Here is a 55,556-nt window from a genome sequence, read left to right as displayed (position 1 = left end):
TCGTCCTGGACCTCGGCGCGGTCCTCGCCGAGGGCACGCCCGCCGAGGTGGCCTATCTGGGTACGTCCTGACGGTGTGTCCGATCCATCCGGGTCCTGGCGGGAATACGTCGCAGGGGCGGCCGGTTGTCGCCCCTCGTACCCGACCGACGATCCGAGGGAACAGCCGAACGTGAACCAGGTCCCCAGCATCAAGCTCAACAACGGCACGCTCATGCCCCAGCTCGGCTTCGGCGTCTGGCAGGTTCCGGACGCGGAGGCCGAGCGGGTGGTCGGGGCGGCGCTGCAGGCGGGCTACCGCAGCATCGACACGGCGGCCGTCTACGGCAACGAGCGGGGCACCGGCCGGGCCGTCGCCGGGGCCGGGGTGCCGCGCGAGGAACTGTTCGTCACCACCAAGCTGTGGAACGGGCCGTCGCAGACGTGGGACCGGGACGCCGTGCTGCGGGCGTTCGACGAATCCCTCGACAAGCTGGGCCTCGACCACATCGACCTGTACCTGATCCACTGGCCGCGCCCGATGCGCGAGGACGTCATCGCCATCTGGAAGACCTTCGAGGAGATCGCGGCGAGTGGCCGCGCCCGCGCCGTCGGCGTGTCGAACTTCCGCCCCGCGGACCTGGAGCGGCTCGGCGCCGAGAGCTCCCTGGTCCCGGCCGTGAACCAGATCGAGCTGCACCCGCTCTTCCCGCAGGCCGAGCTGCGCGCCCTGCACCGTCGGCTCGGCATCGCGACCGAGGCCTGGTCCCCGCTCGGCCAGGGCAAGGAGCTGCTGACGCTCCCGGCCGTCGCCGGGGTCGCCGCCAAGCACGGGCGCTCCGCCGCCCAGGTGGTGCTGCGCTGGCACCTGCAGTTCGGGAACATCGTGATCCCGAAGTCCGTGACCCCGTCGCGCATCCGGGAGAACCTGGACGTCTTCGGCTTCGAGCTGGACGCCGCCGACCTCGCCGCGCTGGACGCGCTGGGTACGGGACCCACGGCCCGGCGGATCGGGCCGGATCCGGCCGTCTTCGACTTCTGAGGGGTGCGGTGTGAGCGTCCCCGACGGGGTGTATCTGGTGCGCAATGCGGCCAGTGGGCTGCTGCTCCAGCTGGAGGGCGGCACGCGGGTAGGGGTGGGGCCCGAGAATCCCGCCGGGCCCCTCGCCGCCCGGCAGTGGCGGATCTCGCCGGTGCACAGCGGCGGCGGGATCGTCCACGTCGTCAGCGTCCACAACGACAAACGGCTCGACGTCGCGAACGCGTCGACAGAGAGCGGCACCCGTGTCCAGGTGTGGCGGCCGAACGCGTTCGGCGCGCAGGAGTGGATCGTCGAGGAGCATCTCGACGATCCCGGCGTGGTGTCGCTGATCGCCTGTATCAGCGGGCTGCCGCTGGAGGGGGACGAGGAGGGCCTGGTCCGCCAGTGCGAGGACACCGACTCGCCGTCGCAGTGGTGGCGCCTGGAGCCGGTCCTTCCCGGCCCGGGCCGGGGTCAGCCGGAGACGACCACCTCGTAGCTCGCCGCGCGGACGTCTTCGCACAGGGCACGGCAGGCACGGCAGGCACCGAAGTGCACCGCGAACTCCGGTTCGGCCCGCCAGGCGTCGATGGCGTCCGCATGGTCATCCGCCGCCCGTCACCCGCCGTGCGTCACCCGCCGCCCGTCACCCGCCGTGCGTCACCTTGTCGTGCGTCACCTTGTCGTCCGTCGGTCCCGTACGAAGCTGCGCAGCCGGTACGTCGGCTCCGCGCGCGGGGTGTCCTGCCCGGGCAGGAGTTCCAGCCGGTCCGCGAGCTCGCGCGGGGTGGTCCCGCGGGGGCTGACCCGGGAGGCGTACTGCCCGGCCAGCAGTGCGGCGGCGGCACCGCGCGGGGTGCGGCCCTGGCCGTGGCCCGTGAACCGGGCCTCGCCGTACGGCCGCAGGCCCGCCTCGGCCGCGTACGCCGTCACGGCCGCGGCGGAGTCGGCCGGGGTGGGCGTCAGATGCGGCGCGAGCAGCTCGTCGATGTCGCTGCCCACGTCGTGCGCGGCGTCCTTGTCGACGGTGGTGACGAACACCCCGCCGGGTCGCAGCACCCGCCCCGTCTCGGCGACCACCGCCGCCGCCGCGCCCGGATCCCGCAGCAGGTGCAGCAGCCACACCGCGCTCACGGCGTCCAGCGACCCGGAGGGCACGGGCAGCCGCGCCCCGGAGGCGAGCACCACCGGGACCCCGCGGCCCGCCGCCATCGCGGCCATCCCGTACGAGGCGTCGGCGCCCAGGACCCGCAGCCCGGGCCGGGTCAGCCGGGCGGTGACGATGCCCGTGCCGCAGCCGAGGTCGAGGAGGGTGGCCGCGCCGGCCGGGAGCAGGCCGAGGACCGCCGCGGCGGCGGCCTCGGCGCGGGGGGTGCCGCCGCGGGTGGCGTCGTAGGCCTCGGCTTCGCTGTCGTAGTCGAGCAGCGGCTTCGCTATCGGCATCAGCTCGCGCCGTGGGCGGGGGCGAGGGTCTCGACCCGCTCGGCGAGCGCGAAGTCGAACCGGGTCACGACGTTGCCGGCGCTGTGCGTGTTCACCGACACCCGGACCGTGTTGTAGCCGAGGGTGAGGTCGGAGTGGTGGTTCAACTCCTCCTGGACCGCGGCGATGTGGGCGACGAGTGCGCTGGCCGCGAAGTGGGTGCCCAGCCGGTAGGTGCGGATGATCCGGTCGTCCTCGAAGGCCCAGCCGGGGAGTTCCCGCAACCGGTCCTCGATCTCCTTCTGCGAAAGCGGCTCATCTGCCATCGGCATGCTCCTTGACCGTTCGGGCCGGACTTCTGATGTGGGTCAAGGTTCCCACAGCGCAGGCCGGAGGGAAGGTTTCGCGCCATAGTGCGTGCGGGTACTTCCGCGCCTTCCGGGTCCGCGGCGGCGCCCCTATGCTCCTGCGCCGACGCGGCTGTTACCGCCGGTAATACGCACCGCTCTCCGTTCCGGACACCAAAAGGGGCTTGCCTATGACGCGCACGGGCAGTTCGAGGCGCACGTTCATCGCGGGGGCGGCAGCCACCGCCGGGGCACTGGGGGCCTCCGGGGCCGTGGCCGCCCCCGCCCACGCCCAGACCCCGCAAACCACTGCACTGCCGAACGGCCGCCGGGTCGCCGTCCTCGGCGGCGGGGTCGCCGGACTCACCGCGGCCCACGAACTCGCCGAGCGCGGCTACGCCGTCACCGTCTACGAGCGCCGCGCGCTCGGCGGCAAGGCCCGCAGCATGGACGTTCCCGGCAGCGCCCGCGGCGGCCGCCGGCCGCTGCCCGCCGAGCACGGCTTCCGCTTCATCCCGGGCATTTACCACAACCTGCCCGACACCATGCGGCGCATCCCCTTCCCCGGCAACGCCCACGGCGTGTGGGACAACCTCGTCGCCCCGCCCGAGATGATGTTCGCCCGGGCCGGCGGGCGCGAGGACCTGCGCGCACCCATCCCCTGGCCCGGCCACTCCCCCGCCGAGCTGACCCCCGACGAGATCCGCCGCGCCCTGACCGGCATCCTGCAGTCGCTGGTCCGGCTGCCGCCCCACGAGACGGCGTACTTCGTCGACCGCGTGCTGGTCTTCCTCACCAGCTGCGACGAGCGCCGCAACGAGGTCTGGGAGCACACCCCCTGGTGGGAGTTCGTGCGGGCGGCGCAGATGTCGAACGAGTACCAGCGCATCCTCGCCGTGGGCATCACCCGCAACATCGTCGCGACCAAGGCCGAGGAGGCCTCCACCCGCACCGTCGGCACCCTGGGCGAGGCATTCGTCTTCAACGCGCTGGGGCGCGGCGCGGACGGGCCGCCGGACCGGATCCTCAACCTGCCGACCAACGAGGCGTGGATCGACCCGTGGGAGGCCCGTCTGCGCTCCCTCGGCGTGGAGTTCAGGATCGGCTGGACGGTGCAGGAGGTGCAGTACGGGAACGGCCGGGTGAGCGGGGTCACGGTCCTGGACGCGGCCGGGGACCGGCAGACCGTCAGCGCCGACCACTACGTCAGCGCCCTGCCGGTCGAGCACGCCCGGCGCACCTGGAGTGCGGGGCTGCGGGCCGCGGACCCGATGCTGGGCCGCTGCGACCGGCTGGAGACCGACTGGATGACCGGCATCCAGTTCTACCTCACCGAGCGCGCACCCCTCGTCCACGGGCACCTCAACTGCATCGACTCGCCTTGGTCGTTGACGGCGATCCAGCAGGCCGAGCACTGGCCGGCCCGCGACTTCCCGGCCTGCTACGGCGACGGCGTGGCGGTGGACTGCCTGTCGGTGGACATCTCGGACTGGGACAAGCCGGGGATCCTGTACGGGAAGACGGCCAAGCAGTGCACCCGTGAGGAGGTCGCCCGCGAGGTGTGGGCGCAGCTGAAGGCCTCCCTCAACGACACCGGGACGACGCCGCTGACGGACCGCACCCTGCACTCGTGGTTCCTGGACCCGGGGGTGGACGGGCTCGGGACCCCGAACCCGACCAACCAGGACCAGCTGCTGATCCACCCCACCGGGACCTTCCACAACCGGCCGAGCGCGGACACCCGCGTCCCGAACTTCTTCCTCAGCGGGGACTACGTGGCCGTCGACATCGACCTGGCGACGATGGAGGGGGCCAACGCCTCGGCCCGCGCCGCCGTCAACGCCCTGCTGGACAGGGACGGTTCGGCGGCGGAGCGGTGTGCGGTCCTGCCGATGTACCGGGCGCCGGAGGTGGAGTCCTTCCGGCGGCACGACCTGTGGCGCCACCGTCTCGGCCTTCGAAACGTCTTCGACCTGGGCTGACCCTCCTGAGCTAACGTCGTGAGCATGACCACAACCCCGTCCGTCGGAGCCCTGCTGCGCACCTGGCGGGAGCGGCGCGGCATCAGTCAGCTGGAGCTGGCGGGCCGCGCCGACTCCTCGTCCCGTCACATCAGCTTCATCGAGACCGGGCGGTCCCGGCCGAGCGAGGCGATGGTCCTGCGGCTCGCGGACCGCCTCGACGTGCCGGTACGCGAGCGCAACGCGCTGCTGCTCGCGGCGGGTTACGCCCCGCACTACGCGCAGACCCCGCTGGACGACCCCTCGATGGGGACGCTGCGCGAGGGCCTGGAGCGGCTGCTGACCGGCTACGAGCCGTATCCGGCGCTGGTCGTGGACGCCACGTACCGCGTCGTGGCCGCCAACCGCGGCATCGCGATGCTGCTCGACGGCCTGCCGGAGCACCTGCTGGCCCCGCCGCTGAACGCCATGCGGATCACCCTGCACCCCGAGGGCCTGGCGCCGAAGATCCGCAACCTCAGGGAGTGGCGCGGCCACCTGCTGGCCCAGATGGAGCGGCAGATCGCGCTGGCCCGCTCCGCACCGCTGCGCGCGCTGTACGAGGAGGTGTCCGCCTATCCGGTCGCCGACCGGCCGGGGGACGCCGAACCCGAGGAGGCCGTCCCGTACATCGCACTGCCGCTGGTGATCGAGCACGACGGGCACCTGCTCTCCTTCGTGTCCTCGATCGCGACCTTCAACACGCCGATGGACGTGACCGTCGCCGAGCTGGCCATCGAGACCCTCCTCCCGGCCGACGCGGCGACGGCGAAGTACCTGCGCTCACTGGCGCCCTGAGGCGGTCCGCAGCGCCAGCTGCTGGAAGAAGGCGAAGGCGGCGACGGTGAGGGCCTGGGCCGGGATCCACACCAGGCCGGCGTTGGTGGGGGCGTCCCAGAGGAAGAGCGAGACCAGGCTGAGGGCCGCCCAGGCGTAGTTGGCCCCGATGACGCACTTCACCGGCAGGACCGGCGGCCGGCGGCGCGAGGCCAGCCAGCCGACGCCGGCCCCGTAGAGGGTCAGGAACAGGCCGAGTTCGAGCAGGGCGGCCTGGCCGACGCCGAGCAGCCGGCCGAGCGGCGCGGAGAAGGCGGCGTACACGAGGCCGTTCCCGGTGGTGACCACGCTGTCGAGGGCGAGGAAGCGGCGCAGCGCGGTCTGCGGGACGGTGGTGCGGGCGATGCTGCCGAGCAGGGTCGCGGACATGGCGGATCAGCCTCCGTCGAGGGTGGGTGGGGCGCGCGGCCGACCGGTCGCGCGGCCGAATGCGCTGGTGGGACGGGTTCCGAGGCCGAGTGCGCGGACTCGGAACCCGATGGCTCCACTGTGCCGCCGCCCCGCGCCGGGGTCGATTACCTCCGAGGTCATGCCGGCGCCGGCGGCCGGCATGCCAACCTTCTTTGACTCACATCGCAAGAAAGGTGGGGGATCTCCTGTTTCGCCGGGAGGCTGAGGGCTACGCTGCACGGAGCCGAAGCTCTCGAACGTCCTCTCGACATACGGAGAACCTCACGGTGCCAGCCGCCCCCCGACCCGACCTGGCCTCGACCTGGGCCCGCGTCGCGGCGTTGGCGGAGCGGAGCGGCCGGGATCCGGCCGAGGTGCTGTCACCGGAGCGGCTGAGCCGGCTCTGCGGAGTCGAGCCCGCGCTCATCCCCCGGGTCGTGGCCGGGACCGCGCCCGAAGTGCCGCTGTGCCGGCGGGTGCACCGGCGCTTCCTGCGGCTGCGGGCGACCCGCCGCGACAAGCACGGCCGGGAGTGGTCCCTCGCCGCCATCGCCGAGGACTTCCAAGCGCCCGGCGCCTCCCTCGGCCCCCTCAACGCGGGCACCGGACTGCCCAGGCTGGGCCACGCGGCAGGCGTGCAGCGGTTCTTCGGCGTCTACGCCGGCTTCCTCCTCGCCGACAGCCAGTGCGCGGTGGAACGCGCCCTCGCCGCCACCGGCTCCGGTGCCGCGGAGGACCTCGAGCACCTCTCGTACCTGACGGGCATGCCCCCGAACGACATCCGGCTCACCCTCGACGGCGCACCGCCCCGGCTCCCGCTGAAGGAGCAGGTGCACCAGCGGTTCGAGCACCTGCGCCGCACCCGGCTGCGCGCGGACGGCCAGGCCCACTCGCTCGCCGCCATCGCCCACTCCTTCGACGCGTCGGGGCAGTCGCTGACCCGCCTCACGCGCGGTGAGGGCCTGCCCAACCTCGCGGCGGCCGCCGGGATCCAGCGCTTCTACGGGGTCGACGGCGGCTTCCTGCTGGCCGACGACACCGAGGCGCTCGCCACCGCCCTCTCCGGGATCGAGCAGGAGCTGGAAACCGCCGGACGCACCGCGGAAAACCCGATGCTCGCCGTGCTGCGGGCGCACGATGTACGGAGCATCGTCACGCGGGCCGGACGGCTCTCTCCGGCGGGCTGGAAGTCGCTGGCCGACCACCTCGACGACCTGCTGGCACGCGAGGGCCAGCTGGGGCGCCCGGGCGCGGGCCGTGAACGCCCGCACCGCGTGGCGGTGCCGGACGACCGGAAGGCTGCCGAGGGGGGAGCGCGATGAGGATCACACGGACCATGCGGAAGCTCGGCGGAGATCTGCTGGCGGAGGCGCGCCTGGCGCAGCCGGCCGATGCCGCCGGGATCATCGGGAGTCTGTGCGCCGCGTACGGCCGCCGGCGCGGCGGCCGGCCGGTGGAGTTCCGGTTCGCCGGATTCCCGCCCGACACGGCCAGCGGGCTGTGGCTGGAGATGGAAGAGCGCGACCTGCTCGTCATCGAGGAGCGCACCCGGCCCGAGCACCAGCTCGTCATCGCCTGCCACGAGTTATGGCACCTGGAGGAAGGGACCTGCGACAGCCACGGCCCGGGCATGGCCGTGGCGGCCCGGCTCACGGGACGCCGGGGCGATCTCGCCGAGCTGCTGCACTCGGAGACCGGACTGGGCAGCGTGGTCCGGCAGGCGGCCGCCCGCGCGGACCGGGAGGATCCGGCGGAGATCCGGGCCGAGACCTTCGGCCTGTACCTGGGCCAGCTCCTGAAGGCGTTCCTGCCGGGGCCCCGCGAGGAACGGTTCCCCGAGGCGATCGAGCGCATCAAGTCCTCGCTCGGCTGGAGCCGTTGAGTGCACACCCCCGCGGCGTACCGATGACGCCCCGGTGACCACCGCCTCCCCCGCCGACGCACCTCACGCGCCGCTGCCCCGCACGGCCCTGACAGAGAGCACCCCGATGACCCAGACTTCCCCGCCCCGCCACGCCGTCGTCATCGGCGGCAGCATGGCCGGCCTGCTCGCGGCGGCCGTGCTCGCCGAGCACGCGACGGTCACGATCATCGACGCCGACACGCTGCCCGGCACCCCGTCGCCGCGGCGCGGGCTCCCGCAGGCCCGGCACGTCCACGTCATGTGGTCGGGCGGGGCGCGTGCCATCGAGAAGATACTCCCGGGCATCACCGACGACTGGACGGCGGCGGGCGCGATGCGCCGCAGCCTGCCCACCGACCTGGTCACCAAGACCGCCCAGGGCTGGGTCCCGCGCTGCGGGGAGAAGCAGTTCAACATCTCGTGCAGCCGCGACCTCCTCGACTCGGTGGTCCGCGCCCGGGTGACCGGCCTGCGCGGCGTCACCACCCTCCAGCAGAGCCGCGTACGGGCCCTGGAGGGTACGGCGGCCCGCGTCACCGGCGTCCGCGTCGACTCCCCCGACGAGGAGGGCCGGCTGCTGACCGCCGACCTCGTGGTGGACGCCAGCGGGCGCGGCTCCCGGGCCCGGGCGTGGCTGCAGGAGCTCGGGGTCGGCGGGATCAGACAGGCCCAGGTCGACTCCGGCCTGGTGTATGCGACCCGGATCTTCGAAGCCCCCGCCGGAGCCCACGGGATGGGATTCCCGATCGTCAACGTGCAGTCCGATCCGCGGGTGCGCGCACCCGGGCAGACCGCGACGATCGTCCCCATCGAGAACGGCCAGTGGCAGGCCACCCTGTCCGGCACCCGCGGCGGCCAGCCCACCGGCGACCCCGAGCAGTTCATCCCGTTCGCCAAGGCCATCCGCGATCCCGTCGTCGGCGAACTCCTCGAAGGCAGGAAGCCCCTCACCGACGTCGCCGTCACCCAGGGCACCGCCAACCGCCGGGTCTACTTCGAGAAGGCGGACCTGCCCGACGGCTTCTTCGCCGTCGGTGATTCCGTCGCCACCTTCAACCCGCTGTACGGACAGGGGATGACGGTCGCCGCCCAGGGCCTGCTGGCCGTGCGCGCCCTGCTGCGCACCAAGGGCCTCGCCCATCCCGCCTTCGGCCGCGAGGCGCAACGGGCGCTCGTCCCGCAGGTGGCGACCGCCTGGGAGCTCGCCACCTCGCAGGACATCCTGTATCCCGGGGCCACCGGCATGAAGCCGCGGGCCGGTGCCGGGCTGCTCAACGCGTACGTCGACCGGCTGATGACCGGGGCCACCACGCGTGAGGCGCTGACCGGCGCATTCCTCCAGGTCATCACGATGAGCAGCCCGCCCACGCACTGGCTGCGCCCCTCGGTGGTCTGGCACGTGCTGCGCGCCTCGGACCGGGGTGCGCTGAAGGCGCCGCCGCTGACCGCGGCCGAGCGGGCCGTCGCGGGACTCGAGCGGGGATCCGGCCCGGTGGGCCCGGCCGACCCCGTGGGCCCGGTCGGTCCGGTCGGTCCCGTCGGTCCCGTCGGCCAGGCGCGATGACCGACGGTCTCATCCTGTACGTACCGGGGTCGGTGATGATCCTGGCGCTGCTGATCAAGGCGCCGACCCTGCGCCGGGGCTGGGACCAGCCGCTCATGCGGGCCGTGTGCACCCTGCTCGTCGTCGGCTGCCTCGTCATGTTCCTGGCGGCGCCGCCGACCATCGCCGCGGTCAACCGGCTCACCGGAATCGTCAACTTCTCGGCCCCGCTGGTGTACAGCGTGCTGACCGCGTTCTCGGGGTCGTGCATCGTCCTCGTCCTGCAGTGGGGCGGCGGCCCGGCCGCGGTCGTGCGGCGGGCGACCCGGCTGACGGTGGCCGTGTTCGGCGCCGTCACGCTGCTCATCGTCGCCCTGTTCGCGATCGGCGACGCGCCGGTGGAGCGGCTCCGGGACCTGGACACGTACTACGCCAACACGCCCTGGCTGCGCGAGATGATCGTCTGCTACCTGCTCGCGCACACCGTGGGCAGTTCGACGCTCACCCTGCTGTGCTGGAAGTGGCTGCTGCGCGTGCGCCCCTCGCTGCGTCCGTTGCGCACCGGACTGGCCCTGATCGTGCTCGGCGGGGTGCTGGACCTGGGGTACCTGGTCACGAAGTGGGCGGCGGTGGGCGCCCGCTGGGCGGGCCGCGACTGGGACGGCCTGTCCACGTACGTGGCCCCGCCGTTCGCCTCCGCGGCGGCCCTGATGGTCGGGTCGGGGTTCATCGTGCCGCTGGTCGGCGGCTCGGCGGCCTGGCGGGACTTCAGCCAGTACCGGCGGCTGCACCCGCTGTGGAAGGCGCTGCGCGGATTCGCCGCGTCGAGCGTGACGACCGTGCCGCTGACCTGGTGGTCGCCGATCGGGATCCGGCTGATCCACCGCGAATCGGTGATCGACGACGGGATCCTGGCCCTGGGCCGCTGGTTCGACCCGGCCGTACGGGGCACCGCGTACGAGGCCGCGCTCGGCCAGGGGATGGCCGAGCCGCAGGCCTCGGTCGTGGCCGACGCGGCCATGCTCGCCGCGGCCTGCCGGCGCCGGGGGGCCGCCGAGGCCGCCGACCTGGCGGACGGCGCCGGGGAACACCCAGCGGAGGCCGACCAGGGGCTGCCCGAGCCGTACCGGCTGGACTCCCGGCCGCTGGCGGCGCTGGCCCGGGAGTTCCGCACCTCCCCCATCGTGGCGGCCGTACGGCGGGACCCCGCCGCCCTCTAGCTAGGGGGTGTCCGGCGGTCGGCGTCAGCCGGCGAGGGCGTCCTCCGGTTCGGGATTGCGGGCGAGCCAGGCCCCGTACGCCCGCACCCTGCGCCAGTGCTGGAGCTGGTCGAGGGCGAACGTCGCCCGCGGGGAGGCCTCCGGGCGCGGTTCCAGGCCTCGGGCCAGCCGGTGCAGTTGGAAGCGTACGAAGGCCAGCAGCCCGGCGCCGGCCAGGTCCCGGTCCTTCCAGCGCAGCCGCTCCACGGTCACCCGTACGTCCTCCCCGGCGCGCCAGCGGGCCGGCAGGTCGGGGCGGAACGCCAGGGCCGAGGCGAGCCCCACGACGGACACACCGCGCTCCAGGACCCTCTGCGCGGTCTCCTGGCGGCCTATCCCGCCGGTCAGCATCAGCGGCATCGTGGCCGAGCCCAGGAACTGCTCGGCGAAGGAGAGGAAGTACGCCTCCCGCTCGAGCGTCCGCAGATCGGCGGTGCGGCCCAGGGTCGCGGGGCTTTCGACGCTGCCGCCGGACAGTTCGACGAGGTCGACGCCGAGGCCGCCGAGGACCGCGAGGACCTGCGCCGCCTCCTCGGTGTCGAAGCCGCCGCGCTGGAAGTCGGCGGTGTTGAGCTTGACCCCGACCGCGAAGCCGGAGCCCACCTGAGCGCGGACGGCGCCGATGACCTCGGTGAGCAGCCGGACCCGGTTCTCCAGGCTGCCGCCCCAGCGGTCGGTGCGCCGGTTGACCAGCGGGGAGAGGAACTGGCTGAGGAGGTATCCGTGGGCGGCGTGGATCTGCACCCCGTCGAAGCCGGCCTCCTCGGCCCGCCGGGCCGTGACCGCGAAGCGGGCGACGGTGGCCTCGATGTCGGCCTCGGTCATCGCGGTGGGGCGGGCGAAGCGCTTGGTGTGCTTGCCGAGGCTCACCCCTATGTCGGAGGGCGCCCAGGCCGTGCCGGGCATCTCCGAGCCGATCTGCCGGCCCGGGTGGTTGATCTGCATCCAGACCCGGCCGCCGCCGCTGCCGCCGGCCTCGGCCCAGCGGCGGAAGGGGCCGAGCGGGGAGCGGGCGTCGAGGACGATCGTCCCCGGCGCGGTCAGCGCCCGGCGGTCGACCATCACGTTCCCGGTGATCAGCAGTCCGGCGCCGCCCTGTGCCCAGCGGCGGTAGAGCCGTTCGATGCGCTCGTCCGGCAGCTGGCCGGACCCGGCGAGGCTCTCCTCCATGGCCGCCTTCGCCAGCCGGTTCGGCAGGGCCGTCCCGTTGGGCAGCTCCAGTGGCGTGAACAGGTCCATCAGCAGTTCCCCCAGGAAACGTGTTGCACGTGTCATCCCGCGCCCGGGCGCAAACATACCGCTCCCTCCCCCGCCCCCGGCAGGCTGCTGCGGGAACCGGTTCGCGGCCCCCTCGGCCCGGCGCTCCTCACCCGTGTGTCCCTTGAGGCGCTTGGTGCGGGAGGCAGTCACCGCACCTGCCGCGATGACCGGGGCGCCCGCCGCAGGACACCGGGGGCCACCCGCTCACCGCGTCCGGCCGAGGCGGCTGCGTACCCGTCGCGTCACCGGTGGCGGCCGCAAGAATCCGGACACCCGGGGATGCGGAACGCCCCGGGCCGAAAGACCCGGGGCGTTCGCCGCGCGTGCTGGGGAGGGTGCGGGGCGGTCAGAGGTCCGCGAGCGCCAGCCCGGCCTGGGCGGCGGCCGCCTGGACGGTCTGCTCCAGCAGGACGGCGATGGTCATCGGGCCGACGCCGCCGGGGACCGGGGTGATCAGCGAGGCGCGGGCGGCGGCCGACTCGAAGTGGACGTCGCCGACGTTGCCCTCGTTGTAGCCGGCGTCCAGGACCACGGCGCCCGGCTTGATGTCCTCGCCGCGGATGAACTCGGCCTTGCCGACGGCGGCGACCAGCACGTCGGCCTGGCGCACGATCGAGGGCAGGTCCACGGTGCGGGAGTGGCAGTAGGTGACGGTGGCGTTCTGCTCCAGCAGCAGCATGCCGGCCGGCTTGCCCAGGATCGCGCTGCGGCCGACGACCACGGCGTGCTTGCCGGTCAGGTCCACGTCGTACTCGGCGAGGAGGCGCATGATGCCGCCGGGGGTGCAGGAGACGAAGCCCGGCAGTCCGAAGCCCATGGCGGCGAAGGAGTGCATGGTGACGCCGTCGACGTCCTTGCCCGGGGCGATGGCCTCGAAGGCGGCGCGCTCGTCGATGTGGTGCGGGACCGGGTGCTGCAGCAGGATGCCGCTGATCTCCGGGTCCTCGGAGAGGGCCGTGAGGGCGGCGACGAGCTCCTCGGTGGTGGTCTCGGCCGGCAGCTCCACGTGGCGGGAGGTGATCCCGGCCTTGGCGCAACGGTTCTGCTTCATCCGCACGTACGTGACGGACGCAGGGTCCTCGCCGACCAGCACGGTCGCGAGGCAGGGCGCGGTGCCGGTGCGCTCGGTGATCTTCGCCGCGAGGGCGGCGGTCTGCTCCGAGATGCGGCGGGCGAGGGCGGTACCGTCCATGAGCTGGGCAGTCTGGGCCGGCTGAACGGTCTGGGCAGTCGTCATGGGGTCTCCTGAGCGTCGCTGCGGAATCGCGGTTCGCCCAGGCGCGCGGCAGTCGGCGTACCCGCGGTACGCCGGGCGCACGGGAGGTGCGCCGGGCCGCTCCCCGGTGGTGATCCACCCGAACGCCAGTCACGGCCCGCCCCCACTCTAATGGACCTCATCGGCGCGTCCGGAGTCCGCGGCGGCCCGGGAGGCTCGAGATCCGCTCAAACCGGTGGATCACCGGCACCCCAGGTGGGACGATCGAGACATGACGCGCACCTTCGACCTCCCTCCGTCCGGCGGGAGGTCCCCACGTCGCCGGCGCCGCCAAGGCCGGCCTCGAGGTCGTCGATCTGCGCTCCGGAAGACTGCGTGCGGAGTTCCACGGCATCGGAGCCGTGATCTACTTTCTCCGGAAGGTGATCTGGATGGTGCCCGACTTTACGGTCGGGCAGTACCGGGACCGGCTGCGCGAGCTCCACGAACAGATCGCACGTGACCGTCCGTTCGTGGCGCATACCGCCCGTTTCCTCATCGAGGCCCGCAAAACGGGCTGGCGGGAAGGCGGCGGAGGCGTGGACGGATTCACGGCCGAACGGTTGCGCGCCCACAGCGTGGCGCAGGTCACTCAATTCAGCGCGTAACGAATCGACTCGGGCATGCGATGAACCGACAGGTGTCATCGCGCAGCCACGGAATACAGACCCCCCTCGGGTCTGTTTCCCGAGTCCGCGCGATGATGTCCCGCCCACTCCTTATCTGTTCGCAACGAGAGGCTCCTTGTGTCGCTCAGCCCGTCCCGTACGTTCCCTCCGGAGATCGCCGAATCGGAGGCCCTCGTCGCGCTCGTCGAGCGCGGCCGCGAGCAGGGTCACATCAACGGTGACGACGTGCGCCAGGCCTTCGAGGCCGGCCGCATCCCGGTGGACCAGTGGAAGCGGGTCCTGCGCAGCCTGAACCAGGTCCTGGACGAGGAGGGTGTCGCGCTGCACGTCAGCGCCGCCCCCGCCACGAAGGCTGCCGCGAAGAAGCCCCGCAAGGCGGCCGCCGCACCTGCCCGCACCGTGACCAAGAAGGCGGCCGCCGCGCCGCGCCTCATCGGTGCACGCAAGACGGCGGCCCCCGCCACCGCGGCGGCGATATCCGCTTCGCCGGCCGCGGCCACCGAGGACGAGGTGACGGCCGAGGCCGTCACCGAGCCGAAGAAGCGGACGGTCAAGAAGACCGCCGCGAAGAAGACCGCGGTGAAGAAGACCGCCGCGGCCAAGAAGACCAGCGCCAAGGACGCCGACGAGGGCGAGAGCCCGGCCGCCGAGGGCGAGGACTGGGCCGCCGAGGACCTCGTCGACGAAGTCGAGGAGGAGGCCCCCAAGGCCGGCGGCGCCCAGGGCTTCGTCCTGTCCGACGACGACGAGGACGACGCCCCGGCGCAGACGGTCATGGTGGCCGGCGCCACCGCCGACCCCGTCAAGGACTACCTCAAGCTGATCGGCAAGGTGCCGCTCCTCAACGCCGAGCAGGAGGTCGAGCTCGCCAAGCGCATCGAGGCGGGTCTCTTCTCCGAGTACAAGCTCGAAGAGGAGGAGGACCACAAGCCCGCCTTCAAGCGCGAGCTGGAGATCCTGGTCGAGGACGGCCGCCGCGCCAAGAACCACCTGCTGGAGGCCAACCTCCGTCTCGTGGTCTCGCTGGCCAAGCGCTACACCGGCCGCGGCATGCTCTTCCTGGACCTGATCCAGGAAGGCAACGTCGGCCTGATCCGCGCCGTGGAGAAGTTCGACTACACCAAGGGCTTCAAGTTCTCCACGTACGCGACCTGGTGGATCCGGCAGGCGATCACGCGCGCCATGGCCGACCAGTCGCGCACCATCCGCATCCCCGTCCACATGGTCGAGATCATCAACAAGCTCGCCCGCGTGCAGCGCCAGATGCTCCAGGACCTCGGCCGGGAGCCCACTCCGGAGGAGCTGGGCAAGGAGCTCGACATGACCCCTGAGAAGGTCATCGAGGTCCAGAAGTACGGCCGCGAGCCGATCTCCCTGCACACCCCCCTGGGTGAGGAGGGCGACAGTGAGTTCGGTGACCTCATCGAGGACTCCGAGGCGGTCGTCCCGGCCGACGCGGTCTCCTTCACATTCCTCCAGGAGCAGCTCCAGTCGATCCTGGGCACGCTTTCCGAGCGTGAGGCGGGCGTCGTCTCGATGCGGTACGGCCTGAACGACGGCCAGCCGAAGACCCTGGACGAGATCGGCCGCGTGTACGGGGTCACCCGTGAGCGCATCCGCCAGATCGAGTCCAAGACCATGTCGAAGCTGCGCCACCCGTCGCGTTCGCAGGTGCTGCGCGACTACCTCGACTAAACCAGTCGGAACACCGGCCCCCGGGGCGTGAACGGCAGGCAGACACCCTGCGGAACCAGACAGGCGCACTCGCGCCGGATCCGCAGGGTGTCTGCCTGCCCGTCCGTGATCACCAACACCGGGGCCCGCGGTGGTTCAGTGCTCCAGCAGGTGCTTCAGCTTCTCCTCGTTGCGCGGCATCTGCCTGCGGGCGTACGGCTTGACCACGAGCGGCGCGATGACCTTGCCGATGCCGTGGCCCTCGAAGTCCAGGTCGAGGGTCACGCGCGAGCGCTTTCCGTCGTCGAGGGGTTCGATGGTCCCGCGCACATCGCCCCGTACGGGTCCGTCGATACCGTGGAGGTGCCAGCTGCGCGGCGGGTCGAGCTCCGTGACCTCCATGGTCATCGGGAACTCCCGCTTGGCCATGCGCCGGGTGATCTCGACCTTCGAACCGAGGTGGAGGGGTGCGCCGTCGAGCTGGCGGGCGGAGACGGCGCTGTCCTGCCACTCCGGCAGATGCGTGGGGTCCGTCACGTAGTCGAAGACGTCTTCGGGACTGCGGAAAATGTCGATGCTCTCTCTGATCGCGGACATGGCTACCCCTTACTGCCCCCTGCTTGTCCTCTCATTCCAAACTACCCCGCTGGTCAGGCGGTCGCGCGGTGCTTCCGAGCGGACATCGCGGCGTAGCCGAGGACACCCGCGAAGAGGAACAGGACGCCCTGGTAGACGGCCGCGTAGCCGGATCCGGCGACCAGCCACATCGAGAAGGCGAAGGCCAGGCCGGCGAGGGAGCCGTCGCGGACCAGGCGGCCGCGGTGGACGCGCCCGGACTGCCCGGAGAGCAGGAAGTAGATCTGCGCGGCGGTGGAGAGCAGGTACGGGACGGTCGCCGTGAAGGTGGTGACCAGGACGAGGACCTCGAAGACGCCCTCCGAGCCGGCCGTGTAGTTGTAGACGGTCAGGCCGGAGGCCAAGGCGACGGTGACGAGCACGCCGACCACCGGGACGCCGCGCTTCTTCGTCTCGAAGACCTTCGGGAAGAGCCCGTCGCGGGCGGCGGCGTACGGGGTCTGCGCGCTGAGCAGGGTCCAGCCGTTGAGGGCGCCGACCATCGAGATCACGGCCGCGCAGGCGACGAGGGTGCCGCCCCAGGTGCCGCCGGCCCGTCCGTCTGCGGAAAACATGGCGTTGACGGCGTCGGTGAAGGGAGCCTGGGAGGAGACCAGCTTCTCGTGCGCGACCAGCCCGAAGACGGAGAGGGTGCCGAGCAGGTAGACGGCGGCCGCGCTGACGGTGCCCAGGATCGTGGCCCGGCCGACGTTGCGGGCCGGGTCGCGGACCTCGCCCGCGCTGACGGCGGCCGACTCCACGCCGAGGTAGCTGAAGAGCAGGATCGCCGCCGCGGCGGAGACCGCTCCGACGGGGCTCTGGCCGGTGGCCCGGAAGGGGCCGAGGTTCGCCGGGTCGAAGAAGAACAGACCGCCCACGGCGACCAGCAGCAGCGGGGCGAACTTCAGTACGGTGGCGACCAGTTGGATGGCGCCCACGTAACGGGTGCCGGCCAGGTTGGCGAGCGCCGGGAGCCACTGCACGGCGAGGGCGGCCAGGCACATCGCCGCCTTGTGCTCCCCGATGGCCGGGAAGAGCACGGTGAGGTAGCCCACGGCCGCCACCGCGAGGGCCGCGTTCGAGACCCAGGTGGTGATCCAGTAGCTCCAGGCCGCGAGGAAGCCGGCGAAGTCGCCGAACGCGGCGCGGGCGTAGACGTACGGGCCGCCGGTCTGCGGGAGCCGTTCGGCGAGCCGGCCGAAGACGAGGGCGAGGGCGATCGCACCGGCGGTGAGCACGCCGAAGGCGACCAGGCTGATCGTGCCGAAGGGCGCCACCGACGCGGGCAGCAGGAAGATCCCGCCGCCGACGATGTTGCCCATGACCAGGCAGGTCGCGACCGGGAGACCGAAGCGCCGGGCATGCCGATCCCGATGCCCGGCGGCCTCGGCGTGCCCGGCGGCCTGGGCGGGCGCTGCGGCCCTGTCGGCTGCGGTGACTTCCGTGGTCGGTGCTGCGGTACTGGTCATCGGTGGTGCGCCTCTGGGTGTCTCACATGGTGGGCAGGTCAACCCATGGTTGACCACCTCAAAGGCCGTACCAAATCAGCGAGTTTCGTCCCGTACCGGACCCCCTGCGGAAGGAAGGGTTCCGCCGACGGGCGGGTCCGGCCGTGAATCCTCCGCCGGGGCGGTCATCGGCACCTGGGGGCCGTCCGCCTCCCGCAGCCAGCGCCGCAGCACCTCGTGCACCGCCTCCGCGCCCACCAGGTCGGGGTCCGGCTGCGACAGTTCCGTCGGCCACATCAGGAACGGATGCCCCTGCTCCCCGCCCAGGCCTCCGTGCGAGCCGATCTGCTCCTCGAAGGCGTGCACCGACCCGGTCCGCGGGTCGTACGCCGAGTTCACCATGACGTCGGCCACGTGCGGGAAGGCGTCGGTCCGGCGGACCGCCTGCGCCGCGCCCGGTCCGAACGGTGCCAGCAGCTTCTCCGCCGCGCCGGGGTCGTCGAGGCGGGCCACCGCCCCGCCCGGGCCCAGCACCTGCCCGTCCACCAGCAGGAACCCGATGCCCGGGTGGTTGGCCAGGGTCGCCAGCAGGGCAGGGTGCGCCCGATCGATCCACTCCCGCGAGGCCCGGCCCGGCACGTGCGGGAAGGAGATCAGCCCGAGGTTGCCCGAGGCCAGCACCACGGGGTCCGGGCCCCGCCCGGGGTGGGCCTCCGCGCCCTCCTCCACCGGCCGGTGCAACGCCGCGAGCACCGCCGCGCGGGCCTCGGCGCCGCTGTGGGTGCGGCCGGCCCGGCGGGAGACCGGCAGCCCGCAGCCCGCGCGGACCAGGTCCTTCAGCGTCAGCCCGTACCGGCCCCGGAAGGTCTCCCCCGAGCTCTGGCCGTGGTCCGACAGCAGCACGATCCGGTACTCCCGGGGTACGTGCTCGGCGGCCCGGGCGATCAGTGCGAGGCTCCGGTCGAGCCGGGCCAGCACACGGTCGGTGTCCCGGCCGTGCGGCCCCGAATGGTGCGCGACCTCGTCGTAGGCGACCAGGTCCGCGTAGATCGCGGCACGCCCCGCGAGCAAGTCGCCGATCACCGCCGCCACCACGACGTCCCGTTCGACCACCGTCGCGAAGGCCCGGATCAGCGGGTACAGCCCGCCCCGGGCCACCCGCGGCCGCTCCTTGCCGAGCCGGGCCCGCAGCGACTGGCCGATCTCCCGGGCGACCTCGGCGACGAAGGACAGCGCGGTGCGGACGGCATTGGCCGGGTCGGAGAAATACGCGAAATAGCCTGCGCGGGAGCGGTTCGCCCGGCCCCGCCGCGCCGAGACCGACAGGACGAGGGCCAGTTGGTCGGCGCCGCCGCTGAACAGGTTGCCCCGGCTCGCCCCGTCGAGGGTGAGCAGCCCGCCGTCCCCGGTGCGCGTGATGGCCCGGTGCTGGAGTTCGGCGGCGCTGGTGGGCCGGTTGCAGACCACCACCTCGCCGGTGTCCTTCTCGTACCAGCGGAAGGCGGGGACGTCGAAGTTGGAGCCGTGCAGGATGCCGAGCTGGCTGGCGCCGGTCTGGCTGGACCAGTCGGTGCGCCACGACGTGATGCGGTGGCTGCCGTCCAGCCATCCCGCCACCGTGGGCATCAGGGCGCTGCCCGCCGCGTGCCGCAGCGCCTCGTACCCGACCCCGTCGAGCTGGAGGAAGACCAGGCCCGGTGCGGCCTCGCCGCCACCCGGAACGCCCTTGCCGCGCCGGCGCCGGCGGCGCCGGTCGGCGAGCCGGTGGAGCCTGCGCCGGTACGCCTCGTCGTCGCGCACGGCGAGCGCGGTCGAGGTGGCCGAGGCGACGGCGGACATGACCGCGGCCACCACCACGGCGGTCTCCGGGGCCACTTCGCCGCGGCCGGACGGGATCAGGCTGAGGGCGAGCAGCAGCAGCGAGCCGTTCAGGAAGAAGACGAGCAGGCCCAGCACCAGGGCGGGCACCAGCAGCAGCGCCCGGACCAGCACCGGCCACACGAGCGCGCTCAGCAGGCCGAAGGCCCCGGCGCCCCAGGCCGCGGTCAGCCCGATCTCGGTGACGCTGTCTCCGTCACCGGACTGCAGCCGGAAGTCGGGGAGGATGCCGGCCAGCACGAGCATCGTGAGGGTGGACACCGTCCAGACGATGAACACCCGTACCAGGGCGCTGCCCGTGGTCCGCCACCGTCCTCGCCACACGCCGTACCGCCTCGTGTCTCCCCCGGACCCGCGCCCTGCCCGCGGTCCCCGCCGCACCCTCCAGCGTCGCACAGGGCGGCGGACACGGCCGGGTGACACGGGTGGCGCACGGAGGTACGGAACGGCGGGCCGGGAGCCGGTCGCGAGCCGGGTCCGGGGCGCGGGGCGCGCGGAGGGAAGACAGGCCCTACGTGCCGTCGTAGCCGGCGGTCGGCATGGACAGCCGGCGGTGCACCTCGGCCTTCATGGCGGACGTGTACTGCGGCTCGGCGAGCCCGGCGGTCTCCAGCCGTACGCCGCGCCGCTCGCACTCGGCGGTGAAGTCCTCGACGGAGCGCAGCGCGCGGGCCAGCACCCGGTGGTTGGGGGCGACGAACAGGTCGACCTGCCCGGCGTCGACATCGCACCAGAGCCCGCAGTGGTCGGCGCGCAGCCCGTAGAAGAGGAGCTCCCTCGTCACGACGTAGCCCCGGTCGGCGGCCCAGCGGGCGCACATGGCGTGCTGGCTCCGGGTGTCGACGGCGAAGGGGTCGGAGTCCAGATCCTCGAGCGGGGCCAGGCTGGCGATCGCGGCCACGCGCAGCTCATCCATGCCGCCCGACCCTACTCCGATCCGCCGCCCGGGAGGAGGGGTCGGCGGTCTTCGGTTCCGGGCGCATCGGCGGGGCAGGATCTGGGGGTGTCCGGCGGGTCAGGCCCGGGCCCGGCCGTGATCCGCCGGACACCCCCTAGGCTCGAAAGGTCCGGGGACGCGACAGGGACGGGGAGGCCGGGTGCCGGTGGAGATCACCTGGTGGGGGCATGCCACGTGCACGGTCGAGGAGTCCGGGGTGCGGCTGCTGACGGATCCGCTGTTCGTCCGGCGGCTCGCGCATCTGCGGCGGCGGCGCGGGGCGCTGCCCCCGCCGGAGGCGGCCGAGGCGGACGTGGTGCTGGTGTCGCATCTGCATGCCGACCATCTGCATCTGCCGTCGCTGGCGCGGCTGGCACCCGGGACCCGGCTGGTGGTGCCGCGCGGGGCGCGGCGGGCCGTGCCGGGGCTCGTACGGGTCGCGGGGGTGCGGAGGCTGGCGGTCACGGAGGTGGCTCCGGGCGACGAGGTCGGCGTACGGGCCGGCGTACGGGTACGGGCGGTCAGTGCGCGGCACGACGGGCGGCGGCTGCCGTTCGGGCCGCATCTCGCGCCGGCGCTGGGGTACGTCGTCCAGGGCTCGGCGCGGACGTACTTCGCCGGGGACACCGGGCTGTTCGACGCGATGGCCGAAGAGGTCGGGCCGGTGGACGTGGCGTTGCTGCCGGTCGGCGGCTGGGGCCCGTACCTGGGGCCGGGGCATCTGGACGCGGGCCGGGCGGCACAGGCACTGGCGGCGCTGGCACCCGCGGCGGCGGTGCCGGTGCACTACGGGACGTACTGGCCGATCGGGCTGGACGCGGTGCGGCCGCACGAATTCCACGCGCCGGGCGAGGAGTTCGTACGGCGGGCCCGGCAGCTGGCACCGAAGGTGACGGTACGGGTGCCCGACCACGGCGAACGGGTGCGGCTGCCGTGACGTGGCGCGAGCTGGCGGCGGTGGTCGGCCAGACGCCCCCGGAGACGACCCGGCAGGCGGTCGGCTACCCGGCGCTGTTCCTGCTGGTGGCGTTGGGGGCGCTGGTGCCGGTGATCCCGACGGGGGCGCTGGTGAGCACGGCGGCGGTGGTGGCTTTCCACCAGCAGTCGCTGCCTTTCGGGCTGTTGCTGGTGTTCGCGGTGGCGGCGGTGGCCGCCTTCACCGGGGACCTGACGCTGTACTGGCTGGGGCAGCGCGGGGTGCGGTCCCGCAACGGCTCGCGCCGGCTGGAGGCCCTGCGCGGCCGTGCGACACCGGAGCGCCTCGCCCAGGCGCAGCGCAAGCTGGACGAACACGGGGTCCTGGTCCTGGTGGTCTCCCGGCTGGTGCCGGCGGGCCGGATCCCGGTGATGCTGGCCTGCCTGCTGGCCCGGCTCCCGCTGCGCCGGTTCGCCCGCGGCGACGCGCCGGCCTGTCTCGCCTGGGCGGCGACGTACGGCCTGATCGGCATCCTGGGCGGCTCCCTGTTCTCGGAGCCGTGGAAGGGCGTGGCCCTGGCGGTGGCCCTGACCCTCCTGATCAGCGCGGCCCCCGCCCTCTGGCGGCGCCTGCGGCCCCGCTGACCCGACCGGGGCCGGGCGCGCCGGGGCCGCGGGCAGCCGCGGCGCCGGGCGCGGGGCCGTGCCGCGCCGTACCGCGGCCGCGAGGTCGGTGCCCGTGACGGCGGGGGCCGCGGAGGCGTCCGTCTGATCCCTCGTCAAGAACTCTCCGTTCACCGCACAGCGGGCTCGTCGCGCCGGTCGGCGAGAGCTTTCGGTCAGGAGGTCAGCCCGGCCAGGACCGAGCCGAGGAGGTCCAGGGAGCGCCGTACGTGCGGGAGCCCGAGGGGGTCGCGTGCGGTGAGCGCCGCGAGCCGCTCCTCCGGGGTGGCGCCGAGCAGCGGACCGGTCGACAGGCGGACCCGCAGCGCGCCCAGCTCGTCCGCGAAGCGTTGCCCGCCGGGGGTGGGCGCGCCGAGCCGGACGCCCAGGTAGTCCTCCAGTTCCATCGCGTCGCGGACCCCCTGCCGGGCCAGCCCGGCGCGCAGCGGGGTGAGGTCGGCGTACAGGTGGCGCCCGGCCTGCGGCGGCCGCGCGAGGGCGCCGACGGCCAGCAGCTCCCGGTGGGCCGCGGCGGCGACCGCCCCGTGCAGCGCGGCGGCGGCGTAGGCGCGGCCGGAGACGGCGTCCGGCTCGTCGAGCGCGTGGGCGGCGGCACCGGCGACCGGGGCCGCGACCATGGCGCCGGTCGCGGTGAGGATGTCGAGGGTGCGGGCGCGCAGCCAGGTGCCGCGCGGGGTGCCGGGGAAGCGGAGCACGGCGGCGGGCCACCCGGCGGGCAGCAGCGCACCGGACAGGTCGAGCAGTACGGCGGCCTGGTCGGGCAGCATCTCGGCCGGGCTCAGGACGAGGGTGTCGTGCGGCCGGTGGACGGTGTCGCGCCAGCTCTCGTCGCTGACGACGAACAGCCCCGCGTCCCCGGCCGCCTCGCAGGCCTCGCGCAGCAGTTCGGGCGGGGGTACGGTCGCCGTCGGGTCGTCGGCCACCGACAGCAGCAGCACGCGCGGGTCGCCGCCCTCGGCGCGCACCCGCCGTACGGTCTCCAGCAGGGCGTACGGGTCCGGGATGCCGCCGCACTCGGCCGGGGTCGGCACGTGGTAGGCCCGCCGTCCCAACAGCCGGACCTGCGGCGTCCACCAGGCGGGACAGGGCCGGGGCAGCATCACGTCGCCGCCGTACGCGCCGAGCAGCGCCAGCAGCAGGGTGGGCGCACCGGGCCCGGCGGCCACGTTCTCCGGCCGGGTGGGGAGCCCGCGCCGCCCCCAGTGCCGGCAGGCGGCCTCGCGTACGGGCTCGCCACCGCCCGGGGGTTCGGGGGCGGACCGTTCGGCGGCCGCGGCGATCACGGCGGTGAGCTCGGGCAGCACGGGCAGGCCGGGCTGCGGCGCGAGCGGCCCGTACCGGACCGGACCTCGGCCCTCCGCCGTGCGCTGCATCCCCGACACCTCGCCCTGCCTTCCCCGTTCCATACGCACCCCGACCGACCATGCCCTTTATACGGTTATTTACAGGGGTACGCCTGTTGTCGCCTTCCGGCGGTGGGGCTCGGGGGCTCAGCCCTGCCTGCCCACCAGGGCCAGCAGCCGGGTCTGGGCGTCCGCACCCGCCGGCACGTCCAGCGGCGCGGCGAACATCCCGCCGGCCGCGAGCCCGTCCGCGTACGGCATGACCTCCTTGAGGGCGAACTCGACCAGGCCGACCGGGAGCCGGTCGTCGGCTCCGATGCCGCGCGAGAGGTCCCAGGTGTGCACGACGCAGTCGGCGGTCAGCTCGGCGCAGTACGCCCTGCCGAGCGCGGGCCCGTACGAGAGCCTGACCGTGCGGTCCAGCGCGCCGGGCTCGGCGAACGCGGCGAGCGCGGCGGCCGCCGCCCGCTCCCAGGAACCGGCGGGGTCCTCGCCGAGCACGTCGCCGGAGAACGCGTCGCCGACCTCCTCGACGGTGCGCCCGTCGGTGACCATCGGCGGGATCCAGAGCTGCTCGCCGGTGACGTGGTTGACCAGGTCGCGCACGGTCCATTCCGTGCACGGGGTGGGGGCGCCCCATTGGTCGTCGGCGACGGCGCGCACCCGCTCGCCGAAGAGCCGCAGGGCCGCGGCGTGCTGTTCGAGCAGCGTGTCCGGCATGGCTCCCACCGTCCTCTGCCAGGGGTCCCCTCTCTGGGGCCCACTGTCCTCGCACCGGCTTTGCCCTGCCACCGACCTGAGCGATCCCCTTGCAGCGCAAGGCTGGCGTCCATATGTCGAAACGTATATCTCATATCCCGAACGGATCCCCTACGGTGATCACAACGCTTCAACCACCAGGAGGAGTCGGGTCATGAGCGCCAAGGAAACGGCTGTCTACACGCACGGGCACCACGAATCCGTTCTGCGCTCGCACCGCTGGCGCACCGCCGCGAACTCGGCGGCGTACCTGATCGGCGGGCTGCGGCCGGGGATGTCGGTGCTGGACGTGGGCTGCGGCCCGGGCACGATCACGGCGGACCTGGCGGAACTGGTCGCGCCGGGCGGCCGGGTGACGGCGGTGGACGCGGCACAGGACGTCCTGGAGCAGGCCGCGGAGTACGTGAAGGAGCGCGGCCTGGACGGGGCGGTCACCTTCGCCGCGGCGGACGTCCACGCGCTGGACTTCCCGGACGACTCCTTCGACGTGGTCCACGCCCACCAGGTGCTGCAGCACGTCGGCGACCCGGTGCAGGCGCTGCGCGAGATGCGGCGGGTGTGCCGGCCGGGCGGGATCGTGGCCGCCCGGGACGCCGACTACGCGGCGATGACCTGGTACCCGGCGGAGCCGGGCCTGGACGAGTGGCAGAGCCTGTACCGCCGGGTGGCCCGCGCGAACGGCGGCGAACCGGACGCCGGGCGCCGCCTGCTGTCCTGGGCGAAGGCGGCGGGCTTCACGGAGGTGGCATCGTCGGCGACGGCCTGGTGCTACGCCACTCCCGAGGAGATCGCGTGGTGGTCCGCACTGTGGGCGGACCGCACCACGGCCTCGGCGTACGCGTCCGCCGCGACGGGCGGCGGCCACGCGACCGCGGCCGAGCTGGCCGCCGTCGCCGCGTCCTGGCACCGCTGGGGCGCGGCCCCGGACGCCTGGTTCTCGGTCCTGAACGGCGAAATCCTGGCCCGGGCCTGACCGGAGCCGCGTCCGGCCCGAGGCCGGGGTTGGGCCGGGGCCGGGGCCGGGCTGGGCCGGGCTGGGCTGGGGCCGGGCCTGGCCAGGGCCGGGCCGGGGCCGGGCCTGACCAGACCTGGCCGGGGCCGGGCCGGGCCAGGGATGGGCCGGGGCCGGGCCGGGCCGGTTGGGGGGAGCGGTCTACGTCGGCGGGCGCATGCGGAAGTTGTACGAGGGGGGCAGCGGACGGTCCGTCACGCGGGCCCAGAGCTCCGAAAGGATCTCGTCGCCCTCGCGGAGGTCGGGGAGTTCGAAGCCCTCCTCGAACACCCGGCGGGCCGCGCCCACATGGCCCTCCGCCGCCAGCAGCCGGGCGGCCAGCAGGCGGAACCGGCCCTCCTCGCGGAGCGCCGGCCGCAGCCGGTCCCACACCGCCCGCGCCGCCGACAGACGACCGGCCGCCAGCAGCGCCGTCATCGCCTCCCGCCCCAGCGCCGACTCCGCGGCCGTCCACGGCTCGCTGCCCCGGCTCTCCTCGACCAGGTCCTCGAAGGCCTCGGCGAACCGCTGCGCCGCCCGCGCCGGGTCGCCCGCCAGCGCGTCCGCCACCGCGAGGCAGCGCAGCAGCGGCCACCGCGAGGGTGCCAGCGCCAGGCCGCGCTCCCAGCTGCGCACCGCCTGGGCCACATCGCCCGCATGCCACTGGGCCACGCCCAGGTGGTACTCGGTCAGCGGTTCCGCCGGCGCCGTCTCCAGCATGTCCCGCCAGTGCGGGGCGACCAGGCTGGGCCCCGGCGGCGCCACCCGCCGCGGGGTGGGGAAGACCCCGGTGCGCCACAGCTCCAGCCAGGGCGCCTGCGCTTCGCCGAGCCCCGCTTCCCCGAACGGGGTGCCGGGCAGTTTGTGCCCGCCGCACAGCACCTCCAGAGCGCCCCACCCCGAGCCCGCGGCCAGCCGCTCCCCCGGTTCGGTGTCGGCGGCGCCGCGCCATGCCTCGTACGCCTCCTCGACCTGCTCCCGGGGGAGCGCGGCCGCCAGGGCCGCCTCCGCGGAGGACCGGGCCGCCGCCCAGTCGGGGCCGTGCACCGGCGCCGGGTCCGCGGCCAGGGGCCCGTACGCCTCGAGCCAGCTGACCTCCGACCCGGCCTCGAGCCGTACGTGCTCCAGCTGGGTCCGGGCGAGGCCGGCCTGGATCTCGGCGTAACCGCCGGTCCCGGGCTCGGTCAGCCACTCCTGCCAGCGCCGGCCGCCCTCCCCGGCGCCCCACACGAACAGCTTGCGTCCGCGCAGCCGGGCCGTGGACGTCTGGACGAGCCCCCGCCCCCCGGCGTCCAGCGAGGCGATCCAGGGCCGGGCCCCGTCCGGGACCTCGTAGAAGAAGTCGGCCGGATACGTGCTGCGCAGCGGGTACGTGCGGTCCTCGCCCTCCCACTGCGGTACGGGGATCCGCCGCAGGGCGCGCTCGTACCCGAAGTGCCAGGCTTCGTCGGCTGGGGCGAGGACCCGCGTGCCGGAGTCCTCCGGGACGGCGATGTTGGACCACCAGTACACGGGGACGGGCCGCTCGTGCGGGTTGCGGACCCGGACGCCGACGTACAGGAACTCCGAGTCGCCGGGCAGCCACAGGTCCACCTGGAACGGAACGTCGCGCAGCCGCTCCCACTCCCACAGCCGCACCATCACGCCCCCGTCGGGCGCCGGCACGAGCGCGGCGTGCAGCGGGGCGCAGGAGAGGGTGGTGTGGCCGGTGGCGCCGATGTTCCACTCGATGCCGCCCGAGAACCAGGCGCCGTTGAGGGCGAAGTTGGCGGGCTGGAACACCGGGTTGCGGTACAGCAGTTCACGGCCGGTGGGCACGTGCACGAGCGAGTGGACCCGGCCGCCGAGTCCGGGCAGCACGGTGACCCGCAGGTGCGCGTTCTCGATGACGACTGCCTCGAACTCGCGCTCCTGCCTGCGCCGTTGGTACCCGTCCAGCAGTCGCACGGGCAGCAGCGAACGCAGCGGCCCGTACCCGATCTGCCGGGCCATGTCGCGCGGCAGGCCGTCGCGCGAGCGGTCGTCCAGCGCGTGCGCGTCGGCGGGCGCACGCAGGACGGGCAACGGGTTCTCGGGCCCCAAGGGGGCTGCGGGCAGGGTCAGTACGGCACGGCGGACGGTGGTGGCCATGCAGGAAATGGAACACGCCACGGTGTCCGGTGCACAGGGGTTCCGCGGATCACCACCGGTCAGGATTACGCAAAGCCCTGGCCGGAGCCCTACGCGAACTACGCGAACGCCCCCGCGACCAGGTCGGCGAGCAGCGCGCCGGCCCGCAGGTCCGGGTCCAGGTCGGGGTCGTAGATCGTGACGTTGAGGCCGACGCACCGCGGGGAGCCCACCAGTACGGCGAGCAGCTCGGCCAGTTCGGCGGGGAGCAGTCCGCCGGGGTCGGGGCTGTCCACGGCGGGCATCACGCCCGGGTCCAGTACGTCGGCGTCCAGGTGGACCCAGAACCCGTCGGTGTCCGGCGGGTGCAGCCCGTCCAGCGCGGCGCGCGCCACCGGGGCTGCGCCGCGTGCGCGGATGTCCCCGACGGTGGCCGCGGAGATCCCCGCCGCGCGCAGCTCCGGCAGGTCCCCGTCGCCGTCGCGCAGCCCGAAGAGCCGTAGGTCCTCGTCCCGCAGGTAGGGCCCGAGCCCCTCGAGGTCGGCGAGGTCGGCCTGGCCGCGGCCGGTGGCGAGCGCGAGCTCCTCCCCGGCGGCGGCTCCGACGGGCCCGTTGACGGCCGCGTTGCCCGGGTGGCGGAAGTCGGCGGAGCCGTCGATCGCGGCCAGCCCGTACCGTCCGAGGCGGCGCATGGCGAGGGAGGCGCCGAGCTGGATCGAGCAGTCCCCGCCCAGGACGACGGGGAACTCCCCGGCCCGCAGGTGCGTCTCGATCCGGTCGGCGAGGGCGACGGTGTACGCGGCGAGGGGGCGGGCGTGGAAGACCCCGTCGCCCTCCTTCCAGCTGCCGCGGTCGTAGCGCGGCGGGACCACGACCCCGCCCTCGCGGGCGCCGAGGCGGCTCAGCAGGCCCTGGTCGCGCAGGGCGCCCGCCAGTTTGCAGACGCCGGGGACCGCGCCGGGCACGGGCGGGCGCAGGCCCAGGTTGGACGGGGCGTCGAGGAGCACCAGGCTTCGCATTCCTTCATCCTGCGCGATCGGCGGTCGTGGGGCCAGGCATTCCGGCGGTGATCGCCCAGCGTTCGTGGTCGCGCCAGGCCCCGTCGATGAAGAGGAAGTCCGGCGAGAACCCCTCCAGCCGGAACCCGGCCCCGCGGACCAGCGCGAGGGAGGCCGCATTGCCCGGCTGGATGTTGGCCTCCAGCCGGTGCAGCCCCAGGCCGCCCTCGTCCGCGGGGGTGAAGGCGTACCCCAGGACCAGTCCCAGCGCCTCCCGGAGCAGTCCCCGCCCGGCGGCGTGCGCGAAGGCGCCGTAGCCGAGCGCCCCGCATTCGAAGGAGCCGTGGACGATGTTGTTGATGTTGACGAAGCCGGCGATGGCCCCGGTCTCGCGCTCGCAGACCAGGAACCCCGCCCGGCTCCCGCCCTCGATCAGGCGTGTCGCGTACGGCTCGTACTCCTCGATCGTCGCCGGCGGGGACAGCCACGGGCGGTGGAGGTCCCGGCTCTCGTGCACGCGTGCGGTGAACTCGGGGCCGTCGGCGAGCCGGAAGGGCCGCAGCCCGACGTGCTCCCCCTCCCTGAGGTACATGGAATATGACATCCGCCCAGGTTATGAGGTGTGGCAGGATCCGCAGCGTGATCATCGACCCTGACACCGAAGAACTGCTGCGCGCGGCGGTACGCAACAACGCCGCGTGGTGCGCGGCGGTCAGCGGCGGCGGCTCGTTCGCGGCCGACGCGTGGACCAGCGCGCGCCGCACCCCGCCGTACTACCCCGACGGCGTGACCCTCACCCGGGAAGCGTCGGCGGACGCGCTGCTGGCCGGGATGGACACCGACTCCCCCGGCTGCTCGGTCAAGGACAGCTTCGCCGCGCTCGACCTGGCCCCGGCCGGCTTCGAGGTCCTGTTCGGAGCCGAGTGGATCCACCGCCCGGCGGGCGCCCCGGCTCCGGGACCGTCCGCCCTGACCTGGACCCGCGCCGCCGACGCCGGGGAGCTGGCGGCCTGGGAGGCGGCCTGGGGCGGCGGGGAGAGCAGCGGCCTGTTCCGCCCGGGCCTGCTCACCGAGGAGATCGCCTTCTTCGCCGGCCGGTCCGCCGACGGGCGCATCGCCGCCGGGGCCGCCGCCAACGGGACGGACGGGGTCGTCGGCCTCTCGAACGTGTTCACCGCGGACGGCACCCCGGACGGCGAGGCCTGGGCCGGCGCCCTGGGCGCGGTCGCGGACCTCTGGCCCGGCCTCCCGGTCGTCGGCTACGAGGCCGGGGACGACCTCGACACCGCCGTCCGCCACGGTTTCACCCCGCTCGGCCCGCTCCGCGTCTGGCTGCACACCGCCTAGCCGGTCCGGACCGGGAGGCGGCCGTGGCAACGGGAGCGCCGAGGACGGTGCCCGCGACGGCCGCACCGCCCGCTCCGGCTCCCCCGGCGGATGCACCGCGTCCGACGCCGCGCGACGGGGCGCATTCGGGCGCCCCGACAACGCTGGGGGCACCTCCCAGCGGTAGCCCGGGGGGCGACGTGCCGTCGCCGGCGTCGTGCGCCCGACCGGGGATTGCGGGACAGCCCTCAGACGGGCCGCGGCGCCAGCACCAGCTTCGGGACGTCCGTCCGGTCAATACCGAACACCTGTGCGTACAGGGAGAGTTCCGCCTCCAGCGCGCGGATCATGGTGTCCGCCCGCCGGAAGCCGTGGCCCTCGCCCTCGAAGGCGACGTACGCGTGCGGGACCGGGCGGCCCCGGAGGGCGGCCAGGAAGCGCTCCGCCTGGGCCGGCGGGCACACCGGGTCGTCCAGTCCCTGGAGCAGTACGAACGGCGCGGTGATCCGGCCGGCGCGGGCCACCGGTGAGCGCTCGCGGCAGCGGACGGCCAGCGTCTGCGGGGGTCCGGCCAGGCCGACGACGTAGCGGGACTCCAGGTCGTGGGTCTCCTCGGCGAAGCCCAGCAGGTCCAGCACGGGGTAGATGATCGTCCCGCAGGCGTACAGGTCCGTGGCGGCCAGCGAGGCAGCCGCCGTCCAGCCGCCCGCGCTGCCGCCCCGGATGGCGAGCCGGTCCGGGTCCGCGGTGCCCTCGGCGGCCAGCGACCGGGCCACCGCCGCGCAGTCCTCCACGTCGACGACGCCCCACTGCTCGCGCAGCCGCTCCCGGTAGGCGCGTCCGTAGCCGGTGGAGCCGCCGTAGTTCACCTCGGCCACGCCGATGCCGCGCGAGGTGAAGTAGGCGATGTGCAGGTCGAGTACGGGCGGCACGTGGTCGGTGGGGCCGCCGTGTGCCCACACCACGTACGGGGGCAGTTCGTCGGCGGGGGCCCGCATCGCGGGGTGGTGCGGCGGGTAGACGTGGGCGTGGATCTCCCGGCCGTCCTGGCCGAGGAAGGTCCGGCTCTGCGGTTCCGGGTAGTACGAGGGGTCCACCGGGTCCACGCCCGCCGCGCCGACCACCCGGGCATGCCCGTCCCCGGTGTCGAGCTCCACCACCTCGTAGGCGCTGCGCGGGCTGGCCGCGACCCCGTAGACGCGGGTGCCGTGCGCGGCAAGTGTGGGCTGCCAGGCCGTCCACGGCCCGGCGGCGTCCACCAGGTCGCCGCTCTCCGGGTCGAGGACGGCGAGCACCGAGGAGCCCTGGCCGTGCAGGACGGCGAGGAGCCCTCCGGGGAGCGGGACCAGCCAGCTCAGCCCGGGTTTCCACAGGGGGCCGCCGAACTCCTCCTCGCGCGGGCACAGGTTCACGGCGTCGCCGGTCGCCGGGTCCACCCGGTACGGGTTCCACCAGCCGCTGCGGTCGCTCACGGCGAGGAGCGTCCCGCCGGGGGTCCACTCCACCTGGGCCACGGACTCCTCGGGACCGCCGAGGACGGTACGGGCCCCGGTCAGCGTCCCGTCGGCCGCGACCTCGGCGAGCCGCACCTCGGTGCCGTCCCACGGCATCCGGGGGTGGTCCCACACCAGCCAGGCCGCGCGGCGCCCGTCGGGGGACAGCCGGGGTCCGGTGGTGAACCGGTGCCGGTCGTCGGTCAGTTCGCGGACGAGGGAGCGGTCCTCGCCGGCCGAGCCGTCCAGCGGCACGGCGGCCAGCACCCGCCGTACGTCGGTCGGGGCCGGCCCGGTGAACTCCTCGAGCACGCACCAGACTTCACCGCCCCGCAGCACGGGGTCGGCCCAGCGCAGTCCGCCGCCGACCGCGGAGACGGGGGTGAGGGGCCGCGGGGCGGGGCCGCCGGGCGCGTCGGGCTCGTACGCGTACATCCGCTGGTCGGCGAAGTGGACGAACACCACCAGGGGTCCGCCCGCGGGCCGTTCGGTACCCGCCCAGGGCCGGCCGCCGTACTCGGTGACGCGGCTGCGGACGTTCCACGGGGCGGGCAGTACCGAGGCCTCGGGGCCGCCGTCGGCGGGCCGGCGCACCAGGGTGCGGCGGCCGCCCTCGGCCGGCCGGGGCTCGGTCCACCACACCTCGGGGCCGATGGTGCCGACGTACTCGGGCCGTCCGTCGAGCGAGGCGGCGACCGCCGCGTCGATGGGCGAGGGCCAGCTGCCGTAGGGCCCGGTCGCCGCCGCCATCACCGGCCCCCCATCACAAGGCCCGCAGGGCGTGGTCGAGGACGCGCACGCCGAAGTGCAGGGCGCCGACGGGGACCCGCTCGTCCACGCCGTGGAAGAGGGACCAGTAGTCGAAGCCGGGCGGCAGCTTCAGCGGGGAGAAGCCGTACCCGGTGATGCCGAGCCGGGAGAACTGCTTGGCGTCGGTGCCGCCCGCCATGCAGAAGGGCACCACGTGGCCGTCCGGGTCGAAGCGCTCCACGGACTCGCGCAGGATCCCGAAGGTCCGTCCGTCCACGGGGGCTTCGAGCGCCACCTCGCGATGGTGGAACTCCCAGGTGACGTCGGGGCCGGTGAGTTCGTCGAGGGTGGCGATGAACTCGGCCTCGCTGCCGGGCAGCATCCGGCCGTCCACGTACGCGGTGGCCGTCCCCGGAACGACATTGAGTTTGTAACCGGCGCTGAACATGGTCGGGTTGGCGCTGTTGCGTACGGTCGCCTCGACGAGGAGGCCGGCCGGGCCGAGCTTGCCGAGGACGGCGTCGAGGTCGAAGCCGCGGGCGCGGGGGTCGACCGACAGGCCCTGGAGGGCGGCGAGTTCGGTGATGCAGGCGGCGACCGTGCCGGTGAGCCGGGCGGGCCACCGGTACTCGCCGATCCGGGCCACGGCCGCGGCGAGCCGGCTGACGGCATTGGCCCGGTTCGGCTTGGAGCCGTGGCCGGTCGTGCCGTGGGCGGTCAGCTTCAGCCAGGCGGTGCCGCGTTCACCGGCCGCGATCGGGTAGAGGGCCTGGCCGGGGCCGTTGTGCACGGTGAAGGCGCCGGATTCGCTCAGGCCCTCGGTGCAGCCCTCGAAGAGGTGCGGGTGCTGGTCGGCGAGGAATCCCGAGCCGTCGGCCGCGCTGTCCTCCTCGTCCGCGGTGTAGGCGATCACGATGTCGCGGCGCGGCTTCACGCCCGCGCGCGCCCAGGCCCGTACGACGGCCAGCACCATCGCGTCCATGTTCTTCATGTCGACGGCACCGCGGCCCCAGACCACCCCGTCGCGAATCTCTCCGGAGAAGGGGTCCGTGCTCCAGTCGGCGGCCTCGGCGGGGACCACGTCGAGGTGGCCGTGGACGAGGAGGGCCTCGGCGCCGGGGTCGGCGCCCTCGATCCGGGCCACCACGTTGGTGCGGCCGGGTGTGCGTTCGAGCAGGACCGGCTCCAGGCCGGCTGCGGCGAGCCGCTCGGCGACGTATTCGGCGGCGGGGCGCTCGCGGCAGTCGCCGCCGCCGCGGTTCGTGGTGTCGATGCGGATCAGGCCGGAGGTGAACTCGACGGCTTCGTCGAGCGCCACCCGGTCGACCGGGGACTCCTCGGCGGAGGACTCCCGGGCGGGGGTCTCCTCGGCCGGGCGCTGGGGGGTGACTGCGGGCATGTCAGCCATACTGCTCCTCCACGGCTGCCGAGACGACCGTCGTGACCGCCTTGAAGGTCCGGATCCCCTCGTACATCGTCTCGCTGGTGTACGCGACCCTGCGTTCCCCGGACCGTTCGGCGCCCGGGATGACGGTGGCGGCCATCGCCAGGTGCTCGGCGTCGAACTCCAGCTCCACGGTGTACGGCCCGCCGCGCACGGGTTCCCGGCGTACGGCGAGGGCCGCGGCCTCCTTGGCGGCGGCCCGGATGTCGGCGGCGGTACGGGCCGGGGTGCGGCAGACGGCGGCGTAGCGGGAGACGTGGTCCTTGACGGCGACCTTCACCGCGTCCGGCGCGTAGCCGTCGGCGTCGGCGCAGGTCAGGTCGTCGCCGGTGACGAGGACGACCGGCACTCCGTACTCGGCGACGACGTGCGCGTTGAGCAGCCCCTCGCTCGCGCGGATCCCGTTCAGCCAGACCCCGGTGATGGAGTTGGCGAGGTAGGTGTGGGCGAGGACGCCCTGCGCGCCGGCGCCGGTGTGGTAGCCGACGAACGCGATGCCGTCGACGTCACCGTGCTGGACCCCCTCGACCATGGTGAGGGACTTGTGGCGGCCGGTGAGCATCTCGGCCCGCTCGTCGAGCTGTTCGAGGAGCAGGTTCCGCATGGTCGCGTGGGCCTCGTTGACGAGGACTTGGTCGGCGCCGCCGTCGAGGAAGCCGAGTACGGCCGCGTTCACGTCGGAGGTGAACATCGGGCGGCAACGCTCCCACTCGGGCGTGCCGGGCAGTACGTCGGCCGGCCAGGTGACGCCCGTGGCGCCTTCCATGTCGGCGGAGACGAGGATCTTCATCGGGCCCCCCGGGCGGTCGGCTGCCACGGCGCGGCCGACACGGACGGAGCCGTCCACGCAGGCTCCCACCCTAGCCGCCCGGGCCTGTTCCGGCCGGGGGCCACGCCCGGGCGCGCGCCGGGGCGTGACACCGGGGGGCATCGGGGGGGCACCGGGGGGTGATGCTGCGGAAGCAGCCTCCGGAGGCGACGTCCAGAGGTGACGCCCGGAGGCGACGTCCAGAGGCGACGTCCAGAGGCGACGTCCAGAGGCGACGTCCAGAGGCGACGTCCAGAGGTGACGTCCGGGCCGGGGGCTCACCTCGGCCGGGAAATCCACCCGATCCGGTGAGCCGCCCGGCGCCGCTGCCGGGGCAACGGCCTTGCTCAGCCCTCGACTTCGGCGGCCAGGTTGGCCAGCAGGGTGTCGTAGATCCGGCCCAGGCCCTTGGGGGCGAAGGTGCGCTCGAAGAAGCCGCCGATGCCGCCGGCGCCGTTCCAGACGGTGGTGACCACGGCCTTGGACTTGCCCTCGCCGGCCGGCGTGACGACCCAGGTGGTGACCATGGTGGAGTTGCGGTCCTTCTCCACGAGCTGGCCGTCGGTGGGCTCGGTGACCTCGAGCAGGCAGTCGCGTACGCGCTTGCTGGTGGCCTGGAGCTTCCAGTGGACGAGGGTGCCCTCGCCGTCGCCGCCCTCGCGCACCTCGTACTCGCTGAAGTGCTCGGGCAGCAGCTTCCCCCGGGTCCCGGTGTAGTCCGCCAGCGCGTCGAACACGGTCTCCGCGTCGGCCGCGATGATCCGCTCCGTGGTGGCCTCGACCTGCGCCATAGCTGTTCCTCCAGCAGTTGTCTTCGCTCGTCGCCGCAAGCCAACCACCTCCGGGGCAGGCGCCCAAATCCGGGTCGGACGTGACAGCGGACGCAGACGAGGGGCGTGCCCCCGGGGAGGGGCTCCAGGTACCGGTGCGCGGCGTTCCAGCCGAGCTCCGTGAGCGGACGGGTGTGCGGGCGGACGGCGCGGCTGTCGCAGGCCCCGCGGACGGGCTTGTGCGGGGTGCTGATGGCCCCGTCATCCCCTTTCTCGGCGGCTCCCCCGAGCAGCTGCGGGCCACCGTCCGGGCCGTCGCCGAGTCCGGGGCGACCTCCGTGACACCCCTGGTACTCCATCTGCGGCCGGGTGCCCGCGAATGGTTCACGGCGTGGCCGGGGACCCGCCACCCCCACCTGGTCGAGCGGTACGAGCGGATGTGCGGGGGCGGCTCGTACGCGCCCACGTGGTACCAGCGGCAGATCACCCGGCAAGTCCACGAGCCCGCGGCGGAATTCGGCATCGCCCCCTCCCGGCAGGCCGCGGCCCGCAGGGTCCCCGCCCCCGAACGCCCGGCCGAGCCCGCGCCCGCCGGCCCCACGCAGCTCAGCCTCCTGTGACCTCGTACGGCCCCTGAACGCTCATCACATCGGGCCAATCAGCAGCCCAATCCCGTCTTCCGGGCACGACTTCCGGGACGATTCCGCCCAGAACCCTCGGCTGGGAGGCCCCATGCTGCACCCCGCGAAGAAGCGCGTCGCCTTGAAGAAGCGCGCCGCCGTCCTGCTGTCGATCGCCACCGCGACCGTGGCCGCCGCCGTCACGAGCCCGGCCGGCGCCACGCCGACGGCCGCGCCCGCGGCCTCGGCCCGCGCTGCCGCCGCGGCCCCTGCGGCCGCCGCGCTGCGCTGGACCGGCTGTGCGACGACGCGCTACCCGACGCTGCAGTGCGCCTCCCTCAAGGTCCCGCTCGACCACGACCGACCCGCGGGCCGCCAGATCTCCCTGGCCCTGACCCGGGTCCCGCACACCGCCGCCACCTCCCAGGGCCCGCTGCTGGTGAACCCCGGCGGCCCCGGCGGCAGCGGCCGGGCCCTGGCCGGGTTCATCGCCTCCGCGCTCCCCGACGACGTGGCCGCCCAGTACGACGTGATCGGCTTCGACCCGCGGGGCGTCGGCAAGAGCGAGCCCGCCCTCGACTGCGGACCCGGCCACTTCACCCCCGTGCGCCCGGACTCCGTACCGCTCGACGCGCAGACCGAGCAGGCCAACCTGGAGCGGGTGAAGTCCTTCGCCGAGTCCTGCCAGGCCAAGCACGCGGACGTGCTCCCGTACATCGGCACCGTCTCGGCCGCCCGCGACCTCGAGGTGCTGCGCGTCGCCCTCGGTGCGGCGAAGGTCAGCTACTTCGGCTACTCGTACGGGACCTACCTGGGCGCGGTGTACGCCAAACTCCACCCGGACCGGGTGCACCGCCTCGTCCTGGACTCCGTGGTCGACCCGGGCGGGGTCTGGTACGAGGACAACCTCGCGCAGGACCAGGCCTTCGACGCCCGCCACAAGGCCTTCCTGGCCTGGGTGGCCCAGTACGACGAGAAGTACAAGCTCGGCACCGACCCGGCGCGGGTCGAGGAGCGCTGGTACGCGATGCGGAGCGCCCTGCGTGCGACACCGGCGGGCGGCAAGGTGGGCCCGGCGGAGCTGGAGGACACCTACATGCCGGGCGGCTACTACAACGGCTACTGGCCGATCCTCGCCGAGGCGTTCTCGGCGTACGAGGTGGCCGGGGACCCGAAGCCGCTGGTGGCGGCGTACGAGCGGTTCGGGGCGGTGGAGCCGTCCGCGGGCAACAGCTACAGCGTGTACACGGCGGTGCAGTGCCGCGACTCGGCCTGGCCGAAGGACTGGAACCAGTGGCGCGCGGACATGTGGCGCACCCATGCGAAGGCACCCTTCATGACCTGGAACAACGCCTGGTACAACGCCCCCTGTGCGTTCTGGGAGACGGAGCCGCTGGCGGCGCCGGACGTGACCAACGCCGACCTCCCGCCCGCCCTGCTGCTCCAGGCGACGGACGACGCGGCGACCCCGTTCGAGGGGGCGCTGAGCATGAAGGGGAAGCTGAAGGGCTCGGCCCTGGTGGTCGAGGAGGGCGGCGGCAACCACGGGGTCGCGCTCAGCGGCAACAAGTGCCTGGACGAGAAGGTGGCGGCGTACCTGCGGACGGGCCAGGCCTCGGACGCGACCTGCCCCGCCCAGCCGGCCCCGAAGCCCGCCGCGTCCACCCGCGCGGTGCCCCCGTCGGCGGGCGGCACGGCGCTGCACGGCCTGCTGGGCTTCCGCGGCTGACCTCCGCCGGGCAAGATCATGCCCATGACCACCTCGCGCACGCCCGGCCACCTCACCCGTATCGCCGCCCCGGACGGCGTCGCCCCCAGTCCCCAGTACAGCCACGTCGTCTGGGGCACCGGGCGGTTCGTCGCCGTCTCCGGGCAGTGCGCCTTCGACGAGCGGGGAGAGGTGGTCGGCGCGGGTGACGCCGCCGCCCAGGCCCGGCAGGTGTTCGACAACCTGGGCCGGTGCCTGGCGGCGGCCGGGGCCGCCTTCGAGGACGTGGTGAAGCTGACCTACTACGTCACGGACGTGGCCCACCTCCCGGCGGTCCGCGCGGCCCGCGCGGCCGTCATCCCCTCCGACCGCCTCCCGGCCTCCTCGGCGGTCCAGGTCGCCGCCCTCGTCCGCCCCGAACTCCTGCTGGAGGTGGAGGCCTTCGCGATCGTCCCGGCGGCCGGCTGAGCGCACTGCCGCATGCCCCCTCGGGGACGGCGGGGTGCGGGCGGGTTCACCGCAGCTTGCGCAGCGCCGCCGTTGCCGCCACCGCGAGGCGGGGGTGGGACTGGGCGCGGACGAGGACCGCGCGGGAACGGGGGTCGGCGAGGTTGCCGAGCCCCTCGACACAGGCCAGGGCCACCCGCCAGTAGGGGTCGTGCGGGGACAGCAGGCGGGACAGGGTGGCCATGAGGACCGGCGCCGACTCGGGGGCGCGCAGGGCCGTGAGCAGCCGTACGGGCTGGAGGGCGTAGGCCGTGCGCAGGGTGTTGGTGGCGAGGGCCGCCGCCGCGCGGGCGGTGCGCGGGTCGCCCAGTGCGGCGAGCGCCTCGGCGGCGGCCGCGCAGCGCGGCGGGTCCCGGTGGTTGAGGAGCAGCACCAGCGGCTCGAAGGCCCGCCGGTCCCCGGCCAGGCCGAGGCGGTACGCGGCCAGCTCGCGCGCCCACAGGGGCAGCCCGGCCGAGGTGAGGGAGGCGGCCAGGGCGTCCGGGTCGGCCGCGAGCAGCGCGTCGTACTCCGGGTACTCCGGCGAACCGGTGGCTTCCGCCCGCAGGCGCTCCAGCACGTCGTTCACCCGGCCACCCTAGGGCGGCGCGGCCGCCGCCGCGGCGGGTTTCCGCAGATGGGTGATCGATGATCGATGATCGGTACATTTGGGCGGTACAGGTCACATCTCCGCGCTCTGGCGCGCCAGTTACCGGCGGGTTACGCTCCTTTCAACGTACGAGGCCGGCCTGGTGACGCAGCCGCCCCGTACCAGTCGGTTCGGTACCTCAGGTACTTCTCGTGTACGGCGTGGCCCCGGGACAGGGTCCGCCGCTCTCCGCCACGCCCCCGCTTTCCGGGCTGCTCGTGCGGTATTTCCCGAATTCCCGATCTCTGCTTTCCCGGTCTCCGCCTTCCCCGTCTTCGCTTCCCGGTCTTCGGGTTTCGGATCTCCGGGCTTTCGGATCTTGGGTCTTCCGGCCGCGCGTCGTGCGCCGCGCGCCGTCCCTCAGTCGTCACCCTCTTCCACTGGAGTCCCGCGATGGACCTTCCGTCCACGTCCAGTCAGTCCACCCTCCAGACCATCGCCGTCGTCGGCCTCGGCACGATGGGCACCGGCATCGCCGAGGTCCTCGCCCGGGCCGGCCGCGAGGTCATCGGCATCGACATCAGCGACACCGCCACCCGCCGGGCCACCGCCTCCCTCGCCGCCGCCACGGCCCGTTCGGTGACCCGCGAGCGCCTCACCGAGCAGGAGCGGGAGGGCGTGCTCGCCCGCTTCCGCACCTTCACCGAGCTGACCGCCGCGGCCGACGCCGATCTCGTCATCGAGGTCGTCCCGGAGAACCACGAGCTCAAGCAGCGCCTCCTCCGCGAGCTCGACGCGATCGTCCGGCCCGACACGATCCTGGCCACCGGCACCAACGCCCTGTCGGTGACCCGGCTCGCCGCCGAGTCGCAGCGTCCCGAGCGCGTCCTCGGCCTGCACTTCTTCAACCCGGCCCCGGCGATGAAGCTGGTCGAGGTCGCCTCCAGCGTCCTCACCGCCCCGCCGGCCGTCGAGGCGGTCACCGCGCTGGCCCGCGAGCTCGGCAAGGAGCCCGTCTCCGTCGGCGACCGCCCCGGCTTCGTCGCGGACGGCCTGCTCTTCGGCTACCTCAACCAGGCCGCCGCGATGTACGAGTCGAAGTACGCCTCCCGCGAGGACATCGACGCGGCCATGCGGCTCGGCTGCGGCCTGCCCATGGGCCCGCTCGCCCTGCTCGACCTGATCGGCGTGGACACCGCCCGGACCGTCCTGGAGGCCATGTACGCCTCCTCCGGCGACCGGCTGCACGCCCCGGCGCCGATCCTCGGCCACCTCGCCGAGGCAGGCCTGACCGGGCAGAAGTCCGGGCGCGGCTTCTACACGTACGAGGAGCCGGGCAGCTCCACGATCGTCCGCGACGCGCAGACCCCGCTGGACGGGGCCCGGCTCGGCGAGGGCCGCCCGGTCAGCTCGGTCGGCGTGGCCGGCTCCGGGACCATGGCGAGCGGTATCGCGCAGGTCTTCGCGCAGGCCGGCTTCGCGGTGGTGCTCGCCGCCCGCAGCCAGGAGAAGGCGGACGCCGCGAAGGCCGCGATCGGCAAGTCCTTGGGCCGTGCGGTGTCCAAGGGCCGGCTGACCGAGGAGGGCGCCGCGCAGACGCTGGACCGGATCACCCCGGCCGGCTCGCTGGACGCCTTCGCCGACGTGGACCTGGCCGTGGAGGCCGTCGCGGAGGACCTGGCGGTCAAGCAGGAGCTGTTCGCGGCCTTCGACAAGATCTGCAAGCCGGGCGCGGTGCTGGCCACCACGACCTCCTCGCTCCCGGTGATCGCCTGCGCCCGCGCCACCACGCGTCCGCAGGACGTGATCGGCATGCACTTCTTCAACCCGGCGCCGGCGATGAAGCTGGTCGAGGTGGTCCGGACCGTCCTGACCTCGGACGACGTGCACGCCACCGTCCGCGAGATCTGCACGAAGGTGCGCAAGCACCCGGTGGACTGCGGGGACCGGGCCGGGTTCATCGTGAACGCGCTGCTGTTCCCGTACCTGAACAACGCGATCAAGATGGTCGAGCAGCACTACGCGAGCCTCGACGACATCGACGCGGCCATGAAGCTGGGCGGCGGCTACCCGATGGGGCCCTTCGAGCTCCTCGACGTCGTCGGCCTGGACGTCTCGCTGGCGATCGAGAAGGTCCTCCACAAGGAGTTCCGCGACCCCGGCCTGGCCCCGTCCCCGCTGCTGGAGCACCTGGTGGCGGCGGGCTGCCTGGGACGGAAGACCGGCCGCGGATTCCGTGAGTACGCCCGCCGGTAAGCAGCGCCCTGGCCAAGGGCCCCAAGAGCCGGATGCGTGGGGAGGGCTGCTCGGGTCTGCCGGACCCTCACGGCAGGCCATACCCTCCGAGCCCAGTGCGGGCTCTCCCCCGCATCCACCCCTGTCCCACCCCCCTCAGGCGCGGTCCCCCGCGCAAATGAAGTACTTTCGCTCTATGTCCCAGCCCGCCAAGACCTCGCCCCGCACCACCACGGCCTCCGACAGCCCGGAGAGCGCGGCCGGCACCAAGGCGGCCGCGCAGCGGCTCAAGATGCGCCGCGAGCTCGCCGCCGCCGCGATGGAGCTGTTCGCGACCAAGGGGTACGAGGCGACGACGGTCGACGAGATCGCCGCGACCGCGGGGGTGGCCCGCCGGACCTTCTTCCGGCACTTCCGGTCCAAGGAAGAGGCGATCTTCCCGGACCACGACGACACCCTGACCAGGGCCGAGGCGGTGCTGGAGGTGGCCCCGGCGCACGAGCACCCGCTCGACACGGTGTGCCGCGGGATCAAGGAAGTCATGAAGATGTACGCCGCCTCGCCGGCGGTGTCGGTGGAGCGCTACCGGCTGACGCGCGAGGTGCCGGCGCTGCGGGAGCGGGAGATCGCCTCGGTGGCCCGGTACGAGCGGCTGTTCACCCGCTATCTGCTGGCCCACTTCGACGAGACCGACCACCATGACGGCAACGACGACCCGCTGCTGGCCGAGGTGGCCGCCTCGGCGGTCGTGACGGCGCACAACCACGTGTTGCGGCGCTGGCTGCGGGCGGGCGGCCAGGGGGACGTGGAGGCGCAGCTGGACCACGCCTTCTCGATCGTGCGGAAGACCTTCGGCACGGGGATCGGCGCGGGCCGGACCCTGAACACCGGGAACGCCGCCACGGCCCCGGCCGCGCCGGCGGAGGTCCGCACGCAGGGCGAGGTGCTGGTGGCGGTGGCCCGTACGGACGCCCCGCTCGACGAGGTCATGCGGACCATCGAGGAAGCACTGAGAAACAAGCAGTAGTCACACACATCACAGTGGCCGCTCCCGTTCCGGGGGCGGCCGCTTTTGTTTGTCCGACTTGCCCCTACTCATCGGTAACTTTGATCGATCATCGCTCATCTGCGCAGGTCAATAGGCAAATGAGAGAAAGATTTGGCACGCGGTGCCTTGCTGAGTGACACGGGGTGCCATACGTTGAATCTCGTCCGGATGTCCCCGCGGTCCACGCCCACTCGGCACGAACCGCGCCCCGGATGCCTGCGTCACCAGGCACCGCACGCCCCACCACGGGCGTCGCCCGCACCACAGCCCTCCCCCAGCCTCAGGCCGGGGGGGACCCCACCGGACCGACGGCATCTCGCAGCACCACACCACATCCGTACACGCACCTGCGTATCCCTCAGCGCACCCTCATCAGCGCTTCGCCGGAGGCAACACCGTGAAGGACATCCTGGACGCGATCCAGTCGCAGGCCGCAACGGCCGCCGACTTCGCGGCCCTGCCGCTCCCCGACTCGTACCGCGCGATCACCGTGCACAAGGACGAGGCGGAGATGTTCGCGGGGCTCACCACCCGTGAGAAGGACCCGCGCAAGTCCCTGCACCTCGACGAGGTCCCCGTGCCGGAGCTCGGCCCGGGCGAGGCCCTGGTGGCCGTCATGGCCTCCTCGGTCAACTACAACTCCGTGTGGACCTCGATCTTCGAACCGGTGTCCACCTTCAGCTTCCTGGAGCGCTACGGGCGCCTGTCGGAGCTCACCAAGCGCCACGACCTCCCGTACCACGTCATCGGCTCGGACCTCGCGGGCGTCGTGCTGCGCACCGGCCCCGGCGTCAACGCCTGGAAGCCCGGCGACGAGGTCGTCGCGCACTGCCTCTCGGTCGAGCTGGAGTCCTCGGACGGCCACAACGACACGATGCTCGACCCCGAGCAGCGCATCTGGGGCTTCGAGACCAACTTCGGCGGCCTGGCGGAGATCGCCCTCGTCAAGTCCAACCAGCTGATGCCGAAGCCCGGCCACCTGAGCTGGGAGGAGGCCGCCTCCCCCGGCCTGGTCAACTCCACCGCCTACCGCCAGCTGGTCTCCCGCAACGGCGCCGGCATGAAGCAGGGCGACAACGTCCTGATCTGGGGCGCCAGCGGCGGACTCGGCTCGTACGCCACCCAGTTCGCGCTGGCCGGCGGCGCCAACCCGATCTGCGTCGTCTCGAGCGCGCAGAAGGCGGACATCTGCCGCTCGATGGGCGCGACCGCGATCATCGACCGCAGCGCCGAGGGCTACAAGTTCTGGAAGGACGAGCACACCCAGGACCCCAAGGAGTGGAAGCGCTTCGGCAAGCGCATCCGCGAGCTGACCGGCGGCGAGGACGTGGACATCGTCTTCGAGCACCCGGGCCGCGAGACCTTCGGCGCCTCCGTGTACGTCACCCGCAAGGGCGGCACGATCGTCACCTGCGCCTCGACCTCGGGCTACAACCACGAGTACGACAACCGGTACCTGTGGATGTCGCTCAAGCGGATCGTCGGATCGCACTTCGCCAACTACCGCGAGGCCTGGGAGGCCAACCGCCTGGTGGCCAAGGGCAAGATCCACCCCACGCTGTCGAGGGTCTACTCCCTCGAGGAGACCGGCCAGGCCGCGTACGACGTCCACCGCAACCTCCACCAGGGCAAGGTCGGCGTTCTCGCCCTCGCCCCCGAGGAGGGCCTGGGCGTGCGCGACCACGAGATGCGCGCGACGCACCTCGAGGCGATCAACCGCTTCCGCAACGTCTGAGACCGTTCAAGGGCCAAAGGGACAGCCTGAGATGACAGAGCGCCAGAAAGACCGTCCGTGGCTCATGCGGACGTACGCCGGCCACTCCACGGCCGAGGCGTCCAACGAGCTGTACCGCCGCAACCTCGCCAAGGGCCAGACCGGCCTGTCGGTCGCGTTCGACCTTCCGACGCAGACCGGCTACGACCCCGACCACATCCTCGCCCGCGGCGAGGTGGGCCGGGTCGGGGTCCCGGTCTCCCATCTGGGCGACATGCGGCGGCTGTTCCAGGACATCCCCCTGGAGCAGATGAACACCTCGATGACGATCAACGCCACCGCGATGTGGCTGCTGGCGCTCTACCAGGTGGCCGCCGAGGAGCAGGGCGCGGACATCTCGCAGCTCCAGGGCACCACCCAGAACGACATCGTCAAGGAGTACCTCTCGCGCGGGACGCACGTCTTCCCGCCCGGGCCCTCGCTCCGCCTGACGACGGACATGATCGCGTACACGGTCAACCACATCCCGAAGTGGAACCCGATCAACATCTGCTCGTACCACCTCCAGGAGGCCGGGGCCACCCCGGTCCAGGAGATCTCGTACGCGATGTCGACCGCGATCGCCGTGCTGGACTCGGTGCGTGACTCGGGCCAGGTCCCGGAGGATCGTTTCGGCGAGGTGGTCGCCCGTATCTCGTTCTTCGTGAACGCGGGCGTCCGCTTCATCGAGGAGATGTGCAAGATGCGCGCCTTCGGCCGCATCTGGGACCAGGTCACCCGCGAGCGCTACGGCATCGAGAACGCCAAGCAGCGCCGCTTCCGGTACGGCGTCCAGGTCAACTCCCTGGGTCTGACCGAGGCGCAGCCGGAGAACAACGTCCAGCGCATCGTGCTGGAGATGCTCGCGGTCACCCTCTCCAAGGACGCCCGGGCCCGCGCCGTGCAGCTGCCCGCCTGGAACGAGGCGCTGGGCCTGCCCCGGCCCTGGGACCAGCAGTGGTCGCTGCGCATCCAGCAGGTCCTGGCGCACGAGAGCGACCTGCTGGAGTACGAGGACATCTTCGCCGGTTCCCACGTCATCGAGGCCAAAGTCGACTCCCTGGTCGCCGACTGCCTGGCCGAGATCGACCGGATCCAGGAGATGGGCGGCGCGATGGCCGCCGTCGAGTCCGGGTACCTGAAGTCCCGGCTCGTCTCCTCGCACGCCGAGCGGCGCGCCCGCATCGAGTCCGGCGAGGACAAGATCGTCGGCGTGAACTGCTTCCAGCAGACCGAGGAGAACCCGCTCACCGCCGATCTCGACGGCGCGATCATGACGGTGGACGGGGCCGTGGAGGCGCTGACCGTGGAGCGGATCGGCAGCTGGCGGGCCGAGCGGCAGGAGTCCTCGGACCGGCAGGGGGGCGGCGACCCGTTCGTCTTCCCGACGGTGATGCAGGCCCTGGACCGGCTGAAGGAGGCCGCGGCCGGGACCGAGAACCTGATGGAGGCCACCCTCGAGTGCGCCCGCGCCGGTGTCACCACCGGCGAATGGGCGAACGCCCTGCGCGAGGTGTTCGGCGAGTTCCGCGCCCCGACCGGGGTCTCCTCGGCCCCGGTGGCCGTCACCGCGGAGGAGGGCACGCCGATGGCCCTCGTCCGCGAGAAGGTCGCCCGCACCGCCGAGGACCTGGGCTCCGGCCGGCTGCGCCTGCTGGTCGGCAAGCCCGGCCTGGACGGGCACTCGAACGGCGCCGAGCAGATCGCCGTCCGGGCCCGCGACGCCGGTTTCGAGGTGGTCTACCAGGGCATCCGGCTGACTCCCGAGGAGATCTCCTCGGCGGCGCTGGCCGAGGACGTGCACTGCGTGGGACTGTCCATCCTGTCCGGCTCGCACAGCGCGCTCGTGCCGGACGTGCTGGAACGCCTCCGTACGGCGGGGGCGGGTGACGTCCCCGTCGTCCTCGGCGGCATCATTCCGAACGCCGATGCCATCGCGCTGAAGGCGGCCGGAGTCGCCGCCGTATTCACACCCAAGGACTTCGGTATCACGGAGATCATCGGCCGTATCGTCGACGAGATCCGGAAAGCGAACAAGCTCGACCCTCTGGAGGTCCCCGCATGACCACGCCCACGTCCCCGGTCAACCGGCTGCGGCCGCGCCGCTCCTGCCTCGCGGTTCCGGGCTCGAACCCGCGGTTCCTGGAGAAGGCCCAGGGCCTGCCGGCCGACCAGGTCTTCCTCGACCTCGAGGACGCCTGCGCACCGCTGGCCAAGGAAGGCGCCCGCCACACGATCGTGGACGCGCTGAACAACGGCGACTGGACCGGCAAGACCCGGGTCGTGCGCGTCAACGACTGGACCACGCACTGGACGTACCGCGACGTCATCACGGTCGTGGAGGGCGCGGGCCAGAACCTCGACTGCATCATGCTGCCGAAGGTCCAGGACGCCCAGCAGGTCGTGGCGCTCGACCTCCTGCTGACCCAGATCGAGAAGACCATGGGCTTCGAGGTCGGCAAGATCGGCATCGAGGCGCAGATCGAGAACGCCAAGGGCCTGGTCAACGTCGACGAGATCGCGGCCGCCTCGCCGCGGCTGGAGACCATCATCTTCGGCCCGGCCGACTTCATGGCCTCGATCAACATGAAGTCCCTGGTCGTGGGCATGCAGCCGCCCGGCTACCCGGCGGACGCCTACCACTACATCCTGATGCGGATCCTGATGGCGGCCCGCATGCACAACCTCCAGGCGATCGACGGCCCCTTCCTCCAGATCCGCGACGTGGACGCCTACCGCGAGGTGGCGGGCCGGGCGGCGGCGCTGGGCTTCGACGGCAAGTGGGTGCTGCACCCGGGCCAGGTCGACGCGGCCAACGAGGTCTTCTCCCCCTCGCAGGAGGACTACGACCACTCCGAGCTGATCCTCGACGCGTACGACTGGTGCACCTCCGAGGCCGGCGGCAAGAAGGGCTCGGCCATGCTCGGCGACGAGATGATCGACGAGGCCAGCCGCAAGATGGCCCTGGTCATCGCGGGCAAGGGCCGCGCCGCGGGCATGCAGCGCACCACCAAGTTCGAGATCCCGGAGGCCTGATCCCGATGCAGTTCGGACGCACTTACGAAGAGTTCGAGGTCGGCGCGGTCTACAAGCACTGGCCCGGAAAGACCGTCACCGAGTACGACGACCACCTCTTCTGCCTGCTGACCATGAATCACCACCCGCTGCACATGGACAGCAATTACGCCGAGAACACCACCGACTTCGGCAAGAACGTGGTCGTGGGCAACTACATCTACTCGCTGCTGCTCGGCATGTCCGTGCCGGACGTCTCCGGGAAGGCCATCGCCAACCTGGAGATCGAGTCCCTGCGGCACGTGGCGCCGACCTTCCACGGCGACACCATCTACGGCGAGACCACGGTCCTCGACAAGACCCCGTCCAAGTCGAAGAACGACCGCGGGATCGTCTACGTGGAGACCAAGGGCTACAAGCAGGACGGCACCCTCGTCTGCGTCTTCCGGCGCAAGGTGATGGTCCCGACCGAGACGTACATCAAGGAGCGCGGCGGCGAGCAGCCCGGCCGCCCGCAGCTGAAGGAACAGGGGAAGTAGCCATGGCCCGACTCGCCCAGACCGCCGGGCTCACCGACGTCCAGCGGGAGATCCTCAAGACCGTCCGGGAGTTCGTCGACAAGGAGATCATCCCGGTCGCGACCGAGCTCGAACACCGTGACGAGTACCCCCAGCAGATCGTCGACGGCCTCAAGGAGCTCGGCCTCTTCGGGCTGATGATCCCCGAGGAGTACGGCGGCCTGGGTGAGTCGCTGCTCACCTACGCGCTGTGCGTGGAGGAGATAGCGCGGGGCTGGATGTCCGTCTCGGGCATCATCAACACCCACTTCATCGTGGCGTACATGCTCAAGCAGCACGGCACGCAGGAGCAGAAGGACCACTTCCTCCCGCGCATGGCGCTGGGCGAGGTGCGCGGCGCGTTCTCGATGTCCGAGCCGGGGCTGGGCTCCGACGTGTCGGCCATCACGTCCAAGGCGGTCAAGGACGGCGACGAGTACGTCCTGAACGGCCAGAAGATGTGGCTGACGAACGGCGGCAGCTCCACGCTGGTGGCGGTCCTCGTGCGAAGTGACGAAGGCCACCCCGAGGGCACGGCGCCGCACAAGTCGATGACGACCTTCCTCGTCGAGAAGGAGCCGGGCTTCGGTGAGGTCCGTCCGGGCCTGACCATCCCGGGCAAGATCGACAAGATGGGCTACAAGGGCGTCGACACGACCGAGCTGATCATGGACGGATTGCGCATTCCGGCCAATCGGGTCCTCGGCGGCCAGACCGGCCGAGGGTTTTACCAAATGATGGACGGGGTCGAGGTCGGCCGTGTCAACGTGGCGGCGCGTGGCTGCGGTGTCGCTCAGCGTGCGTTCGAGCTGGGTGTCTCGTATGCCCAGCAACGTCACACTTTCGGCAAGGCGATCGCCGAGCACCAGGCCATCCAGTTCAAGCTGGCCGAGATGGCTACCAAGGTCGAGGCCGCCCATGCGATGATGGTGAACGCAGCACGCAAAAAGGACTCCGGGGAACGAAACGACCTCGAAGCAGGGATGGCGAAGTACCTCGCCTCCGAATACTGCAAGGAGGTGGTGGAGGATGCCTTCCGTATCCATGGCGGCTACGGATTCTCGAAGGAGTACGAGATCGAGCGCCTCTACCGCGAGGCACCGATGCTGCTGATCGGTGAGGGTACGGCCGAGATCCAGAAAATGATCATCGGGCGCCGCCTTCTCGAGGAGTACCGACTCCAGGGCTGAAAGTCCCTTTTGCGGCGGATCCTCCATGGGTTCGTCGCAAAAGAATCACTGGCAGTCACTGGCCTGCGGCCATCGACTCGGCTTCTGGCTTGCCCAGTTGTTGCGTGCAACCGATAGCATTCCAGTAAAGCCGCCGTCCCGTCCCCCTGTTTGCGGCGCGGCAATCACCCGCTACGAAGGTCATCCATGCCCCACAGCCAAACCTCTGCACCTCGCGTCGGCATCCTCGGTGGACGTCTCGCACGCGGAGCATCGCCGTGGCTCCTGCCGACCGTCGCCACCGCTGCGCTCAGCCTCACCCGGGCACGCAAGTCCGGACGCTGGGCGGCAGTGGCCGTGCCCACCACCGCGCTCGCGGCGGGCATGCTGTGGTTCTTCCGCGACCCCGAGCGCGAGATCACTCAGGGCCGCGTCATCTCGCCCGCCGACGGTGTGGTGCAGAGCATCATGCCGTGGAAGGACGGCCGGACCCGGGTCGCGATCTTCATGAGCCCGCTGAACGTCCACGTCAACCGCGCGCCCCTCGCGGGCACGGTGACGTCCGTGGAGCACATCCCCGGCGGGTTCGTCCCGGCGTTCAACAAGGAGAGCGAGAACAACGAGCGCGTTGTCTGGCACTTCGACACCGAGCTCGGCGACATCGAGATGGTGCAGATCGCAGGCGCCGTCGCACGCCGCATCGTCCCCTACCTGCCGGCCGGCACCAAGGTGGAGCAGGGCGAACGCATCGGTCTGATCCGCTTCGGCTCCCGCGTCGACATCTACCTCCCCGAGGGTGTCGAGGTCGCGGTCGAGGTCGGTCAGGCCACCACCGCGGGGGTGACCCGAATTGACCGTGACTGACCCTGAGACCCCCACCACACCGTCGGGTGGGTGGGTCCCCGAGGGCGCCGAGGAGGAGTCCGCAGAGGACGACATGCCGCTCTCGCTGCGGCTGTCGATAGCGGACACCCTCACCCTCGGCAACGCCACGTGCGGATTCATGGCGGTGTACTTCACCACCACCGGGATCCTCATCCCGCACCTCACCGGCAGCGGCGAGTCGGGCATGGCCCGGCACAGCGCGGCGACCGCGGTGATACTGATGCTGCTCGCGGCGGTCTTCGACCTCTTCGACGGCATCGTGGCCCGCAAGCTGCGCAGCTCTCCCATGGGCGCCGAGCTGGACAACCTGTCCGACCTGATCAGCTTCGGGCTGGCGCCGGCGTACTTCGTGCTGGTCTACGGCATGGTCGCCGACGACGCGCACCAGAAGATGTCGGCGCTGGCGGCGATCGTCGTGCTGCTCGCCGTGGTGCTGCGCCTGGCGAGATTCAGCTGCGTGACGATGAAGGACGGCATGTTCCAGGGCATGCCGAGCCCCTTCGGCGCGCTGACGGTCGTCTCGATCGTGCTGCTGGAGCTGCCGTTCGTCCCGACGCTGCTGGCGATCATCGGGGTGGCCTGGCTGATGGTGAGCCGGGTCGAGTACCCCAAGCCGCAGGGTGTCCTCGCGGTGGCGATGCTGAGCTGGATCGTCGGGGCGATGGGCCTGCTGGCGGCCTGGGCGTTCGACGCCCCGGGCGGTCAGCTGCTGCTCCAGACGGGCTGCGCGCTGCAGATCGCTCTGGCGGCGACCATCCCGCTGTTCGCGACGACCCGCCGGGCGAACACGTTCCGCCACAACCGCCGCGAGGCGCGGGCAGCCCAGCTGCCGTAGCGCTGCGCCGGCGTGACACGTACGAAGGCCCCGGATGCCCTTGGCGCCCGGGGCCTTCGCCGTCCCCCGGGCCGCCCCGAGCCCCGCAGGGGGCCTGAGGTCCGGGGCGGAGCCCCCGGGAACCGGAGGTCCGGGGGCCGGCTCCGGGAACCGGAGAAAGGGCGGGGAGCAGCCCCGCCCCGCGGTGCCCGAGCACAGGGCCGCACCCGGGCGCGGGGTGGGGCGGCCGCGGCCGGGACGGTCACGGACGGGCGCCGGGCGGGTGCGGCAGCCCGGGAGGGCTACGCTTGATGTCGGAAAATCGCCAGCCCCTCAGGGGCCGGGCCGGGATCCTGGAGCCATGTACACCGACACCGACCGCTGCGTCAGGGCCGTGCAGTCGAAGGACGCCCGCTTCGACGGATGGTTCTTCACCGCCGTCCGGACCACCGGGATCTACTGCCGGCCCAGCTGCCCCGCGGTGCCGCCCAAGGTCGAGAACATGGCCTTCCTGCCCAGCGCCGCCGCCTGCCAGCAGGCCGGGTTCCGGGCCTGCAAGCGGTGCCGGCCCGACACCTCCCCCGGTTCCCCGGAGTGGAACGCCCGCGCCGACGCCGTCGCCCGGGCCATGCGGCTCATCCAGGACGGCGTCGTGGACCGCGAGGGCGTGCCCGGCCTGGCGGCGCGGCTCGGGTACTCGACCCGGCAGGTGGAGCGGCAGCTGAGCGCCGAGCTCGGGGCGGGGCCGCTGGCCCTTGCCCGGGCGCAGCGCGCCCAGACCGCCCGGCTGCTCATCGAGACCTCCGAGCTGCCCATGGGCGACGTCGCCTTCGCCGCCGGGTTCTCCTCCATCCGGACCTTCAACGAGACCGTCCGCGAGGTCTTCGCCCTGGCCCCCGGCGAGCTGCGCCTGCGGGCGGAGAAGGCGGGCCGGAACAAGCCCAAGGTGCCCGGGACCATAAGCCTGCGCCTGCCCTACCGGGCCCCGCTCAACCCCGACAACCTCTTCGGCCACCTCGCGGCGACCGCCGTCCCCGGCGTCGAGGAGTGGCGCTCCGGTGCCTATCGCCGGACCCTGCGGCTCCCGTACGGCACCGGGGTCGTCGCGCTGACCCCGCAGCCCGACCACATCGGCTGCCAGCTGGCCCTCACCGACCTGCGCGACCTCACCATCGCCATCAGCCGCTGCCGCTGGATGCTCGACCTCGACGCCGACCCCGAGGCCGTCGACGAGCAGCTGCGCTCCGACCCGCTGCTGGCCCCGCTCGTGGACAAGGCCCCGGGGCGCCGGGTGCCCCGTACGGTCGACGCGGCGGAGTTCGCCGTACGGGCGGTGCTCGGCCAGCAGGTGTCCACGGCGGCGGCCCGTACGCACGCCGCCCGGCTGGTCGCCTCGTACGGCGAGCCGGTGGCCGACCCCGATCCCGAGGGCGGGCTGACCCACCTGTTCCCCTCGCCGCAGGCGCTGGCCGGGCTGGACCCGGAGTCCCTGGCCCTCCCGGGCAGCCGGCGCGCCACCCTCACCACCCTCGTCGGCGCGCTGGCCGACGCTTCCCTCCCGCTCGGCATCGACAGCGACTGGGAGGCGGCCCGTGCGCAGCTGAACGCGCTGCCCGGGTTCGGCCCGTGGACCACTGAGGTGATCGCGATGCGGGCACTGGGCGATCCCGACGCCTTCCTGCCGTCCGACCTCGGGGTCCGGCGGGCCGCGAAGGAGCTCGGGCTGCCGTCCACGCCCGCGGCGCTCACCGCCCGGGCGGCCGGCTGGCGGCCCTGGCGCGCGTACGCCGTGCAGTACCTGTGGGCCACCGACGCCCACCCCATCAACCACCTGCCCGTCTGAGGAGTGCACACCGTCATGAGCACCACGCAGCACACCGTCGTCGACAGCCCCTACGGCCCGCTCACCCTGGTCGCCTCGGACGGCGTCCTTTGCGGCCTGTACATGACCGGGCAGCGGCACCGGCCGGCCGAGGAGTCCTTCGGCGAGCGGGTCGCCGCGACCGAGGAGCCGTTCCCCGAGGTGGCGCGGCAGCTGACCGCGTACTTCGCCGGGGAGCGCACCGAGTTCGACGTGCCCGTCCGGCTCGAGGGCACCGCGTTCCAGCGCAGCGTGTGGGACCAGCTCGTCCGGATCCCGTACGGCGAGACCTGGTCGTACGGGGAGCTCGCGGCCAGACTCGGCAAGCCGAACGCCTCGCGCGCGGTGGGCCTGGCCAACGGGAAGAACCCGGTCGGCATCATCGTGCCGTGCCACCGCGTGATCGGTGCCTCGGGCAGCATGACCGGCTACGGCGGCGGCGTCGAGCGCAAGGTGCGGCTGCTGGCCTTCGAGGCCGGGGAGGCCACGCTCTGATTCAGACCAGTGCGAGGGGGACGAGCAGGGCGAACGCGGCGCCCGCCTCCACCGCGTAGCCGTAGAGCGAGGGGTGCTGGACGGGGGCGGCGAGCAGGACCACGCTCTGCTGCGCGGTGGCCGCCGCCACCCAGTCGGCGTCGGCGCCGAGGTTGCCCTGGTACCAGCCCTCGCAGGCACCGGGGCCGGTGACGGCGAGGAGGTCGTCCTCGCGGCGGTAGAAGGCCTGCCAGCCGGCGGCGGGGACGGACCAGCCCTCGAAATCGGTGAACTGGGCCCAGCCGCCCTCGCGTATCGCGGTGTCGAACAGCCAGACCGGCGTCCCCTCGGGGGTGACCTCGCCGCCCGCCTGCTGATCGGTGGTGAAGTGGACCATCGGCAGGGCGTCGGGCCCGTCGGCGGTGCTGGGCCAGGCGTACATCGTGATCATCAGATTCTGTCCTGCTCGAAGTAAGCCGGTGTCACGAGGAGACCGGGCGCCTGCCGTTCTCCAGTTCCACGGCGCCCTCGCCGGACTCCAGGACCCGGTAGGCCTCTTGGGTGCGCCGGCCGAGCGATCCGTGGAGGTACGTGGCGAGTTCGGCGGGCGCGACCAGCCTCCAGGAGATCAGTTCCTCCTCCTGGAGCTTGATCGAGGCGAGTTGGGCCTCGTCGAGCACACCGCCGTCGAAGAGGTACCCGACCAGCGGCGGGCGGCCTTCGCCGAGCGTCCAGTCGACGGCGAGCAGCCGGCCGAGCGGCAGGTCGAGGCCGATCTCCTCGGCGCTCTCGCGGCGGGCGGCCGCGCGCGGGGACTCGCCCTGGTCCGACTCGATGGTGCCGCCCGGCAGCGCCCAGCCCTCACGGTAGTTGGGCTCGACGAGCAGCACCCGGCCCTCGGCGTCCCGGTAGAGGGCAGCGGCGCCGGCCAGCACCCGGGGCAGGCTCGCGATGTACGTGGCGTAGTCATCCGTGGTGGTCACGTCGCAACCCTACCCAGCCGTACCGGCCGCCCCGGCCGCCGGGATCACGCCTGCGCCGGGCCCGGGGCGGGAGGGTCCTCGCGGTCGCGAAGACGGCGGGCAGGCCGATGGCCTTGCCGGGCCGGCCGCCCGCGCGGTCCTCCGTGGGTGGGCGGCTCGCCGACCCCGTAGGGCATCAGGCCGATGCCCATGCCGGCGCCGAACCTCATCGCGGTCCACGCGAGGTTCGTGAAGTCGGGCTCGGAGTCGTCGGCGGCGAGCCGGATCCGGCCGAACCGGCTGATCGCGAGGACGACGCACATGACGAGGAAGACGTCGGCGGCGATCACGGACAGCCAGGCGACATTGGCCAGCACCCCGCCGGCGCGGTGCTCGACGCCGTGTCGAACGAGTCCTTGCCCAGCGTCGAACGAGTCCTTGCCCAGCGCCGCCCAGGCGACGACGGCACGGTCCGGTATGCCGTCCGGCAGGCGGGCGGGGCCCCGCCCGGGAAATCCGGACGTGCCCCTTCCAGCGAATCCGCGCCCACGCGGCCACACTATGCAGGCGTATGTCCGTATTTATGGGCATGGCGTGCCGGGTGTGACCCAGGCCACCCATGGGCATAGGAGGATCCTCCGGATACGCTCATGGGGGCGCGACTGCACTGTTCGATAGCAAGGGATTAGCAAGGTGACGGACGGAGCAGTAACTGAGACCGCGCGCGTGCTCATCGCCGCGGACAAATTCAAGGGCTCGCTCACGGCCGTTCAGGTCGCGGAGCGGGTGACGGCGGGCCTCCGCAAGGCCGTACCCGGCGTGGAGATCGAGACCCTCCCCGTCGCGGACGGCGGCGACGGCACGGTCGCAGCCGCCGTGGCGGCCGGGTTCGAACGCCGGGAGGTACGGGTCACCGGACCGCTCGGCGAGCAGGTCACGACCGCTTTCGCGCTGCGTGACGGCACCGCCGTGGTCGAGATGGCGGAGGCCTCCGGGCTGCAGCTGCTGCCGGCGGGTGTGTTCGCCCCGCTGACGGCGACCACGTACGGCTCGGGCGAGCTGCTGAAGGCCGCGCTGGACGCGGGGGCGCGCTCGATCGTCTTCGGCGTGGGCGGCAGCGCCACCACCGACGGCGGTGCGGGGATGCTGGCCGCGCTGGGTGCGGTGTTCCTGGACGCGAACGGCGAACCGGTCGGTCCGGGCGGCGGCGCGCTCGCGGAACTGGCGTCCGCCGACCTGTCCGGGATCGACCCGCGCTTCGCGGAGGTCGACCTCGTCCTGGCGAGCGACGTGGACAACCCGCTGACGGGCCCGAAGGGCGCGCCCGCGGTCTACGGCCCGCAGAAGGGGGCCTCGCCGCAGGACGTGGCGACGCTGGACGCGGCGCTGGCGCATTTCGCGGTGGTGCTGGAGAAGTCGATCGGCGAGAAGGCCGGCCGGCTGGCCGCGGCCCCGGGCGCGGGCGGCGCGGGCGGCATCGGGTACGGGGCACTGCTGCTCGGCGCGAGCTTCCGGCCCGGCATCGAGCTGATGCTCGAGGTCCTGGGCTTCGCTCCCGCGCTGGAGCGGGCGACGCTGGTGATCACCGGTGAGGGCTCGCTGGACGAGCAGACCCTGCACGGCAAGGCCCCTGCCGGTGTCGCGGCGGCGGCTCGCGCGGCGGGCAAGGAGGTCGTGGCGGTGTGCGGGCGGCTGCTGCTCCAGCCCGAGGCGCTACAGGCGGCGGGTATCCGGCGGGCGTATCCGCTGACGGAGATCGAGCCGGATCCGGCCACGTGCATCGCCAATGCCGGGCCGCTGCTGGAGCGGGTCGCGGCCAACATCGCGGCCGACGTGCTCTGACCGTCCCGGCCGGCGGTCCGAGGCCCGGCACCCCCGAGCGGGGGTGCCGGGCCTCGGCGTTCGCGGCTGCCGCCGAGGCCGGTCCGGGAGCGCAGACGCCGCGCCGCTGCCGGGGCGGCCGCGGCACTACACGGTGAGCCGGGCCGCCCCGGATACGGCGAGCAGCTGAGCCGTGTTCACCACTCGGGCGAAGCGCCCGCCCTGGAGGTTGACGGCCGTGGCGGCGGCCAGCTGGTCGGCCGTCAGCCGGAGCCCGTCCGGGCCCTCGAGGTCGAACGTGTGGGTGGCGTCGAGCGGGACGAGCACGTCGTAGCCCAGGTTCCCGGCCATCCGCGCGGTGGTCTCGACGCACATGTTGGTCTGGATCCCGGACACCACCAGCTGGCCGATGCCCTGGGCGGTGAGCCATGCGGCCAGGTCCGGGGTGCCGTAGAAGGACGAGTTCACGGTCTTGGTGACGAGCAGCGACTCCTGCCCCGTCCGGTCCGCCACGAAGTCCTTGAAGGCGTGGCCGGGCTGGTCGGCCGCCAGGACCGAGCCCGCCCGCGAGGCGTGCCGGACGAGCACCACGGGGCGGCCGGACTCCTGCCAGGCGTCCATCAGGGCGGCGATGTTGGCCTCGGCGGCGGGGTTGTTGCGGGGGCCCCAGAAGGACGCGTCGTCGAAGCCCTTCTGTACGTCGATGACCAGCAGGGCGGCGTTCGCAGCGAGCTCGAACCCGTTCTTGTTCTTGTTCTCGTTCTCGTTCTTCG

Annotated in this window: 50 protein-coding genes and 3 pseudogenes (2 of these 53 running past the window's edge); 30 read left to right on the top strand and 23 right to left on the bottom strand. The window is 73.1% G+C overall.

Features of this window, described 5'->3' with window-relative positions; translation table 11 throughout:
* The 3 genes from AB0I68_RS23965 to AB0I68_RS23955 all read left to right on the top strand — a co-directional run.
* On the top strand, positions 1 to 71 hold the 3' portion of the coding sequence (locus tag AB0I68_RS23965; protein ID WP_363179392.1) for a hypothetical protein. It extends 193 nt beyond the left edge of the window; 71 of the gene's 264 nt are visible here — the last part of the coding sequence; its start codon lies off the left edge, out of view; its stop codon occupies positions 69 to 71.
* A 100-nt stretch (positions 72 to 171) separates the two neighbouring features.
* Complete coding sequence (locus AB0I68_RS23960; RefSeq protein WP_363179391.1) at positions 172 to 1,020, top strand: aldo/keto reductase; 849 nt, start codon at positions 172 to 174, stop codon at positions 1,018 to 1,020.
* 10 nt (positions 1,021 to 1,030) lie between these two features.
* Positions 1,031 to 1,498, top strand: coding sequence for an RICIN domain-containing protein (locus AB0I68_RS23955; RefSeq protein ID WP_363179390.1), 468 nt, complete (start codon positions 1,031 to 1,033; stop codon positions 1,496 to 1,498).
* A 176-nt stretch (positions 1,499 to 1,674) separates the two neighbouring features.
* On the opposite strand, the gene AB0I68_RS23950 is transcribed toward AB0I68_RS23955, so the two are convergent.
* Positions 1,675 to 2,424: a class I SAM-dependent methyltransferase gene (locus AB0I68_RS23950; RefSeq protein WP_363179414.1), complete on the bottom strand. Its 750-nt coding sequence runs from the start codon at positions 2,422 to 2,424 to the stop codon at positions 1,675 to 1,677.
* A gap of 17 nt (positions 2,425 to 2,441) precedes the next feature.
* The gene (locus AB0I68_RS23945; RefSeq protein WP_363179389.1) at positions 2,442 to 2,747 is read right to left on the bottom strand and encodes a 4a-hydroxytetrahydrobiopterin dehydratase; all 306 of its coding nucleotides are present in this window, start codon (positions 2,745 to 2,747) and stop codon (positions 2,442 to 2,444) included.
* A 212-nt stretch (positions 2,748 to 2,959) separates the two neighbouring features.
* Between AB0I68_RS23945 and AB0I68_RS23940 the strand changes: the two genes are divergently transcribed.
* Together AB0I68_RS23940 and AB0I68_RS23935 are read left to right on the top strand one after the other, a co-directional pair.
* A complete protein-coding gene (locus AB0I68_RS23940; RefSeq protein ID WP_363179388.1) occupies positions 2,960 to 4,750 on the top strand; it encodes an FAD-dependent oxidoreductase in 1,791 nt (596 codons plus the stop codon).
* Between the two features lie 24 nt (positions 4,751 to 4,774).
* On the top strand, positions 4,775 to 5,566 hold the full coding sequence (locus AB0I68_RS23935) for a helix-turn-helix transcriptional regulator (RefSeq protein WP_363179387.1): 792 nt from the start codon (positions 4,775 to 4,777) through the stop codon (positions 5,564 to 5,566).
* Here the strand turns inward: AB0I68_RS23935 and AB0I68_RS23930 are convergent.
* Positions 5,552 to 5,974 (bottom strand): hypothetical protein, encoded by a 423-nt coding sequence (locus AB0I68_RS23930; protein ID WP_363179386.1) that lies wholly within the window; start codon positions 5,972 to 5,974, stop codon positions 5,552 to 5,554. The two genes, AB0I68_RS23935 and AB0I68_RS23930, sit on opposite strands and share 15 nt — an antisense overlap.
* 308 nt (positions 5,975 to 6,282) lie before the next feature.
* Between AB0I68_RS23930 and AB0I68_RS23925 the strand changes: the two genes are divergently transcribed.
* The 4 genes from AB0I68_RS23925 to AB0I68_RS23910 all read left to right on the top strand — a co-directional run bounded on the left by AB0I68_RS23925 (position 6,283) and on the right by AB0I68_RS23910 (position 10,661).
* Positions 6,283 to 7,317: a hypothetical protein gene (locus tag AB0I68_RS23925; protein ID WP_363179385.1), complete on the top strand. Its 1,035-nt coding sequence runs from the start codon at positions 6,283 to 6,285 to the stop codon at positions 7,315 to 7,317.
* Positions 7,314 to 7,877, top strand: a complete 564-nt coding sequence (locus AB0I68_RS23920; RefSeq protein ID WP_363179384.1) for a toxin-antitoxin system, toxin component — start codon at positions 7,314 to 7,316, stop codon at positions 7,875 to 7,877. The genes AB0I68_RS23925 and AB0I68_RS23920 overlap by 4 nt, the downstream gene beginning before the upstream one ends.
* Positions 7,878 to 7,983: 106 nt before the next feature.
* Positions 7,984 to 9,462 (top strand): FAD-dependent oxidoreductase, encoded by a 1,479-nt coding sequence (locus AB0I68_RS23915; protein ID WP_363179383.1) that lies wholly within the window; start codon positions 7,984 to 7,986, stop codon positions 9,460 to 9,462.
* A complete protein-coding gene (locus AB0I68_RS23910) occupies positions 9,459 to 10,661 on the top strand; it encodes an MAB_1171c family putative transporter (protein WP_363179382.1) in 1,203 nt (400 codons plus the stop codon). The genes AB0I68_RS23915 and AB0I68_RS23910 overlap by 4 nt, the downstream gene beginning before the upstream one ends.
* 24 nt (positions 10,662 to 10,685) lie before the next feature.
* Here the strand turns inward: AB0I68_RS23910 and AB0I68_RS23905 are convergent, their stop codons facing one another.
* The gene (locus tag AB0I68_RS23905) at positions 10,686 to 11,975 is read right to left on the bottom strand and encodes an NADH:flavin oxidoreductase/NADH oxidase family protein (protein ID WP_363179381.1); all 1,290 of its coding nucleotides are present in this window, start codon (positions 11,973 to 11,975) and stop codon (positions 10,686 to 10,688) included.
* A gap of 331 nt (positions 11,976 to 12,306) precedes the next feature.
* On the bottom strand, positions 12,307 to 13,197 hold the full coding sequence (locus AB0I68_RS23900) for a bifunctional 5,10-methylenetetrahydrofolate dehydrogenase/5,10-methenyltetrahydrofolate cyclohydrolase (RefSeq protein ID WP_363179380.1): 891 nt from the start codon (positions 13,195 to 13,197) through the stop codon (positions 12,307 to 12,309).
* Between the two features lie 314 nt (positions 13,198 to 13,511).
* Between AB0I68_RS23900 and AB0I68_RS23895 the strand changes: the two are divergent.
* Positions 13,512 to 13,823 (top strand): annotated as a pseudogene (locus AB0I68_RS23895) (hypothetical protein); the annotation flags it as partial.
* A 138-nt stretch (positions 13,824 to 13,961) separates the two neighbouring features.
* Positions 13,962 to 15,539, top strand: a complete 1,578-nt coding sequence (locus AB0I68_RS23890; protein WP_363179379.1) for an RNA polymerase sigma factor — start codon at positions 13,962 to 13,964, stop codon at positions 15,537 to 15,539.
* Between the two features lie 135 nt (positions 15,540 to 15,674).
* Here AB0I68_RS23890 and AB0I68_RS23885 read toward each other — a convergent pair whose 3' ends face one another.
* The 4 genes from AB0I68_RS23885 to AB0I68_RS23870 form a co-directional block, all read right to left on the bottom strand.
* A complete protein-coding gene (locus AB0I68_RS23885; RefSeq protein ID WP_363179378.1) occupies positions 15,675 to 16,115 on the bottom strand; it encodes an SRPBCC family protein in 441 nt (146 codons plus the stop codon).
* Positions 16,116 to 16,168: 53 nt separating this feature from the next.
* Positions 16,169 to 17,602 carry an amino acid permease gene (locus AB0I68_RS23880; RefSeq protein ID WP_363179377.1) on the bottom strand — a complete coding sequence of 478 codons (1,434 nt, stop codon included), beginning with the start codon at positions 17,600 to 17,602 and terminating at the stop codon, positions 16,169 to 16,171.
* Between the two features lie 75 nt (positions 17,603 to 17,677).
* Complete coding sequence (locus tag AB0I68_RS23875; protein ID WP_363179376.1) at positions 17,678 to 19,783, bottom strand: phage holin family protein; 2,106 nt, start codon at positions 19,781 to 19,783, stop codon at positions 17,678 to 17,680.
* Between the two features lie 187 nt (positions 19,784 to 19,970).
* Entirely contained in the window at positions 19,971 to 20,375 is a 405-nt protein-coding gene (locus AB0I68_RS23870; RefSeq protein ID WP_363179375.1) for a hypothetical protein, read from the bottom strand.
* A 181-nt stretch (positions 20,376 to 20,556) separates the two neighbouring features.
* On the opposite strand from AB0I68_RS23870, the gene AB0I68_RS23865 reads away from it, so the two are divergent.
* Both AB0I68_RS23865 and AB0I68_RS23860 read left to right on the top strand, forming a co-directional pair.
* On the top strand, positions 20,557 to 21,333 hold the full coding sequence (locus AB0I68_RS23865) for an MBL fold metallo-hydrolase (protein WP_363179374.1): 777 nt from the start codon (positions 20,557 to 20,559) through the stop codon (positions 21,331 to 21,333).
* Positions 21,330 to 21,956 (top strand): VTT domain-containing protein, encoded by a 627-nt coding sequence (locus AB0I68_RS23860; RefSeq protein WP_363179373.1) that lies wholly within the window; start codon positions 21,330 to 21,332, stop codon positions 21,954 to 21,956. The genes AB0I68_RS23865 and AB0I68_RS23860 overlap by 4 nt, the downstream gene beginning before the upstream one ends.
* A 194-nt stretch (positions 21,957 to 22,150) precedes the next feature.
* On the opposite strand, the gene AB0I68_RS23855 is transcribed toward AB0I68_RS23860, so the two are convergent.
* Positions 22,151 to 23,368, bottom strand: coding sequence for an aminotransferase class I/II-fold pyridoxal phosphate-dependent enzyme (locus AB0I68_RS23855; RefSeq protein WP_363179372.1), 1,218 nt, complete (start codon positions 23,366 to 23,368; stop codon positions 22,151 to 22,153).
* Between the two features lie 117 nt (positions 23,369 to 23,485).
* Positions 23,486 to 24,058 (bottom strand): TIGR03086 family metal-binding protein, encoded by a 573-nt coding sequence (locus AB0I68_RS23850; RefSeq protein WP_363179371.1) that lies wholly within the window; start codon positions 24,056 to 24,058, stop codon positions 23,486 to 23,488.
* Between the two features lie 193 nt (positions 24,059 to 24,251).
* Here AB0I68_RS23850 and AB0I68_RS23845 point away from each other — a divergent pair, with 193 nt between their 5' ends.
* Positions 24,252 to 25,070: a methyltransferase domain-containing protein gene (locus AB0I68_RS23845; protein ID WP_363179370.1), complete on the top strand. Its 819-nt coding sequence runs from the start codon at positions 24,252 to 24,254 to the stop codon at positions 25,068 to 25,070.
* Between the two features lie 180 nt (positions 25,071 to 25,250).
* Here the strand turns inward: AB0I68_RS23845 and AB0I68_RS23840 are convergent, their stop codons facing one another.
* From AB0I68_RS23840 to AB0I68_RS23830, 3 genes are all read right to left on the bottom strand, one after another.
* Entirely contained in the window at positions 25,251 to 27,218 is a 1,968-nt protein-coding gene (locus AB0I68_RS23840) for a DUF5107 domain-containing protein (RefSeq protein ID WP_363179369.1), read from the bottom strand.
* 98 nt (positions 27,219 to 27,316) lie between these two features.
* Positions 27,317 to 28,216: an arginase family protein gene (locus AB0I68_RS23835; RefSeq protein WP_363179368.1), complete on the bottom strand. Its 900-nt coding sequence runs from the start codon at positions 28,214 to 28,216 to the stop codon at positions 27,317 to 27,319.
* A 4-nt stretch (positions 28,217 to 28,220) separates the two neighbouring features.
* Positions 28,221 to 28,799: a GNAT family N-acetyltransferase gene (locus AB0I68_RS23830; protein ID WP_363179367.1), complete on the bottom strand. Its 579-nt coding sequence runs from the start codon at positions 28,797 to 28,799 to the stop codon at positions 28,221 to 28,223.
* 35 nt (positions 28,800 to 28,834) lie between these two features.
* Here AB0I68_RS23830 and AB0I68_RS23825 point away from each other — a divergent pair, with 35 nt between their 5' ends.
* Positions 28,835 to 29,542 carry a hypothetical protein gene (locus AB0I68_RS23825; RefSeq protein WP_363179366.1) on the top strand — a complete coding sequence of 236 codons (708 nt, stop codon included), beginning with the start codon at positions 28,835 to 28,837 and terminating at the stop codon, positions 29,540 to 29,542.
* Between the two features lie 227 nt (positions 29,543 to 29,769).
* Here the strand turns inward: AB0I68_RS23825 and AB0I68_RS23820 are convergent, their stop codons facing one another.
* The 4 genes from AB0I68_RS23820 to AB0I68_RS23805 all read right to left on the bottom strand — a co-directional run bounded on the left by AB0I68_RS23820 (position 29,770) and on the right by AB0I68_RS23805 (position 34,807).
* Entirely contained in the window at positions 29,770 to 31,764 is a 1,995-nt protein-coding gene (locus AB0I68_RS23820) for a prolyl oligopeptidase family serine peptidase (protein ID WP_363179365.1), read from the bottom strand.
* A gap of 13 nt (positions 31,765 to 31,777) precedes the next feature.
* The gene (locus AB0I68_RS23815) at positions 31,778 to 33,163 is read right to left on the bottom strand and encodes a M20/M25/M40 family metallo-hydrolase (RefSeq protein WP_363179364.1); all 1,386 of its coding nucleotides are present in this window, start codon (positions 33,161 to 33,163) and stop codon (positions 31,778 to 31,780) included.
* A 1-nt stretch (position 33,164) separates the two neighbouring features.
* Positions 33,165 to 33,998, bottom strand: a complete 834-nt coding sequence (locus AB0I68_RS23810) for a M55 family metallopeptidase (RefSeq protein WP_363179413.1) — start codon at positions 33,996 to 33,998, stop codon at positions 33,165 to 33,167.
* Between the two features lie 365 nt (positions 33,999 to 34,363).
* On the bottom strand, positions 34,364 to 34,807 hold the full coding sequence (locus AB0I68_RS23805; protein WP_053689660.1) for an SRPBCC family protein: 444 nt from the start codon (positions 34,805 to 34,807) through the stop codon (positions 34,364 to 34,366).
* 236 nt (positions 34,808 to 35,043) lie between these two features.
* Here AB0I68_RS23805 and AB0I68_RS23800 point away from each other — a divergent pair.
* The 3 genes and pseudogenes from AB0I68_RS23800 to AB0I68_RS23790 form a co-directional block, all read left to right on the top strand.
* A pseudogene (locus tag AB0I68_RS23800) lies at positions 35,044 to 35,406 on the top strand (radical SAM protein); the annotation flags it as partial.
* A 112-nt stretch (positions 35,407 to 35,518) separates the two neighbouring features.
* Complete coding sequence (locus AB0I68_RS23795) at positions 35,519 to 37,135, top strand: alpha/beta hydrolase (RefSeq protein ID WP_363179363.1); 1,617 nt, start codon at positions 35,519 to 35,521, stop codon at positions 37,133 to 37,135.
* Positions 37,136 to 37,159: 24 nt separating this feature from the next.
* Positions 37,160 to 37,582, top strand: coding sequence for a RidA family protein (locus tag AB0I68_RS23790; RefSeq protein WP_363179362.1), 423 nt, complete (start codon positions 37,160 to 37,162; stop codon positions 37,580 to 37,582).
* Between the two features lie 46 nt (positions 37,583 to 37,628).
* On the opposite strand, the gene AB0I68_RS23785 is transcribed toward AB0I68_RS23790, so the two are convergent.
* Entirely contained in the window at positions 37,629 to 38,189 is a 561-nt protein-coding gene (locus AB0I68_RS23785; RefSeq protein ID WP_363179361.1) for an adenylosuccinate lyase, read from the bottom strand.
* A gap of 453 nt (positions 38,190 to 38,642) precedes the next feature.
* Between AB0I68_RS23785 and AB0I68_RS23780 the strand changes: the two genes are divergently transcribed.
* The 11 genes from AB0I68_RS23780 to AB0I68_RS23730 all read left to right on the top strand — a co-directional run bounded on the left by AB0I68_RS23780 (position 38,643) and on the right by AB0I68_RS23730 (position 52,021).
* Positions 38,643 to 40,445 carry a 3-hydroxybutyryl-CoA dehydrogenase gene (locus AB0I68_RS23780; RefSeq protein ID WP_363179360.1) on the top strand — a complete coding sequence of 601 codons (1,803 nt, stop codon included), beginning with the start codon at positions 38,643 to 38,645 and terminating at the stop codon, positions 40,443 to 40,445.
* Between the two features lie 175 nt (positions 40,446 to 40,620).
* Positions 40,621 to 41,451 (top strand): TetR family transcriptional regulator, encoded by an 831-nt coding sequence (locus AB0I68_RS23775; protein ID WP_363179359.1) that lies wholly within the window; start codon positions 40,621 to 40,623, stop codon positions 41,449 to 41,451.
* A 418-nt stretch (positions 41,452 to 41,869) separates the two neighbouring features.
* On the top strand, positions 41,870 to 43,207 hold the full coding sequence (gene ccrA / locus AB0I68_RS23770; protein ID WP_363179358.1) for a crotonyl-CoA carboxylase/reductase: 1,338 nt from the start codon (positions 41,870 to 41,872) through the stop codon (positions 43,205 to 43,207).
* A 31-nt stretch (positions 43,208 to 43,238) separates the two neighbouring features.
* Positions 43,239 to 45,290: a protein meaA gene (locus tag AB0I68_RS23765; RefSeq protein WP_363179357.1), complete on the top strand. Its 2,052-nt coding sequence runs from the start codon at positions 43,239 to 43,241 to the stop codon at positions 45,288 to 45,290.
* Positions 45,287 to 46,261 carry a CoA ester lyase gene (locus AB0I68_RS23760; RefSeq protein ID WP_030292956.1) on the top strand — a complete coding sequence of 325 codons (975 nt, stop codon included), beginning with the start codon at positions 45,287 to 45,289 and terminating at the stop codon, positions 46,259 to 46,261. Before AB0I68_RS23765 ends, AB0I68_RS23760 begins: the two co-directional genes overlap by 4 nt.
* Positions 46,262 to 46,266: 5 nt before the next feature.
* Positions 46,267 to 46,779, top strand: a complete 513-nt coding sequence (locus AB0I68_RS23755) for a MaoC family dehydratase (protein WP_030155134.1) — start codon at positions 46,267 to 46,269, stop codon at positions 46,777 to 46,779.
* A gap of 2 nt (positions 46,780 to 46,781) precedes the next feature.
* On the top strand, positions 46,782 to 47,987 hold the full coding sequence (locus AB0I68_RS23750) for an acyl-CoA dehydrogenase family protein (protein ID WP_030868030.1): 1,206 nt from the start codon (positions 46,782 to 46,784) through the stop codon (positions 47,985 to 47,987).
* A gap of 186 nt (positions 47,988 to 48,173) precedes the next feature.
* Entirely contained in the window at positions 48,174 to 48,830 is a 657-nt protein-coding gene (locus tag AB0I68_RS23745; RefSeq protein WP_030868027.1) for a phosphatidylserine decarboxylase, read from the top strand.
* Positions 48,831 to 48,903: 73 nt separating this feature from the next.
* On the top strand, positions 48,904 to 49,686 hold the full coding sequence (gene pssA / locus AB0I68_RS23740) for a CDP-diacylglycerol--serine O-phosphatidyltransferase (RefSeq protein WP_363179412.1): 783 nt from the start codon (positions 48,904 to 48,906) through the stop codon (positions 49,684 to 49,686).
* A 340-nt stretch (positions 49,687 to 50,026) separates the two neighbouring features.
* Positions 50,027 to 51,508: an AlkA N-terminal domain-containing protein gene (locus tag AB0I68_RS23735; RefSeq protein WP_363179356.1), complete on the top strand. Its 1,482-nt coding sequence runs from the start codon at positions 50,027 to 50,029 to the stop codon at positions 51,506 to 51,508.
* Positions 51,509 to 51,523: 15 nt separating this feature from the next.
* The gene (locus AB0I68_RS23730; protein WP_363179355.1) at positions 51,524 to 52,021 is read left to right on the top strand and encodes a methylated-DNA--[protein]-cysteine S-methyltransferase; all 498 of its coding nucleotides are present in this window, start codon (positions 51,524 to 51,526) and stop codon (positions 52,019 to 52,021) included.
* A 1-nt stretch (position 52,022) separates the two neighbouring features.
* On the opposite strand, the gene AB0I68_RS23725 is transcribed toward AB0I68_RS23730, so the two are convergent.
* The 3 genes and pseudogenes from AB0I68_RS23725 to AB0I68_RS23715 form a co-directional block, all read right to left on the bottom strand.
* Positions 52,023 to 52,451 carry a hypothetical protein gene (locus tag AB0I68_RS23725; RefSeq protein ID WP_363179354.1) on the bottom strand — a complete coding sequence of 143 codons (429 nt, stop codon included), beginning with the start codon at positions 52,449 to 52,451 and terminating at the stop codon, positions 52,023 to 52,025.
* 31 nt (positions 52,452 to 52,482) lie between these two features.
* A complete protein-coding gene (locus AB0I68_RS23720; protein ID WP_363179353.1) occupies positions 52,483 to 52,983 on the bottom strand; it encodes an NUDIX hydrolase in 501 nt (166 codons plus the stop codon).
* Positions 52,984 to 53,126: 143 nt separating this feature from the next.
* Positions 53,127 to 53,453 (bottom strand): annotated as a pseudogene (locus AB0I68_RS23715) (BCCT family transporter); the annotation flags it as partial.
* 202 nt (positions 53,454 to 53,655) lie between these two features.
* Between AB0I68_RS23715 and AB0I68_RS23710 the strand changes: the two are divergent.
* Positions 53,656 to 54,804, top strand: coding sequence for a glycerate kinase (locus AB0I68_RS23710; protein ID WP_363179352.1), 1,149 nt, complete (start codon positions 53,656 to 53,658; stop codon positions 54,802 to 54,804).
* A gap of 126 nt (positions 54,805 to 54,930) precedes the next feature.
* Here AB0I68_RS23710 and AB0I68_RS23705 read toward each other — a convergent pair whose 3' ends face one another.
* Positions 54,931 to 55,556 carry the 3' portion of a cysteine hydrolase family protein gene (locus AB0I68_RS23705; protein ID WP_363179351.1) on the bottom strand. The gene runs 4 nt beyond the window's last position, so only the last 626 of its 630 coding nucleotides appear in the window; the start codon falls outside the window, past its right edge; it ends in the stop codon at positions 54,931 to 54,933.

The sequence above is a fragment of the Streptomyces sp. NPDC050448 genome (assembly GCF_040655295.1).
Lineage (GTDB): Bacteria > Actinomycetota > Actinomycetes > Streptomycetales > Streptomycetaceae > Streptomyces.
This window is presented reverse-complemented; position numbering and strand designations above follow the sequence as displayed.

Bases quoted from the DNA above. Each gene is read 5' to 3' on its own strand.
- AB0I68_RS23945 (WP_363179389.1), bottom strand. From the start codon at position 2,747: ATGGCAGATGAGCCGCTTTCGCAGAAGGAGATCGAGGACCGGTTGCGG.
- AB0I68_RS23940 (WP_363179388.1), top strand. From the start codon at position 2,960: ATGACGCGCACGGGCAGTTCGAGGCGCACGTTCATCGCGGGGGCGGCA.
- AB0I68_RS23935 (WP_363179387.1), top strand. From the start codon at position 4,775: ATGACCACAACCCCGTCCGTCGGAGCCCTGCTGCGCACCTGGCGGGAG.
- AB0I68_RS23930 (WP_363179386.1), bottom strand. From the start codon at position 5,974: ATGTCCGCGACCCTGCTCGGCAGCATCGCCCGCACCACCGTCCCGCAG.
- AB0I68_RS23920 (WP_363179384.1), top strand. From the start codon at position 7,314: ATGAGGATCACACGGACCATGCGGAAGCTCGGCGGAGATCTGCTGGCG.
- AB0I68_RS23915 (WP_363179383.1), top strand. From the start codon at position 7,984: ATGACCCAGACTTCCCCGCCCCGCCACGCCGTCGTCATCGGCGGCAGC.
- AB0I68_RS23910 (WP_363179382.1), top strand. From the start codon at position 9,459: ATGACCGACGGTCTCATCCTGTACGTACCGGGGTCGGTGATGATCCTG.
- AB0I68_RS23905 (WP_363179381.1), bottom strand. From the start codon at position 11,975: ATGACACGTGCAACACGTTTCCTGGGGGAACTGCTGATGGACCTGTTC.
- AB0I68_RS23900 (WP_363179380.1), bottom strand. From the start codon at position 13,197: ATGACGACTGCCCAGACCGTTCAGCCGGCCCAGACTGCCCAGCTCATG.
- AB0I68_RS23885 (WP_363179378.1), bottom strand. From the start codon at position 16,115: ATGTCCGCGATCAGAGAGAGCATCGACATTTTCCGCAGTCCCGAAGAC.
- AB0I68_RS23880 (WP_363179377.1), bottom strand. From the start codon at position 17,602: ATGACCAGTACCGCAGCACCGACCACGGAAGTCACCGCAGCCGACAGG.
- AB0I68_RS23870 (WP_363179375.1), bottom strand. From the start codon at position 20,375: ATGGATGAGCTGCGCGTGGCCGCGATCGCCAGCCTGGCCCCGCTCGAG.
- AB0I68_RS23855 (WP_363179372.1), bottom strand. From the start codon at position 23,368: ATGCAGCGCACGGCGGAGGGCCGAGGTCCGGTCCGGTACGGGCCGCTC.
- AB0I68_RS23850 (WP_363179371.1), bottom strand. From the start codon at position 24,058: ATGCCGGACACGCTGCTCGAACAGCACGCCGCGGCCCTGCGGCTCTTC.
- AB0I68_RS23845 (WP_363179370.1), top strand. From the start codon at position 24,252: ATGAGCGCCAAGGAAACGGCTGTCTACACGCACGGGCACCACGAATCC.
- AB0I68_RS23840 (WP_363179369.1), bottom strand. From the start codon at position 27,218: ATGGCCACCACCGTCCGCCGTGCCGTACTGACCCTGCCCGCAGCCCCC.
- AB0I68_RS23835 (WP_363179368.1), bottom strand. From the start codon at position 28,216: ATGCGAAGCCTGGTGCTCCTCGACGCCCCGTCCAACCTGGGCCTGCGC.
- AB0I68_RS23830 (WP_363179367.1), bottom strand. From the start codon at position 28,799: ATGTCATATTCCATGTACCTCAGGGAGGGGGAGCACGTCGGGCTGCGG.
- AB0I68_RS23820 (WP_363179365.1), bottom strand. From the start codon at position 31,764: ATGGCGGCGGCGACCGGGCCCTACGGCAGCTGGCCCTCGCCCATCGAC.
- AB0I68_RS23815 (WP_363179364.1), bottom strand. From the start codon at position 33,163: ATGCCCGCAGTCACCCCCCAGCGCCCGGCCGAGGAGACCCCCGCCCGG.
- AB0I68_RS23810 (WP_363179413.1), bottom strand. From the start codon at position 33,998: ATGAAGATCCTCGTCTCCGCCGACATGGAAGGCGCCACGGGCGTCACC.
- AB0I68_RS23805 (WP_053689660.1), bottom strand. From the start codon at position 34,807: ATGGCGCAGGTCGAGGCCACCACGGAGCGGATCATCGCGGCCGACGCG.
- AB0I68_RS23795 (WP_363179363.1), top strand. From the start codon at position 35,519: ATGCTGCACCCCGCGAAGAAGCGCGTCGCCTTGAAGAAGCGCGCCGCC.
- AB0I68_RS23790 (WP_363179362.1), top strand. From the start codon at position 37,160: ATGACCACCTCGCGCACGCCCGGCCACCTCACCCGTATCGCCGCCCCG.
- AB0I68_RS23780 (WP_363179360.1), top strand. From the start codon at position 38,643: ATGGACCTTCCGTCCACGTCCAGTCAGTCCACCCTCCAGACCATCGCC.
- AB0I68_RS23775 (WP_363179359.1), top strand. From the start codon at position 40,621: ATGTCCCAGCCCGCCAAGACCTCGCCCCGCACCACCACGGCCTCCGAC.
- AB0I68_RS23765 (WP_363179357.1), top strand. From the start codon at position 43,239: ATGACAGAGCGCCAGAAAGACCGTCCGTGGCTCATGCGGACGTACGCC.
- AB0I68_RS23760 (WP_030292956.1), top strand. From the start codon at position 45,287: ATGACCACGCCCACGTCCCCGGTCAACCGGCTGCGGCCGCGCCGCTCC.
- AB0I68_RS23755 (WP_030155134.1), top strand. From the start codon at position 46,267: ATGCAGTTCGGACGCACTTACGAAGAGTTCGAGGTCGGCGCGGTCTAC.
- AB0I68_RS23750 (WP_030868030.1), top strand. From the start codon at position 46,782: ATGGCCCGACTCGCCCAGACCGCCGGGCTCACCGACGTCCAGCGGGAG.
- AB0I68_RS23745 (WP_030868027.1), top strand. From the start codon at position 48,174: ATGCCCCACAGCCAAACCTCTGCACCTCGCGTCGGCATCCTCGGTGGA.
- pssA (WP_363179412.1), top strand. From the start codon at position 48,904: ATGCCGCTCTCGCTGCGGCTGTCGATAGCGGACACCCTCACCCTCGGC.
- AB0I68_RS23735 (WP_363179356.1), top strand. From the start codon at position 50,027: ATGTACACCGACACCGACCGCTGCGTCAGGGCCGTGCAGTCGAAGGAC.
- AB0I68_RS23730 (WP_363179355.1), top strand. From the start codon at position 51,524: ATGAGCACCACGCAGCACACCGTCGTCGACAGCCCCTACGGCCCGCTC.
- AB0I68_RS23725 (WP_363179354.1), bottom strand. From the start codon at position 52,451: ATGATCACGATGTACGCCTGGCCCAGCACCGCCGACGGGCCCGACGCC.